Source organism: Sphingomonas sp. Leaf22 (genome assembly GCF_001421715.1).
GTDB lineage: Bacteria > Pseudomonadota > Alphaproteobacteria > Sphingomonadales > Sphingomonadaceae > Sphingomonas.
The window spans coordinates 1-57671 of sequence record NZ_LMKP01000014.1; the positions used below are offsets into that span (position 1 = coordinate 1).

Annotated in this window: 41 protein-coding genes and 1 pseudogene (1 of these 42 running past the window's edge); 19 read left to right on the forward strand and 23 right to left on the reverse strand. The window is 66.3% G+C overall.

Features of this window, described 5'->3' with window-relative positions; all coding sequences use genetic code 11:
- Nucleotides 1–49 precede the first annotated feature (49 nt).
- The 3 genes and pseudogenes from ASE70_RS21070 to ASE70_RS20985 all read right to left on the reverse strand — a co-directional run bounded on the left by ASE70_RS21070 (nt 50) and on the right by ASE70_RS20985 (nt 1900).
- Entirely contained in the window at nt 50–802 is a 753-nt protein-coding gene (locus ASE70_RS21070; RefSeq protein WP_443024865.1) for a DUF4214 domain-containing protein, read from the reverse strand.
- Between the two features lie 63 nt (nt 803–865).
- Nucleotides 866–1561: pseudogene (locus ASE70_RS20875) on the reverse strand (calcium-binding protein); the annotation flags it as partial.
- 186 nt (nt 1562–1747) lie between these two features.
- Nucleotides 1748–1900: a hypothetical protein gene (locus tag ASE70_RS20985; protein ID WP_156356103.1), complete on the reverse strand. Its 153-nt coding sequence runs from the start codon at nt 1898–1900 to the stop codon at nt 1748–1750.
- A 202-nt stretch (nt 1901–2102) separates the two neighbouring features.
- On the opposite strand from ASE70_RS20985, the gene ASE70_RS08945 reads away from it, so the two are divergent.
- On the forward strand, nt 2103–4610 hold the full coding sequence (locus ASE70_RS08945; protein ID WP_056503724.1) for a TonB-dependent receptor: 2508 nt from the start codon (nt 2103–2105) through the stop codon (nt 4608–4610).
- A gap of 452 nt (nt 4611–5062) precedes the next feature.
- Here the strand turns inward: ASE70_RS08945 and ASE70_RS08950 are convergent, their stop codons facing one another.
- The 3 genes from ASE70_RS08950 to ASE70_RS08960 form a co-directional block, all read right to left on the reverse strand.
- Nucleotides 5063–5431 (reverse strand): helix-turn-helix domain-containing protein, encoded by a 369-nt coding sequence (locus ASE70_RS08950; RefSeq protein ID WP_056503796.1) that lies wholly within the window; start codon nt 5429–5431, stop codon nt 5063–5065.
- A gap of 17 nt (nt 5432–5448) precedes the next feature.
- Nucleotides 5449–5751 (reverse strand): type II toxin-antitoxin system HigB family toxin, encoded by a 303-nt coding sequence (locus ASE70_RS08955; RefSeq protein WP_056503727.1) that lies wholly within the window; start codon nt 5749–5751, stop codon nt 5449–5451.
- Between the two features lie 107 nt (nt 5752–5858).
- Complete coding sequence (locus ASE70_RS08960; protein ID WP_056503730.1) at nt 5859–7061, reverse strand: GGDEF domain-containing protein; 1203 nt, start codon at nt 7059–7061, stop codon at nt 5859–5861.
- Between the two features lie 244 nt (nt 7062–7305).
- On the opposite strand from ASE70_RS08960, the gene ASE70_RS08965 reads away from it, so the two are divergent.
- From ASE70_RS08965 to ASE70_RS08985, 5 genes are all read left to right on the forward strand, one after another.
- The gene (locus ASE70_RS08965) at nt 7306–8643 is read left to right on the forward strand and encodes an ABC1 kinase family protein (protein ID WP_056503734.1); all 1338 of its coding nucleotides are present in this window, start codon (nt 7306–7308) and stop codon (nt 8641–8643) included.
- 55 nt (nt 8644–8698) lie between these two features.
- Nucleotides 8699–8977 (forward strand): type II toxin-antitoxin system ParD family antitoxin, encoded by a 279-nt coding sequence (locus ASE70_RS08970; protein ID WP_082450911.1) that lies wholly within the window; start codon nt 8699–8701, stop codon nt 8975–8977.
- A complete protein-coding gene (locus ASE70_RS08975) occupies nt 8974–9270 on the forward strand; it encodes a type II toxin-antitoxin system RelE/ParE family toxin (protein ID WP_056503737.1) in 297 nt (98 codons plus the stop codon). Before ASE70_RS08970 ends, ASE70_RS08975 begins: the two co-directional genes overlap by 4 nt.
- Nucleotides 9271–9462: 192 nt before the next feature.
- On the forward strand, nt 9463–10860 hold the full coding sequence (locus ASE70_RS08980; protein ID WP_056503740.1) for a tetratricopeptide repeat protein: 1398 nt from the start codon (nt 9463–9465) through the stop codon (nt 10858–10860).
- 141 nt (nt 10861–11001) lie between these two features.
- Nucleotides 11002–11646 carry a helix-turn-helix transcriptional regulator gene (locus ASE70_RS08985; protein ID WP_056503743.1) on the forward strand — a complete coding sequence of 215 codons (645 nt, stop codon included), beginning with the start codon at nt 11002–11004 and terminating at the stop codon, nt 11644–11646.
- A 54-nt stretch (nt 11647–11700) separates the two neighbouring features.
- Here ASE70_RS08985 and ASE70_RS08990 read toward each other — a convergent pair whose 3' ends face one another.
- A complete protein-coding gene (locus tag ASE70_RS08990) occupies nt 11701–12867 on the reverse strand; it encodes a nucleotide sugar dehydrogenase (protein ID WP_056503746.1) in 1167 nt (388 codons plus the stop codon).
- Nucleotides 12868–13088: 221 nt separating this feature from the next.
- Nucleotides 13089–28913, reverse strand: coding sequence for a calcium-binding protein (locus ASE70_RS20880; RefSeq protein WP_268795544.1), 15825 nt, complete (start codon nt 28911–28913; stop codon nt 13089–13091).
- Nucleotides 28914–29114: 201 nt separating this feature from the next.
- Between ASE70_RS20880 and ASE70_RS09000 the strand changes: the two genes are divergently transcribed.
- Nucleotides 29115–30317 (forward strand): glycosyltransferase family 4 protein, encoded by a 1203-nt coding sequence (locus ASE70_RS09000; RefSeq protein WP_235519709.1) that lies wholly within the window; start codon nt 29115–29117, stop codon nt 30315–30317.
- A gap of 396 nt (nt 30318–30713) precedes the next feature.
- On the opposite strand, the gene ASE70_RS09005 is transcribed toward ASE70_RS09000, so the two are convergent.
- From ASE70_RS09005 to ASE70_RS09020, 4 genes are all read right to left on the reverse strand, one after another.
- Nucleotides 30714–31124, reverse strand: a complete 411-nt coding sequence (locus ASE70_RS09005) for a hypothetical protein (RefSeq protein WP_056503754.1) — start codon at nt 31122–31124, stop codon at nt 30714–30716.
- Between the two features lie 41 nt (nt 31125–31165).
- Nucleotides 31166–31561, reverse strand: coding sequence for a type II toxin-antitoxin system tRNA(fMet)-specific endonuclease VapC (gene vapC / locus ASE70_RS09010; protein ID WP_321163782.1), 396 nt, complete (start codon nt 31559–31561; stop codon nt 31166–31168).
- An 11-nt stretch (nt 31562–31572) separates the two neighbouring features.
- The gene (vapB, locus tag ASE70_RS20885) at nt 31573–31989 is read right to left on the reverse strand and encodes a type II toxin-antitoxin system VapB family antitoxin (protein WP_082449753.1); all 417 of its coding nucleotides are present in this window, start codon (nt 31987–31989) and stop codon (nt 31573–31575) included.
- Between the two features lie 318 nt (nt 31990–32307).
- Nucleotides 32308–32928: a recombinase family protein gene (locus ASE70_RS09020; protein ID WP_082450905.1), complete on the reverse strand. Its 621-nt coding sequence runs from the start codon at nt 32926–32928 to the stop codon at nt 32308–32310.
- A 234-nt stretch (nt 32929–33162) separates the two neighbouring features.
- Between ASE70_RS09020 and ASE70_RS09025 the strand changes: the two genes are divergently transcribed.
- The 5 genes from ASE70_RS09025 to ASE70_RS09045 all read left to right on the forward strand — a co-directional run bounded on the left by ASE70_RS09025 (nt 33163) and on the right by ASE70_RS09045 (nt 42133).
- Entirely contained in the window at nt 33163–33405 is a 243-nt protein-coding gene (locus ASE70_RS09025) for an AbrB/MazE/SpoVT family DNA-binding domain-containing protein (RefSeq protein WP_056503808.1), read from the forward strand.
- Nucleotides 33402–33791 carry a type II toxin-antitoxin system VapC family toxin gene (locus ASE70_RS09030; RefSeq protein WP_056503756.1) on the forward strand — a complete coding sequence of 130 codons (390 nt, stop codon included), beginning with the start codon at nt 33402–33404 and terminating at the stop codon, nt 33789–33791. Before ASE70_RS09025 ends, ASE70_RS09030 begins: the two co-directional genes overlap by 4 nt.
- A gap of 109 nt (nt 33792–33900) precedes the next feature.
- Nucleotides 33901–34668 carry an NIPSNAP family protein gene (locus tag ASE70_RS09035; RefSeq protein ID WP_162235951.1) on the forward strand — a complete coding sequence of 256 codons (768 nt, stop codon included), beginning with the start codon at nt 33901–33903 and terminating at the stop codon, nt 34666–34668.
- Between the two features lie 533 nt (nt 34669–35201).
- Nucleotides 35202–35711, forward strand: coding sequence for a hypothetical protein (locus tag ASE70_RS09040; protein ID WP_156356106.1), 510 nt, complete (start codon nt 35202–35204; stop codon nt 35709–35711).
- 65 nt (nt 35712–35776) lie between these two features.
- A complete protein-coding gene (locus ASE70_RS09045; protein WP_056503766.1) occupies nt 35777–42133 on the forward strand; it encodes an autotransporter outer membrane beta-barrel domain-containing protein in 6357 nt (2118 codons plus the stop codon).
- Between the two features lie 48 nt (nt 42134–42181).
- Here ASE70_RS09045 and ASE70_RS09050 read toward each other — a convergent pair whose 3' ends face one another.
- The 4 genes from ASE70_RS09050 to ASE70_RS09065 all read right to left on the reverse strand — a co-directional run bounded on the left by ASE70_RS09050 (nt 42182) and on the right by ASE70_RS09065 (nt 47556).
- Entirely contained in the window at nt 42182–44614 is a 2433-nt protein-coding gene (locus tag ASE70_RS09050) for an ABC transporter permease (RefSeq protein ID WP_056503769.1), read from the reverse strand.
- A gap of 16 nt (nt 44615–44630) precedes the next feature.
- Nucleotides 44631–45383, reverse strand: coding sequence for a GIN domain-containing protein (locus ASE70_RS09055; protein ID WP_056503772.1), 753 nt, complete (start codon nt 45381–45383; stop codon nt 44631–44633).
- Nucleotides 45384–45550: 167 nt separating this feature from the next.
- Nucleotides 45551–46228 carry an ABC transporter ATP-binding protein gene (locus ASE70_RS09060; protein ID WP_056503775.1) on the reverse strand — a complete coding sequence of 226 codons (678 nt, stop codon included), beginning with the start codon at nt 46226–46228 and terminating at the stop codon, nt 45551–45553.
- A gap of 26 nt (nt 46229–46254) precedes the next feature.
- Nucleotides 46255–47556, reverse strand: coding sequence for an efflux RND transporter periplasmic adaptor subunit (locus tag ASE70_RS09065; RefSeq protein ID WP_235519711.1), 1302 nt, complete (start codon nt 47554–47556; stop codon nt 46255–46257).
- Nucleotides 47557–47592: 36 nt separating this feature from the next.
- Here ASE70_RS09065 and ASE70_RS09070 point away from each other — a divergent pair, with 36 nt between their 5' ends.
- The 4 genes from ASE70_RS09070 to ASE70_RS09085 all read left to right on the forward strand — a co-directional run bounded on the left by ASE70_RS09070 (nt 47593) and on the right by ASE70_RS09085 (nt 51841).
- Nucleotides 47593–48888, forward strand: a complete 1296-nt coding sequence (locus ASE70_RS09070) for a sigma-54-dependent transcriptional regulator (RefSeq protein WP_235519713.1) — start codon at nt 47593–47595, stop codon at nt 48886–48888.
- 540 nt (nt 48889–49428) lie between these two features.
- Nucleotides 49429–50574, forward strand: a complete 1146-nt coding sequence (locus ASE70_RS09075) for a sensor histidine kinase (protein WP_082450909.1) — start codon at nt 49429–49431, stop codon at nt 50572–50574.
- 64 nt (nt 50575–50638) lie between these two features.
- On the forward strand, nt 50639–51244 hold the full coding sequence (locus ASE70_RS09080) for a class I SAM-dependent methyltransferase (RefSeq protein WP_056000796.1): 606 nt from the start codon (nt 50639–50641) through the stop codon (nt 51242–51244).
- Between the two features lie 18 nt (nt 51245–51262).
- On the forward strand, nt 51263–51841 hold the full coding sequence (locus ASE70_RS09085; RefSeq protein WP_235519715.1) for a GFA family protein: 579 nt from the start codon (nt 51263–51265) through the stop codon (nt 51839–51841).
- A 73-nt stretch (nt 51842–51914) separates the two neighbouring features.
- Here ASE70_RS09085 and ASE70_RS09090 read toward each other — a convergent pair whose 3' ends face one another.
- Nucleotides 51915–52211, reverse strand: coding sequence for a hypothetical protein (locus ASE70_RS09090; RefSeq protein WP_056000793.1), 297 nt, complete (start codon nt 52209–52211; stop codon nt 51915–51917).
- Between the two features lie 205 nt (nt 52212–52416).
- Here ASE70_RS09090 and ASE70_RS09095 point away from each other — a divergent pair, with 205 nt between their 5' ends.
- Together ASE70_RS09095 and ASE70_RS09100 are read left to right on the forward strand one after the other, a co-directional pair.
- Nucleotides 52417–52692, forward strand: coding sequence for a BrnT family toxin (locus tag ASE70_RS09095; RefSeq protein WP_056503778.1), 276 nt, complete (start codon nt 52417–52419; stop codon nt 52690–52692).
- Nucleotides 52679–52909 (forward strand): BrnA antitoxin family protein, encoded by a 231-nt coding sequence (locus tag ASE70_RS09100; protein WP_056000787.1) that lies wholly within the window; start codon nt 52679–52681, stop codon nt 52907–52909. The genes ASE70_RS09095 and ASE70_RS09100 overlap by 14 nt, the downstream gene beginning before the upstream one ends.
- 382 nt (nt 52910–53291) lie before the next feature.
- On the opposite strand, the gene ASE70_RS20410 is transcribed toward ASE70_RS09100, so the two are convergent.
- The 3 genes from ASE70_RS20410 to parA form a co-directional block, all read right to left on the reverse strand.
- Entirely contained in the window at nt 53292–53483 is a 192-nt protein-coding gene (locus ASE70_RS20410) for a hypothetical protein (RefSeq protein WP_156356109.1), read from the reverse strand.
- An 80-nt stretch (nt 53484–53563) separates the two neighbouring features.
- Complete coding sequence (locus ASE70_RS09105; RefSeq protein WP_056503780.1) at nt 53564–53839, reverse strand: ribbon-helix-helix domain-containing protein; 276 nt, start codon at nt 53837–53839, stop codon at nt 53564–53566.
- A complete protein-coding gene (gene parA / locus ASE70_RS09110) occupies nt 53836–54489 on the reverse strand; it encodes a ParA family partition ATPase (protein WP_056503783.1) in 654 nt (217 codons plus the stop codon). The genes ASE70_RS09105 and parA overlap by 4 nt, the downstream gene beginning before the upstream one ends.
- A 231-nt stretch (nt 54490–54720) precedes the next feature.
- Here parA and ASE70_RS19785 point away from each other — a divergent pair, with 231 nt between their 5' ends.
- The gene (locus ASE70_RS19785; protein WP_156356111.1) at nt 54721–55050 is read left to right on the forward strand and encodes a DUF6980 family protein; all 330 of its coding nucleotides are present in this window, start codon (nt 54721–54723) and stop codon (nt 55048–55050) included.
- A 169-nt stretch (nt 55051–55219) separates the two neighbouring features.
- Here the strand turns inward: ASE70_RS19785 and poxB are convergent, their stop codons facing one another.
- From poxB to ASE70_RS09130, 3 genes are all read right to left on the reverse strand, one after another.
- Nucleotides 55220–56938, reverse strand: coding sequence for a ubiquinone-dependent pyruvate dehydrogenase (poxB, locus tag ASE70_RS09120; protein ID WP_056503788.1), 1719 nt, complete (start codon nt 56936–56938; stop codon nt 55220–55222).
- A 136-nt stretch (nt 56939–57074) separates the two neighbouring features.
- Nucleotides 57075–57284, reverse strand: a complete 210-nt coding sequence (locus tag ASE70_RS09125; protein ID WP_056503791.1) for a hypothetical protein — start codon at nt 57282–57284, stop codon at nt 57075–57077.
- A gap of 282 nt (nt 57285–57566) precedes the next feature.
- Nucleotides 57567–57671: the final stretch of a Rap1a/Tai family immunity protein gene (locus ASE70_RS09130; RefSeq protein ID WP_056503793.1), read on the reverse strand. The gene runs 204 nt beyond the window's last position; 105 of the gene's 309 nt are visible here — the last part of the coding sequence; its start codon lies off the right edge, out of view; the stop codon is at nt 57567–57569.

Below are 57671 nucleotides of genomic sequence, written 5' to 3' on the forward strand. Positions count from 1 at the left end.
GCGCGCGGGCATTGCCGCGCAGGCGGAGCAGGGCGGTGCATCTATGAACTTATATCAAATCGATACCGTTGATGATGGCACCGCTCATCAGGTTATAATGTTCCTGGCTCAGGCTGACCTCGGTGACGAATGCCGCCGGGGCAAAGCCCTTGTTCAGCAGGTCGGTATAATAAGCAGCACCACCCGCATCCGGTGCGCGGTCGAGCGTGTTGCGATAGACATAATCCACCAGTTCGGCATTACTCTTGCCCTGGATAGCTGCCTTGAACTCACTTGAACCGGCGAAATCGTCCGCTACCTGCGACAGCGACATGGTTCCCGACTTCACGCGATCGGCGTAATATTGCAGACCACCCACATCCGGACGACGGCCCAGGAAGCTATCATAGAACAGCGTTACCGCCTGATAGCTGTCGTCGACGCTGAAATAGCCATTTGCTACCATTTCCGCCGTAAGACCGCGATGCTCTGCCGATTCCGACAGATCGGCCACGAACACGCCGCGGCTCAGACCAGCATCCAGCAACTGGGTGTAAAATGCCTTGCCGCTTGCATCCGCAGTACGTCCCAACGCCTTCTGGTACACGTAATCGACGAACTGCCCGTTATTGAGGCCACCCGTTGCTGTCTGAAACTCGGCCGATCCCGCAATCTCATTCGCAACCGCTGCCAACGATACCCCGCGATCTTCGATACGATCGACGTAAAACTCCAGACCAACCGCATCCGGCGCACGATCCAGAATCGTGTCATACAAACGCATCACCTGCGCACCCGCACTATCCGCATCCGTTACGAACATACCGTCGGTAAACTGGAAATACTCGACGCCGGTCGCAATAAAAGGGGCTGGTGATCTTCGGCNCGGCGCACGATCCAGAATCGTGTCATACAAACGCATCACCTGCGCACCCGCACTATCCGCATCCGTTACGAACATACCGTCGGTAAACTGGAAATACTCTATTCCTTCGGCAACGTCGTTACCTTCCGAACCAACTATCTGGATCGAACCATCGTCGAAACCCACGACATTATTATTGAAATAACTGTCTAACATTGCGGTATCGACACCGTCACCACCGACTATTATATCATTACCGATACCGCCGTACAGAAAATCATTGCCACCTAGCCCTTCAATCTCGTCATCCCCGATCCCGCCCCAAATCATATCGTTTCCTTCGGAACCGTATAGGCGATCGTCTAGGCTGGATCCGAATATCCTCACGTTCTCGGAAAATATCCTCTCCAGGATTTCGTCGTACGAACCCGTCTCGACTAACTTCGCGAGATCGACAGCAGGAAAATTCAAACCGCCGATAGCGAAAATTTTGGTACCGTCGCGGTATTCGAAGATATCCGTGATCGTACCGGCAATGATTGTTCCGTCGGCTCCGATGGCCATTCCGGCTACCATCATTTCATCACGAAAACCGCCATCGAACCGCAATTCGATGCTGTTCGCCGTTTTCACAGCCAGAACAGGAGCCAGGTAACTGGAGAGTGCCGTCTCGTACATGTCCAATGCAACGATCGGGTCCGCGATGATACTGATCATGCTGTCGCTTTCGCCCTACGCACAGAAACTGCAAGTACGTTCCTTGGTTACTCTATTTGCAGTTTTTGTTATAAAAAATGGTTACGGGCGGATGACGTATGTGAATAAATTTTACAGTTTTCTGATTATACGAATAAGTATTAAACCAAGCTGAAGAAGATTGTCGGCGTCTGTCGCACCTGTCAGTCAATCCTCGACGCCGCCGATCCGAGCCGGGCTATCTCCACCGACCATGCCCTGCTGCTGGAGGCGAACTCCGACCTGACCCGCGATCTGGAAGATCAGATGTACGTCCGCGACGTGGTGTTCACGACCGGTATCGCCGATTGTGGCGACCATTATGTCGTTGCGTTGAGCGAGGCGGACCCTCGCGTGCCGGATCACGCATAATTCCAAAGGGTCGGTTCGTGTAGACTGCCTTTGATTGCCCCTGCGGTCTCCCCCCACCCCCCAAGCAAAACTACCCCCGCCCTAAATCCCCACTCTATTGATCGGCAATGCTATCCCGGCCATTCTCCCACGTAATACAGGGAGATTACGCATGGCATTGTCGTTGGCGCTGATTCTGGCGCAGGTCGCCACGCCGGTGGTGCCCGAACCGGTCGCGCCCGCAACCGCCACCCCCGCACAGGCCACACCGGCAGAGGCCACACCCGAAACCGAGACCACACAGGACCCGCCGCGCGCCGATACCGGCCGCCTTGCCCCCGCACAGGGCGGCGGGGACATCGTCGTCACTGCCCGCCGCCGGGTGGAAACGGTGCAGAGCGTGCCGATCGCGATCTCGGTCATCGGCGGCACGACGCTGGCCGATACCGGGGCGTACAACGTCAACCGCCTGACCCAGCTGCAACCGACGCTGCAATTCTATTCGACCAACCCGCGCAATTCGGCCGCCAATATCCGTGGCTTGGGCGCGCCGTTCGGTCTTACCAACGACGGTATCGAACAGGGCGTCGGCATCTATGTCGATGGCGTCTATTACAGCCGCATCGCCTCGGCGACGTTCGACTTCACCGACACCGAACGGATCGAGGTGCTGCGCGGGCCGCAGGGCACGCTCTATGGCAAGAACACCACGGCGGGCGCGATCAACATCACCACCCGCAAGCCGAGCTTCACCCCCGAAGCCCGCGTCGAACTCACCACCGGCAATTACGACTTCATCCAGGCCAAGGCATCCGCCTCCGGCCCGATCGTCGATGGCAAGCTCGCCGCGCGCATCTCCGCCTCGGTCACCTCGCGGCGCGGCACGATCCGCAACACCGTGCTGGGCGGCTATGCCAATGCGCAGGATAACCAGAGCGTGCGCGGCCAGTTGCTGTGGACGCCCGCGCCCAATCTCGATGTGACGCTGTACGGCGATTACGGCCACCAGAACCCCGATTGCTGCGCGCAGATCTATGTCCGAACCGGCACGACGCAGCGCCCGCTGAACCGGCAATATGCCGCGCTCGCCGCCGCGTTCGGCTATGCCCCGCCCTCGACCAACGCCTTCGACCGGCTGACCGACCTCGACACGCCGCTGCGTGCGCGACAGGAACTGGGCGGCGTCTCGCTGGTCGGCAATCTCGACCTGGGCGGGGCGACGCTGACCTCGGTCAGCGCGTGGCGTTTCTGGAACTGGGACCCGTCGAACGACCGCGATTTCACCGGCCTGCCGATCACCATCGTGTCGGCCAATCCGTCGCAGCAGCGCCAGTGGAGCCAGGAACTGCGCATCGCGTCGAACGGCAAGCGCCCGGTCGATTACGTCGCCGGCCTGTTCTATTTCCACCAGACGATCGATACGCAGGGGTTGCAGGTCCAGGGGCCGGCCGCCTCGCGCTTCCTGCTCAACCCCGGCAGCGTCACCCCGGGCAGCGCCGGCTGCGCGCCCGTGACGGCGGCGGCCTGCAACCCGGCGGTGCTGGGCGGCCTGACCGCGCGCAACACCATCGGTTTCTCGAACACCAGCGCGGCGGTATTCGGGAAAGCGACGTGGCACATCACCGACGCGCTCTCGATCGCGCCGGGCGTGCGCGTGAACTATGACAAGAAGACCGGCGATTACGTGTCGGTCGTCACCACCGGCAGCGGATCGACCATACTGACCAACGACCAGCGCGGCGTGCTCGCCCCGCAGTCGTATCAGCCTGATTTCGACGACTGGAACGTGTCGGGCGACGTCACCCTCGCCTATGACGTGGCGCGCGACGTCCATGCGTACGCGACCTATGCCCGCAGCTATAAATCGGGCGGCATCAACCTGTCGGGCCTGCCGCTCGACCGCGACAACAACCCGATCCTCGCGGCGGCACAGGTAAAGCCCGAACAGGTCAATCATTACGAACTGGGGCTGAAGACCCAGTGGCTCGACCGGCGGATCACCGCCAATCTCGCCGCCTTCTGGACCGACATCGCCGATTATCAGGCGACGGTGACCAACGGCCAGTTGGGCGTCCTGCGCGGCTATCTCGCCAATGCCGAGGCGGTCCGCACGCGTGGGCTGGAACTCGACACCGCCTTCCGCCCGACCGAGCGGCTGAACCTCTATGCCAACGCGGCATACACCGATGCGAAGTACGTCCGCTTCACCGACGCCCCCTGCCCGCCCGAATTGTCGGGCGGCAGCGCGCCGGCGGCGGGGCAGCAGACCAGCCCGGCGGGCACCCCCGGCGGCATCAGCCCGTCGGCCTGCGACGTATCGGGACAGCGCCTGCCCGGCATCTCGAAATGGGCGTTCAGCTATGGTGCCGAATATACCCTGCCGGCCAAGATCGGGGCCACCGACGGCAATGCCTATCTCGGCTTCGACGGCAGCTATCGCTCGCGCTTCTCGTCCAACCCGTCGCCCTCGGCCTATACCTATATCGACGGCTACAGCCTTGCGAACTTCCGCCTCGGCTACCGCGCCGATGCCGGGTGGAACGCGTTCCTGTGGCTGCGCAACGCCTTCGACCAGAATTACTATGAACTGCTCGCGACCCAGTCGGGCAATACCGGCCTGATCGTCGGGCAACCGGGCGATCCGCGGACGTACGGCGTGACGATCTCGGCGTCGTTCTGACCTCCCGTACCCCCGCGCAGGCGGGGGTCCAGGGCCACACGGGAAACGCCGCCTTGCTTGGCTCCGGGCCCGGCCTGCGCGGGGGTACGCCTGCGGGTAAGCTTCCGGTTATCCCTTTGGCGGCGGATTTCGACGGACAAGGGATAATGGTTCGCGCGAAGGCGCAAAGGACGCGAAGAGAAGAAAGATAGGGGGTTCGCGCAGAGGCGCAGAGGCGCGGAGGCGTTGCGATCCGGGTGGGCGCTCGCGATCGGGAGACACCTTCCCCGCTGACAGATAGCGGAAGGCCGCTTGCGCGGGGTGACATCCGCCGGAGACGCACCCCCTCTGCGCCTCTGCGCCTCTGCGCGAACCCCCTCCCCTTCTTCCTCCGCGTCTCCGCGCCTCCGTGTGCTCCCCCTCCTTCTCCCTTCCCCACGCCTCCGCGTGAACCAATCTGCAGGAGGGTGACCTCACCGCCCGGTCAGCGCATAATCCTGTACCAGCACCCCGGCAGGAACATGCCACGCCGCCGAAATCGCCCGGATCATCGGCAGCGTCAGTGCCCGGCGGCGGCTCAGTATCTCGGTCGCGCGCGACTGCCCGATCAGCATGGCCAGTTGCGCACGGGTATAGCCGTTCATTTCCATCGCTGCCTCGATGGCTCGTACCGGATCGAGCGGCTCGATCGGCCAGCGCTGCCGTTCATAGGTTTCGACCAGCGTCACCAGCACGTCGAGCCGGTCCCCTGCTTCGGTTCCTTCCTCGGCACCCCATAACGCTTCGATCTCACGAAGCGCATCCTCATGATCGGCATCGCTCCGGATCGGGCGAATATGCATGGCTGCGTTTCCTTCCATCAAAACAGGCTCACCGTCAGGGCATCGATCCGGTCATATTCGGCATTGGTACCGATGAACTTCACGAACGCGATCGATCGCCGCCAATCGAACGCCACGATCATCCGGTAATCGCCACCAGCTACCTCGAACCGTACCCGTTCCCCGTTCAGCGCCTTTGCCTTCGAAAAATCGGCCATGACATCCAACGGGTTCTGCCATGCGGCAGCGGCTGCCACTTCATGCCAATGCTTCAACGACGCTTCGGCAGCGGGATGCCGTTCCCAAAAGGCGATCAACCGGTTTCGGGCGATGATCCGCATGACGACCTTATAAAGCTTCCCAATATGGGAAACAAGTTGGTTTCCCATATTGGGAAGCAACCATGGTCCTTGCCGTGCCGTTCCGGGCAGTCCGCCCCCCGCCCGCGTCAGGCCGCTTCAGCAAGCGCGACATGATCGACCACCCGGTTGCGTCCAGCATCCTTGGCGGCATAAAGCGCGGCATCGGCCTGCGCGATCAGCTTTTCCCAACTCGTGCCGCCCCGGCCGGTCCGGCTGCACCCCAGGCTAATCGTACAGTGAATTTCCCGGTCGTCGGCGACGACGATCGGCGTTTGCTCGATCGCCGACCGGACGCGTTCGGCCAGGTCAACGGCGGTCAGGGACGATGCGGGCGCGAGCAGGATCATGAACTCCTCGCCGCCGACCCGGCCGACCAGATCGCCCGGACACACGGTCTCGCCGATCCGTCGCGCCACCGTCGCCAGCACCGCGTCGCCCGCCGGATGCCCCCAGCGGTCGTTGACCTGCTTGAAATGATCGATGTCGAGCAGGATCAGCCGCACCTCGCCCGCGTTGCGGTCAAGCGCGGCGATTCGCTGCGCGCCCGCCTCCCACATCACCCGCCGGTTCGACAGACCGGTCAGCGTGTCGCGGGTGGCATATTGGATCAACCGTTCGTCCAGCTGCCGCGCGATCATCCACAACAGGCAGATCGCGATCATCCACGACAGCAGCAGCCGGACGATCAACGCCACGATCGAACTCAGCTCGAACGCCGCAATCCCCTGGGTCTCGATCAGTACCGGCACCGTGCGCATCGCCATCGTCACCGCCCAGGCGAAATGGAACACCGCCGCCAGCCTTGCCGGCGGCCGATGCGATGTATCGGCATCGCGCCACAATACGACGCCGGTGGCGATCGTCAGCAGGCCGCGCAACATGACGCCGATCACCAGCATGACGCCGTAATCGGGCACGGGGCGCGACAGGGCATAGGCCACTTCGACGATGGCGATGCACCCGGCAACCGCGATCGGCCAGTTGTCGCGGGCGGGGCGATGCAGCAGGCGGTTGGTCGCGACCAGCGACAGCGCGGTTCCGGCATCGATCGTCAGGTTCGCGATCAACTGGCCACGGGGCAGCACCAATCCGACGGCAGTGGACGCCAGCAACAGAAACCCGATGGTGAGCAGGCCATAGGCCGCAGACCAGTACAGCAGGCTGTCCGACCGTTTCAGGTAATCGGTCACCCGCCAGAAACCAAGGAACAACAATGCGGTAGCAAACGACGTCAGTCCATTGACGAAAAACATCGTCGTCAGATCGATCGGTTGGGCATCGACATGCATGAACCGTCCGATAATCCGATACTATTAAGGAATCATACTATCGACCGGGCGACGAATCGGCACGATTACTTGCAGCGGTCAACGTCCGGTACAGGTGGCACGGACGGACGCGCGGCGCAGACCGGGGCCGCAAGCGGCATCCGGTGCCCGCGTGCCAACATGCCGGAGCAGGCCTTTTCCGGCGGACTTCGACCCCCGTCCCCCACGCACCGGAACCCAACGCCACCCCAGTCGCTCCGCCCCCATGACCGACGAACCCACCCGCCCCGGCCGCGCCGTTCCCTCTGGCCGTCTGTCGCGCCTGTCCGGCTTCGGGCGTCTGGCCGGCGGCATCGCCGGGGGCGTGCTCGCCGAAGGAGCACGGCGATTGGCGAGCGGTGAACGCCCGCGCATGGGCGACCTGATCCTCACCCCCGCCAATGCCAAGCGCATGGCCGACCGCCTGTCGCACCTGCGCGGGGCGGCCATGAAGCTCGGGCAGATGATCTCGATGGACGCGGGCGACCTGTTGCCCCCCGAACTGGCCACCATCCTCGCCCAGCTGCGCAATCAGGGTCAGCCGATGCCGCCCGCGCAGCTCGACCGGCTGCTGATCGCCGAATGGGGCACCGACTGGCGCAGCAAGCTCGCCAAGTTCGACGCGAACCCGATTGCCGCCGCCTCGATCGGGCAGGTCCATCGCGCCGAGCTGAAGGACGGCCGCCGCCTCGCCATCAAGGTCCAGTATCCCGGCGTGCGCGAAAGCATCGACGCCGATGTCGACAATGTCGCGACGCTGCTGCGCGTCTCCAACCTGTTGCCGCGCGAACTGGACCTGAAACCCCTGCTCGCCGAGGCCAAGCGCCAGCTCGCCGACGAAGCCGATTATCTGCGCGAGGCCGACGCCATGCGCCGCTATGGGCAGCGCCTTGCCGGCGACCCGCGCTATGTCGTGCCCGCGCCGGTCGACGCGCTGACCACGCCGCGCATCCTGACCATGGACTATATCGACGGTACCCCGATCGAGGGGCTGGCGACCGCGCCGCAAGCCACGCGCGACACGGCGATGACCGCGATGATCGACCTGGTCTTGCGCGAACTGTTCGACTTCGCCGAGATGCAGACCGATCCCAATTTTGCCAATTATCGCTGGCAGGCCGACAGTGGCCGGGTCGTCCTGCTCGATTTCGGCGCGACGCGCCCCGTGCCGCCCGACACCGCCGATGCGTACCGCCGCCTCATCGCCGCCGGCCTCGCCCACGACCGCGACACGATCCGCGACGTGGCGGTCGAAACCGGCTTTCTGGGTGCCGCCGCCGTGGCAGCGCATCGCGGCGCGGTCGACCGGATCATCGCCGCGATCGACGACGCGATGGCCCGTCCCGGCCCCTTCGACTTCGGCGACCGCGCCTTCGTGCCGGTGGTCCGCGAGGAAGCCCGCACCCTCGCCACCGACCGCGCGACGTGGCACGTGCCGCACGTCGAAACGCTGTTCGTACAGCGCAAGATCAGCGGCACGGCGCTGCTCGGCGCACGACTGAAGGCGCGGGTCGACGTGCGGGGGATGGCGGCGAAGGCGACGGGTCGACCTGTCGACATGTAGACGTTTGTTGACGACGATGGCATTTTTTGCCATTATTCTGCCGTTGGAGACGACCATGGCATCGATGAACATCTCGCTTCCCGACCCGTTGCGCGACCATGTGCAGGCGCGCGTCGATAGTGGGCATTATGCCAGCGCCAGCGATTATGTCCGCGACCTGATCCGCCGCGATCAACAGGGGATCGAGGACGAAGCGCGGTGGTTGCGCGAACTCGATACGTCGATCGCGGAAAGCATGGCTGAAATGCAGGCCGGCGGGGGCATCGACCTCGGTGTCGTGTGCGACGGGATCATGGCGCGCCTGGCGACGGCGGAAGATCGCTCCGCTACATGAGGGTAATCCTTTCGGCCCGGGCACAGGTCGATCTCGAACTGATCACCGCCTTCATCGCGCAAGACAATCCCGCCCGCGCGGCGACCTTCGTCGTCGAACTGCGCACGGTCGCGACCGGTCTCGCCGATATGCCCCGCGCCTTCCCCCTGATCCCGCGGTACGAACGGCAGGGTATTCGCCGACGGTCATGGAAAGGATATGGCATCATCTATTCCGCATTGTCCGACCGCGTGTTCGTCCATCGGATATTGGGGCCCGGTCAGGATCATGACCGGGCACTGCGGTTGCACTGACCCCTTTCCTACACGCCCTGTGCCCGTCATGCTCGGCCGGTCCGGCCGGCCGCGCACCGGCCACCCGCAAACCATGCGGTACGTGGCACCTTCGTCACCTTTGCCCGCCCAACCGCTTGCTGGACGGTCCGTGGCGTACCCGGTATCGAGTAGGGATATGCCGGCGGACGGACAAAACCGGGGGGTGGCAAGATGATGGGGCAGGTCGGGGAACCGGCGCGACGGATCGAGGGGTGGAAGTCGATCGCCGCCTATCTCGGTCGCGACCGCTCGACCGCGATCCGCTGGTCGCGCGAGCGCGGCCTGCCGGTCCATGCCCTGCCCGGCGGCCGCGCCCGCAGCGTCTATGCGCTGGCCCATGAACTCGACGCGTGGATTTCGGGGCAGGAGGCACTGCCGCCTGACCCGACGCCCGGTGCCGTCGCCGACCCTCCCTCCGAACCGCCCCGTACCCCGCCACCGATCCCCGCCATCGACCCGCTGGCGCTACCCCGCCCGGCCCCGCCGCGCCGCTGGCCGATCGTGCTGGGCGCGCTGGCGCTGCTGGGGGTGAGCGTCGCCGGGATCGAATGGATCGGCCCCTCGCCCGACCGGCTCGACGCGCCGACCCATGCGCGCTTCGTCGCCGCCCGCGACGACGCGGCGATGCGCAGCGCCGCGCGACTGCACGCCGCCACCGCCACGCTGACCCGCCTCGCCCACGACCATCCCGGCAATGTCGAGGTGCAGGAGGCGCTGGCCGAGGCATGGGTGCTGACCCGCGAGTTCGGATCGGCCTCCGACACGCTCTGTATCAGCCGGGCCCGCGCCGCGGCGGCGGCGGCCCGCGCGATCGATCCGCACTCGGCGGTCGCCGACCGGGTCGACGGGGTCATCGCCTATTGGTGGGACGGCAAGCCGCAACGGGCCGGCGAACTGTTCCGCCGCGCGATCGCCCATGCCCCGGGCGACCCGCTGGCGCATCTATGGTACGCCAATATCCTTGCCGACAATGGCGAGGACGCCGCCGCGCAGCGCGAATTCGACGCCGCGCGGACGCTGGCGCCCGGCGCGCCATGGCTGCTTGCCGATTATGGCTGGGGCCTGTGGTCGGCAGGGCGGACGCAGCAGGCGCAGGCGCTGCTCACCACCGTCGCCACCCAATATCCGACGCTGGCCAGCGTCCACGACGCGCTGAGCGTCACCGCGCTGGCCGAGGGTGATCTCGCCGGCTACGCCCACCACCTCGCCATCCGTGCCCAGGTGCGCGGCGAACCCGAACTCATCGCCTATAGCGCCGCGCTCCGGCGCACGATCGACAGCGACCGGCGCGCGGGCATCGGACGGGCCACGACCTATGCGGTGATCCTCAGCCGTGCGGTGTCGATCACCCAGAATGACGACCTGCCGGACCATAGCTGGCCGGCGTTCGTCGCCGCGGTCGCGGGCGACCGGGCGGCGCTGCTCGCGATCCTCGACGATGCGCGGGCGCGGGGCGAACGATGGGGATCGGCCGGATTCGTCCGCCGCATCCGGGCGCATTTTGCCGGCGACGCGCGGATCGATGCCGCGCTGCGGGCGCTGGCACAGCCACGGATCGACACCGCCTGACCGGTCGATCCACCTGATTCCGCACCGATTTCGCGGTATCACCACCCGATGCGACGCTTTGCGACACCTTGCCACCGGACGATTCCGGTGCGGCGGGCCTAGCATCGAACCGTTCGGTAACGACCGGTTCAGGGGAGCGATATGGCGGGGGTACGCACGGTCGTTTCGACCGAATGGGGGAAGGTCGCGGACCATGGATCGGGGGATCGTGGCCGCGACCTGTATTGGCAGGGCCGCGTCGATCAGGCGGACGAGGCCGGCGCACTGATCGACGCCAGCGGTCGCATCCTGCGCACGACGCCGGCTTGCGACGCGCTGCTGGTCAGCGGTGGCGACGGCGTGGCGCGCTGGACGCTGCTGCCCTGCGAACAGGCGCGGGTCGACACCGTGCTCGCGCGTGCCACCGCGCGGATCGCGCCGGAGGCGGCGGCATTACGCTATCACGCCGCCCCCGATCGCGCGCCACTGATCCTGATCGCGCGGCCGGTGCCTTGGGCGATGCGGCTGCAGCACGCCACGCCCGGCGCGGCGGTGGTGACGCTGATCGACCCGGCCGAGCGTCCTGCGCCGGCATCACAGCTGTGGCGCGAGGCGTTCGACCTGACCCCCAGCGAGGTCGCGCTCGCCGCGCTGCTGATGGCGGGCCATTCGCTGGAATCGGCGGCGGCGGCGCGCGACTGTCGCCAGACGACGCTGCGCGTCCATCTGCGCCACATCTTCGCCAAGACCGGCGTGTCGCGGCAGGCCGATCTGATCAGCCTGCTGGCGCGGATCGGACGGGGATAACCCCAAAAGGCTTCTGCCGCCGCGTGAACCCCTTACGCGGCGGCAGGGGACCGGTCAGTCCGAACCGAAGATGTCGCGCGTGAACAGCTTGGTCCCGATATCGGCAAGTTCGGGCGCGGCGCGGTTGGCGATCACTACGTCGCACTCGGCCTTGAACGCGTCGATATCCTTCACGACCTTCGATCCGAAGAAATTGTCCTCGTCGAGGCTCGGTTCGTACACGACGACCTCGATCCCCTTCGCCTTCACCCGCTTCATGATCCCCTGGATCGACGACTGGCGGAAATTGTCCGATCCGGCCTTCATCGTCAGGCGGTACACGCCGACCTTCTTCGGGCGGCGCGCGATGATCTGGTCCGCCAGGAAATCCTTGCGGGTGCGGTTCGCATCGACGATCGCGCGGATCAGGTTCTGCGGCACTTCCGAATAGTTGGCGAGCAGCTGCTTGGTATCCTTGGGCAGGCAATAGCCGCCATAGCCGAAGCTCGGATTGTTGTAGTGCATGCCGACCCGCGGATCGAGACCGACGCCCTCGATGATCTGCTTGGTGTCCATGCCGCCGGCGATCGCATAGCTGTCGAGTTCGTTGAAGAAGGCGACGCGCATCGCGAGATAGGTGTTGGCGAACAGCTTGATCGCCTCCGCCTCGCGGCTGTCGGTGAACAGCACGGCCACATCCTTCTTCTCCGCACCCTGCAGCAGCAGGTCGGCGAAGATCTTCGCGCGTTCCGAGCGTTCGCCGACGATGATCCGCGACGGGTGGAGATTGTCGTACAGCGCGCGGCCTTCGCGCAGGAATTCGGGGCTGAACACCACGTTCGGCGCGTTCAGCCGCTGGCGGACCTCATCGACGAAGCCGACCGGGATAGTCGACTTGACGATGATCGTCGCCTGCGGCGCGGCGGCCGCCGCCTTGCTGATGACCGCCTCGACCGAGCTGGTGTTGAACTTGTCGGTTTCGACGTCGTAATTGGTCGGGGTGGCGACGATGACATAGTCGGCACCGTCCAGCGCCTGCGCGGCATCGGTGGTCGCGGTCAGGTCAAGCGTGCGTTCGGCAAGAAAGCGTTCCAGCTCGGCATCACCGATCGGCGACTTGCGGTCGTTGACCAGCGCGACGCGGTCGTCCGAAATGTCGACGGCGACGACATTGTTGTGCTGCGCCAGCAACACTGCGTTCGACATGCCGACATAGCCAAGTCCGAAAACCGCGATCTTCATGTTCGTAGCACCCCTTGCCCGCCCGGCGCATCGCCGCATGATGAAACCGCCTAGCCCCGGAACGGGCACGCAACAACCCCCCTGAACATGGCGTCACGGACGGCGAAGCGCTTCGATCCGGGGCAGATTCCGGTTTTCCGGACCGAAAATGCTGCATTGCAAAAAAGCGATGGCGGCCCGGGCGGCCGGTGCCGTGACAGGCACCGACCGCCAGCAAGCCGCTACAGCACGAAATCGCCCGCGCCGAGCGACGTCGCATACACCAGGAACGCGAAGTCGGCGACGCCGTCCCGGTTGCTGTCACCCTGCACCAGTAGATAGCCGTCCGCCGCCGTCTGATAGCGTAGCTCGAACGTCGTGTGGGTCGTCGTCGTGAACGCGGCGGTGCCGATGAAGGTGAACGCCTGGTTCCCGCTGGCGCTCGACGGGTCGATCGTCGCGAGGTCGATGCGATCGCCGTCCGCCGCGACGAAGTCGGTGATCCGGTCGAGCAGATCGGCCGTTCCGAAATCGCTCACCCTGGTGAAGACGAAGCGATCCGCCCCCGTACCGCCGGTCATCACGTCGCCGCCGGTGCTGCCGGTCAGCACGTCGCTGCCCGTACCGCCCTCCAGCGTATCGTTGCCGCTGCCCGACGACAGCGTGTCGTTGCCGTCGAGACCGCGCAGCACATCGGCACCACTGCCGGACGTGATCGTGTTGCCGAGGGTGTTGCCGGTGCCGGAAAACGCCTTGCTGCTCGAATAAACGAGCTTCTCGACATTCGCGCCCAGCGTGTAGCTGACCAGCGAGGTGGTGACCGTGTCGGTCCCCTCGCCGACCGCCTCGACGATCACGTCGCCGATATTGTCGACCACGTACCCGTCGTCGCCGGTGCCGCCGGTCAGCGTGTCGGCCCCGGCCCCGCCACTGAGCGTATCGTTGCCGGCACCGCCGGTCAGCGAGTCCGCATATTTCCCGCCGGTCAGGGCATTGGCGACGTCGTTGCCGATGCCGGTGAAGCCGGTGGTGCCGTTGTAGCTCAGGCTTTCGAGATCGGCGGCGAGCGTGAAGCTGGCGAGCGAGGTGACGATCGTGTCGGTGCCGCCGCCGGCCGCCTCGACGATCACATCGGCGATGTTGTCGACATAATAGGTGTCGTTGCCGCTGCCGCCGTCCATCGTGTCCGCCCCGGCCCCGCCGGTCAGCGTGTCGTTGCCGACCAGGCCATAGAGCAGGTCGTTGCCGCTGCCGCCGGTCAGGGCATTGGCCAGTTCGTTGCCGGTGCCGGTGAACGCCCCGGTGCCGGTGAACACGACACTCTCGAAATTGGCGGCCAGCGTGTAGGCGTTGCGAGCGGTACGCACCGTATCGCGGCCGCCATTCGCCGCCTCGACGATCAGGTCGTTGCCGTCGAGCACATAGACGTCGTTGCCCGACCCGCCGTCGAGCGTATCGTCACCCGCACCACCGTCGAGCGTATCGTCGTCGCCCTCCCCTACCAGCGAGTCATTGCCCGCACCGCCGACGAGATTGTCGTCGCCGGCACCGCCGCGCAACGTATCGTTGCCGCTGCCGGCGGTCAGGGTGTTGGCCGAGGCGTTGCCGGTGCCGGTGAACGCCGCGGTACCGGTATAGGTGACCGCTTCGAAATACAGCGCCAGCGTCCAGCTCGACAGGCCGGTGACGATGGTATCGGTGCCGCCGCCCGACAGTTCGACCAGCGTGTCGGTGGTGGTGTCGACGAGATAGGTGTCGTTGCCCGATCCCCCCTCCAGACGGTCGACGCCCGCACCGCCGTCGAGCGTGTCGTTGCCCGACCCGCCCGAGAGCGTGTCGTTGCCCGCCCCCCCGGTCATGCGGTTGCTGGATGCGTTGCCGGTGCCGACGAAGCCGGCGGTACCGGTATAGACGAGGTTCTCGACGTTCGCGAACGAGGCGATGGTCAGGCTGCCGAGCGCGGTGCGGACCGTATCGTTACCCCCGCCCGACGATTCGACGACGATATCGGTCGATAGATCGACCAGATAGGTGTCGTCGCCGGTGCCGCCGATCATCGAATCCGCACCCGTGCCGCCGATCAGCGTGTCGTTGCCCGCGCCGCCGCTCAGGGTGTCGGCCAGCGCGCCGCCGGTGATGACGTTGGCCAGCGCATTGCCGGTGCCGACGAAGCGCAGGCCGCCGGTATAGGTCAGGTTTTCGACATTGGTCAGCGACGCGATCGAATAGGTGCTGATCGTCGCCACCGATCCGCCGGGCAGATCGGCCTCGACCGTGTCGATGCCGCCGCTCGCCGCCTCGACGATCATATCGGCGGTATCCTCGACCCGGTACAGGTCGTTGCCGGTGCCGCCGGTCATCGTGTCGATGCCGTCGCCGCCGTCGAGGATGTCGTTGCCGGTGCCGCCGATCAGGATGTCGTTGCCATTGCCGCCGTCGAGGCTGTCATTGCCCGCCGGCCCGCCGTCCAGCGTGTCGTTGCCGCCGAAGCCGCGCAACGTATCGTCGCCCTCGCCACCCGTACGATTGTCGGGGGCGTCGTTGCCGTCATAGACGATGCCGGTATTGCCGTCGCTGGGCACCAAATCCTGATCGGTGAAGCGCAGCAGTTCGACGCCGGTGATCGTGTCGTCGCCATCGGGACCAAGCCCGCCGCGATTGTCGACGACGCGGAACACGCCCGGCGATTCCTGAGTGATCGTATAGTCGGCGCGGACCGAGGAATAGATGGCGATATCATTGCCATTGCCGCCGTCGATCCGGTCGTTGCCGCCGCCGCCGACCAACCGGTCGTCGCCGGCACCGCCCAGCAACACGTCGTTGCCGGCCCCGGCGTCCAGCGTATCGGCACCGCTGTCGTCGCCGCCGGTCAGCGTGTCCGCCCCCGACGATCCGGTGATGCGGTCGTTGCCGTCGCCGCCATAGAGGTTCGCGCCGCTGCCGCCGATCGTGTCGTCGCCGGCCCCGCCGTCGAGCCACGCATCGGCGGTTCCGCCCAGCTGATCGTTGCCGAGACCGCCGAGCAGCGTGCCCGACCCGGACAGCGTGTCGTTGCCGGCACCGCCGTCCATCCGGTTGGCGCCGTCGCCATCGTTCAGCACGTCGTTGTCGGCCCCGCCGTCGAGCGTGTCGTCGCCCGATCCGCCGGTCAGCGTATCGCTGCCCGCGCCGCCCAACAGGCTGTCGTGGTTGGCATCGCCGGCCAGCACGTCGTTGCCGGTGCCGCCGTCGATGGTGTCGTTGCCGAAGCCGCCGGTGACGGTATCGTTGCCGGTCCCGCCCAACAGGCTGTCGGCCCCGTCGAAGCCGTCGATCAGGTCGTCATTGTCGCCGCCGTCGACCGTATCGTTGCCGGCCCCGGCGAACAGCGCGTCGTTGCCGCTGCCGCCCGCGATCGAGTCATCGTCGTTATAGCCGAAGATGCGGTCGTTGCCGGCCGCGCCGATCAGCGTGTCGTTGCCCGATTCCCCGAGCAGATAGTCGTCGAGCGCGGTGCCGGTCAGCGCATTGGCACCGTCGTCACCGTGCAGCACGCTGCCGCCGACCGCGCCTTGCGTCACATCGGCGAACTGGATCGTTTCCATGCCGGTCAGGAAATCGGTGCCGCCGCCGCCGCGATTGTCGATGACGTACACGCCGCCATCGCCCGCCGCGACGGTGAAGTTGGCACGCTGGCCGCCGATGATCGCCCGGTCGGTACCCGCCCCGCCGATCAGCGTGTCGCTGCCCTCGCCGGCGGTCAGCGTATCGTCGCCGTCGCCACCGTCGAGCAGGTCGTCGCCGCTGCCTGCGGTCAGGATATCGGCCCCCTCGCCGCCCGACAGCGTGCCGCCGCCGGTCAGCGTATCGTTGCCGGCATCGCCCGACAGCATGCCGAAGCCGGTCAGCGCGTCGTTGCCCGCACCGCCCGACAGCGTATCGACGCCCGAACCGCCGGTCAGGATGTCGTTGCCGTCCTCACCATACAGCGCGTCGTCGCCGGTGCCGCCGTCAATCGTGTCGGCATCCATGCCGCCATAGATCAGGTCGTTGCCGGCATCGCCGGACAGGCTGTCGAGGCCCGATCCGCCATAGATGCTGTCGTCGTCGTCCCCGCCGCGCAGCGTGTCGTTGCCGCCGCCGATCGTCTCGACGCCCAGCACCGGCCCCCCTACGGCCAAACCGGTCACCGGATCGACCGGTTGGGTGATGGTCAGGTCGCCGCCGGCCAGAATATCCTCGCCCGTGCCGCCGACGATCGAGTCATTGCCGGTGCCGCCGACGATCAGATCGTCGTCGTCGCCGCCGTCGAGCAGGTCGTCGCCCGCCTCGCCATAGATGCGGTCGGCTTCGGTCCCGCCATCGACGCTATCGTTGCCCGCACCGGCGAGGATGCTGTCCTCGCCCGCCAGACCGCGGATCGAGTCATTGCCGCCTTGGCCCTCGAGCGTGTCGTCGCCCGATCCGGCGAAGCGCGGCCCCGACGGATTGGTGACGTTGACCACGCCCGACGACGAACCGGTGGTGATGTCGCCGATCGTGTCGTTGCCCGATCCGCCGCGCAGATAGACGCCGGGATTGGCCTTTGCGATGTAGTCGGCATCGTCGAAGCGCAGCACGCGGACATTGGTCAGCGTGTCGGTGCCCTCGGGCGATCCGGGGCGGTTGTCGGTCACGGTGACGACGCCACCCGTCTCGGTCACGGTGAAGTCGTTGCGATTGCCGTAATAGCGGACGATGTCGGGGGTCAGCGCGCCCGACCCGCCGCCATCGATCGTGTCGTTGCCGCCATTGCCGGCGAGGAAATCGCCGCCGCTGCCGCCGTCGATAACGTCATTGCCGGCACCGCCCGAGATCCAGTCGGCACCGCCGCCGCCGAGCAGCGAATCCTCACCATAATTGCCGGAAATGACGTCGTCGCCCTCGCCACCGTCGAGCGTCTGCGCGCCGTCATACCCGCTGAGTTCGGTGCCGTAGAGCGTGTCGTTGCCAGCGTCGCCAAAGCCGATCGCGCCGGTCCGGACGCCAAGCGCGTCATTGCCCGCCTCGCCCCGCAAAATGCCGTAGCCGTAGATGGCATCGTTACCGTCACCGCCCAGCGCGTTGCCCGATCCGATGGTGATCGTGTCGTTGCCGGCCTCGCCCAGCAACTGGCCGCTGCCCGACAGGACGTCGTCGCCTTCGCCGCCGCTCAAGGTGCCGTCGCCATAGAGCGCGTCGCGACCGGCACCGCCGACCAGTTCGTCGGTACCGCCGCCGCCGGTGAGGACGTCGTCGCCATCGCCGCCGAGCGCCCGGTCGTTGCCGGTGCCGCCATCGATGGTGTCGTTGCCGATGCCGCCGTCGAGGCTGTCATTGCCCGCGCCGCCGAACAGCTGGTCGTCGTCGCTGCCGCCCAGCAGCGTGTCGTTGTCCGCCCCGCCGTCGAGCACGTCATAGCCGACGCCGCCGTCGAGCAGGTCGGCTCCGCGCCCGCCGAAGATGCGGTCGTTGCCGCCCAGACCGAACAGGCGGTCGTCGCCCCGGTCCTGATCGGGATCGTCGATGCCGTTGGCCGGAGCGGTGACCCCGGCCGGCAGCCCCGCGCCGCTGATCGAATCGTCCAGTTCGGTGCCGGTCAGCGTGTCGTTGCCCGCCGTTCCGTTGAACACCATGCCCGCCGTCGCCGCCGACAGGGCGAAGGTGGCGTTGGTGAAGGTCGCCCGTTCGATGCCCGACAGGCGATCGGTGCCGAGGTCGTTGCCGTCGCGGCGATTGTCGACGACGAAATAGCCGCCATTGCCGTCGCGGATGACCGAGGCGCTCTCGCGCGCCATTTCGAACGAGGCGGTATCCTCGCCATCGCCGCCGACCAGCGTGTCGCTGGCATCGCCGCCGGACAGCCAGTCGTTGCCGGTGCCGCCGATCAGGCTGTCGGCCCCCCAATTGCCATAGACGACGTCGTTGTCGGCCCCGCCGTCCAGCGTCTGCGCACCGTCATAGCCGGTGGGCGACCAGCCCGACAGCGTGTCGTTGCCCGCGCCGCCGGTGCCGGTACCGCCGGTCCCGACCTGCAACAGGTCCGCACCGATCCCGCCGTCAAGCGTGCCATAGCCGGTGAGGCTGTCGTTGCCGGCATCGCCCGACAGGAGCCCGGTCGCATAGAGGTTGCCGGTGATCCGATCGTCGCCATCGCCGCCATAGAGCGATCCGTTGCCGTTCAGCGTGTCGTTGCCGGTGCCGCCGAGGATGCGGTTCAGCCCGCCCAGATCCTCGACATAATCGGCGTCCGCCCCGGCATCGATCGTGTCGTCGCCAAGGCCGCCATAGACGGTGTCGTTGCCGTCGCCCGCGCTGATGGAGTCCGTGCCGGTGCCGCCGTCGATATAGTCGTTGCCGGTCCCGCCGGTCAGCGTGTCCGACCCGGAATCGCCGGTCACCACGTCGTTGCCCGCCCCGGCATCGATGATGTCGTTGCCGTCGTCGCCGCCCAGACGGTCGTTGCCGGCGAGGCCGGTGATGGTGTCGTTGCCGCTGTCGCCGATCAGGATGTCGTCGAACGCGGTGCCGGTCAGCACCAGCCCGACATTGCTGCCCGGCAGCGTCTGTTCGTCACCGCTGTCGAACTGGAGCAGCTCGACGCCGTACACCCGGTCGGTGCCGTTGGGGCTGCCGCCGCGCAGGTCCTGCACGGTGATGCTGCCGTCGCTGTTGTTGACGATGCTGTAATCCGACCGGCGGCCGGTATAGACCAGCTTGTCGAAGCCCGACCCGCCATAGACGGTATCGGTCCCGCCGCCGCCCCACAGGGTGTCGTCGCCCGCACCGCCCAGCAGCGTGTCGCTGCCGCTGCCGCCCGAGATCGAGTCCGCGCCCGATCCGCCATCGAGCAGCAGGTCGCTGGCATAATAGCCCGACAGCGTGTCGTTGCCGTCATTGCCCTGTCCACTGCCGCTCGACACATAGACGACGTCGTTGCCGTCGCCGCCGCGCACCAGCCCCGATCCGCTCAGCGTGTCGTTGCCGGCCTCGCCATCGAGCAGCCCGCTGCCGCTGATGCTGTCGTTGCCGAGGCCGCCGGTCAGCGTGCCGTTGCCGCCGATCGTGTCGTTGCCGTCGCCGCCCGACAGGATGTTGCCGTTGTCGTCATAGTCGGTGATGCGATCGTCGCCCGCGCCGCCGTCGATCGTGTCGGCCCCCGCGCTCTGGACGATGGTGTCGTTGCCGTCGCCGCCGGCGATGCTGTCGCCATCGGCACCGCCATCAATCCAGTCAGCCCCGATGCCGCCGTCGATCGTGTCGACCCCGGCCTCGCCATAGAGCACGTCGTTGCCGGCGCTGCCCGCGACGCTGTCCGCGCCGGTGCCGGCGACGATCCGGTCGTTGCCGGCCAGGCCGTCGATCGTGTCGTTGCCGTCGCCGCCGGTGATGCTGTCGTCGAACGCGGTGCCGGTCAGGCGGTCGGCGGCGGTCGTGCCGGCGACGACGATGCCGGTGTTGGCGGCGGTCACGTCGAAATCGAGGTCGGTGAAGCGCAGCGTGGTGATGCCGCGCATTTGGTCGGTGCCGTCGACGCCGCGCCCGTCGCGGTTGTCGGCGACGATATAGCCGCCATTGCCGTCGCGGATCACCGATGCGAAGGCGCGCGTCCCGCTATACAGCGCCACGTCGTAATCGCCGCCACCGACGATCGTGTCGTCGCCATCGCCGCCGTCGAGCGTGTCGTTGCCCGCCCCGCCGTCGAGGCTGTCGTTATCGCCCGACACGCCCGGATAGCGCCCGCCCGACAGCGTGTCGGACCCATCGCCACCCAGCAGCGTCTCACGCGTGCCATAGAAGCCGATCAGGCGATCGTCGCCCGCACCGCCGTCCATGCTGACCGGGCCGGTCCACGGCCAAGCGGTGGCGATGGTGTCGTTGCCCGCCTCGCCATAGGCCGCGCCCGACACGATGTTGATCGCGTCGTTGCCGATCCCGCCGAGCAGCGTTCCCGACCCCGACAGCGTGTCGATGCCGTCGCCCCCGACCAGCGTGCCCTCACCCGACAGCGCATCGTTGCCGACCCCGCCATCGAGCAGCCCGCTGCCCGAAAGCGCGTCGTTGCCGATGCCGCCTTCCAGCGTGCCCGTTCCGATCAGCGTGTCGTTGCCGGTATCCCCGTACAGGCGGTTGCTGCCGAGGCTGTCCTCCAACCGGTCGTTGCCGGTGCTGCCGCGCAACGTGTCCGACCCGGCATCGCCATACAGCCAGTCGGCATCGTCGCCGCCGTCGAGCACGTCCTGACCCGTCCCGCCCCACAGCGTGTCGTCGCCCTCGCCACCCTCCAGCGTGTCGCGGCCCGACTGGCCGTACAGCACGTCGTTGCCGACGCCGCCACGCACCGAGTCATTGCCGAAGCCGGCATCGATGATGTCGAAGCCCGAATTGCCATAGAGCGTGTCGTCGCCGGCCAGCGTGGCCGAGGTCAGCGTCGCATTGGGAATGCGATCGTCGATGCCGGCGCTGTCCTGCCAGAAGATGCCGGGCGTGCTGACCAGCGCATATTCGTCGTCGTCGAACTGGAGCAGCTCGACCCCCGACAGCGTATCGGTGCCGAATGGGCTGCCGCTGCGCAGGTCGGTCAGGATCGTCGTGCCATTGGCCCCGGCGGTGATCGAGAAATCGGCCATCCGCCCGGCCACGCGAACCACGTCCGATCCGCTGCCGCCGTCGACGCTGTCGGCACCGGCACCGGCGAACAGCAGGTCGTCGCCGGTACCGCCGAGCAGCGTATCGGCCCCCGCGCCGCCATCGATCGTGTCGGCGTCCGCGCCGCCGTCCAGTCGGTCGGCCGACGCCGATCCGCGCAGGCTGTCATTGCCGGCATCACCGGTCATCTGCACGCCCGCACCCGCCGACGACGCGTCGAGCGTGTCGTTGCCGGCACCGCCCGTCGCGGTGCCGCTGTACAGCGACATCGCGTCGTCGCCGTCGCCGCCGTCGAGCGATCCCGACCCGAAGAGCTGGTCGTTGTCCGCCCCGCCCAGCAGGGTGCCGGTGCCGCTCAGATAGTCATTGCCCGCGCCACCCTCGATCCGGTTGGTGCCGGTCAGGTCGGTGATGGTGTCGTTGCCGGCATCGCCCAGCAGCGTGTCGTTGCCGGTATCGCCCTCGATCCGGTCGTCGCCGGCCCCGCCCGAGATCGAATCGTCGCCGCCATTGCCGTCGATGGTGTCGTTGCCCCCCAGCCCCTCGATCGTGTCGTTCGAGTTCGATCCCGGCAGCGAATCCGCCGCCTCGCTACCCTGGATCAACAGGCCGATGCCGCTGGGCGAGATCGACGGCGTGAAGTTGTAGAGCGTCAGTTCCTCGGACACCGACGTGTCCATATTGCGCAGGACCGCGACCGTCTTCCAGCCCGTGGCGGTGCCGGCGGCATCAAAATCGACCTGCAGGAACAGTTCGCCCGCCGCGCCCAACAGGCGCATATGCCCGGTCAGGAACGGGTTCTGCCCGGCGGTGAAGTTGCTGAAATAGGCCACGACGTTCGACACGTCGAGCACGTCGCCGCCCGCCCCTGCGGTGAAATTCTGGATGACGTCGGCGGTGCCGTCGCCATAGCGCAGATAATAGCCGTTCAGGCGGAACACGTCCTGCCCGGCACCGCCATCGAGCGTGTCGACGACAGTGTCATAGCCGACATTGTCGAAAACATCGTCGCCGGCATCACCCGACACGACGCCGCGGACATAGCTGAACGTATCGTCGCCATCGCCACCCGATACGGTGTTCTGGCCATATTGGTCGTTGAACCAGTCGTTGCCGTCGCCGCCCGACAGGCTGTCATCGCCCTGTCCGCCATCGATCCGGTCGCGGCCGGCACCGCCGAGGATCGTGTCGCGGCCCATGCCACCGTCGATCGTGTCGTCGCCGCCCAGCCCCTCGATCCGGTCGGGGCTGTTGGTACCATCGATATCGTCGCCAAGCTGGGTACCGGTGCGGGTAACGCCGACCGGACCGACGCCATTCGCGAAATTGTCGTAGTTCAGCGCCGTCGCGACGACATTCTGCAACCGCGCGACCGTCTGCCAGCCAAGCGTGGCGGCGGTGCCGTCATGATCGACCTGCAACAGCGTGTCGGCACCGTCCTGCAACAACCGCATATGGCCGGTTTCGAACGGATTGCCGCCATCGACGCCGGACATGTAGCTGGTGCCGAGGTTGATGACGTCGCCACCGGTACCGGCGGTGAAGTCGGTAATCGTCGTTATGCCCGAACCCGCAACCGGATAGCGGATCGAGTATTCGTAGAAGTCGTACGTATCGCGCCCGAGACCACCCGTCAGCGTGTTCGTGACGGCTTGCCCCTGCCACGAGCCGATATTGTAGAACAGGTCATCGCCATCGCCGCCATCGATGACGTTCGTACCACCATAGTCGGACAGCCGGTCGTTACCCGCCCCGCCGCTGATCGTATCGTTCCCCCCGCTACCCTCGATCGTGTCGTCGCCAAGCCCGCCGCTGAGGCTGTCATTGCCATCGCCGCCATCGATCGTGTCGTTTCCGGCATCGCCGACGATGGTGTCGTTCCCGCCATCCCCGGTCAGATTGTCGTTGCCGGCCCCGCCGACGATGCTGTCATTGCCGTTGCCGCCGTTCAGCGTATCGTCGCCGAGGCCACCAATCAGCGTATCGCGGTCGTTCGACCCGGTGACCCGGTCGTCGCCGTCGCTGCCCTGCTGCAACTGGCCCGCACCATCGATGCTCCAGCCACCGGTAAAGTTCGCGGTCTGGAAGGCGGCGGGCAGGACGTTCTGGAACCGGATCAGCGTCGTCCACGCATTGCCGCCGCCGTCGCGGTCCCATTGCAGCAGCGTATCGGTGCCACCATCGGCGGTCAGGCGGAAATGCCCGTCGGTCCATGGATTGACCGTGCCGGTGTAATTCTGAAGCTGGCCGAGCAATTGCGCCACATCGACGACGTCACCGTCGACCCCGGTCGCGAAGTCGGTGATGGTCGTCTGGACCTGTTGCCCATAAGGATAGAAGACATAGCTGTCGCGGCCGGCACCGCCGGTGATGGTGTCCGCGCCGGTATTGTAGCCGAGATATTCGAACCGGTCGTCGCCGGCCCCGCCATCGATGCTGTCGGCACCGGTATAATCGCGGAACAGGTCGTTGCCGTCGCCGCCCAGCAGCGTGTCGTTGCCGTCGTCGCCGGTGATCGTGTCGTTGCCGGTGCCGCCATCGACCTGATCGTTGCCGCTGCCGCCGGACAGCGCATCGTTGCCGGCACCGCCGGCGAGGGTGTCGTTATCCTCCTGCCCGCTGAGGTTGTCGTTCCCCTCGCCACCGGTCAGGCTGTCGTTGCCGATCCCGCCTTGCACATTGTCGTTGCCGGCATCGCCCGACAGCGTGTCGTTGCCCTGTTCGCCGTAGAGCAGGTCGTCGCCATCGCCGCCCGCGACGGAATCATGCCCGCCATTGCCGTCGATCGTGTCGTCGCCCAACCCGCCGGTCACACTGTCGGCATCGGCCGTTCCGGCGATGCGATCGTCCTGCGCCGATCCGGTAACGGTCTGACCGACCCCGGCCGGATCGATACGTACATCGCCGATGACGAAATTGTCGCGGGTAAAGGTCGCGCCCGCCTTGCCGGCGAAGGTGATGAGGTCGACCCAGGTCGCCCCGCCGGTCGCGCCGTTCCAGTCGACCTGCAACACCCGGTCGCTGCCGCTGACCACCAGTCGCAGATAGCCCGTCGCGAACGGATTGCTGCCGGCGACATAGCCGGTCCAATAGCTGCCGATCGACGCCAGCGAGACGACATCGCCATCGGCCCCGACCGCGAAATCGGTGATCCGATCGGCGGTCACGCTGCCGGGCGAAACCGACGTCAGTTCATAGGTATCGCGCCCGTCACCACCGGTCAGCGTGTCGGTGGCACCGCTATAGCCGACATAGCGGAAATAATCGTCGCCAGCCCCGCCGGTGATGCTGTTGGCGCCCTGATAGTCTTGGAACCGGTCGTTGCCGTCGCCACCCGACAGCGTGTCGTTGCCGGCACCGCCATCCAGCGTATCGTTGCCGCTGCCGCCATCGAGACTGTCGGCCTCGCTATTGCCCGACAGATTATCGTCGCCACTGCCGCCGATCAGCGTATCGAGACCGGCACCACCGTCCAGATAATCGTCGCCTGCCCCGCCCGACAGCAGGTCGTTGTCACCCTCGCCATAGAGCGCGTCGTTATCGTCGCCGCCGTCGAGCGTGTCGTTGCCAGCGCCACCGAACAACTGGTCGCTGCGTTCACCGCCGCTGATCGAATCCGCGCCGTCATTGCCGTACAGCGTGTCAGCACCCTGCGCGCCGTTGATGGTATCGTTGCCGGCGAGGCCCGAATAATTGTCGTAGCCGGCACCGGTAAAGCTGTCCGCGCCGGCCGTGCCGCTCTGCGTCGCGGCGACGCCGGTCGAGCGCAGGTCGGGGGTGAAATTGTCGGGGGTCAGCGCGGTCGCGGTGACGTTCTTGAGCAACAGATATTGCTGGAAATTGTCGCCGCCGCCATTCTGGTCGAAATCGACCGCGGTATCGCTGCCGACCTGGCGCAGCCGCATCCAGCCACCCGAGATCAGCTTGGTCGCATCCATCTGCTCGCCGCCGAGCGACAGCCCGGCCTGATCGAGGACGATCAGGTCACCGCCGCTGCCGGTGGCGAAGTCGGTGATCGTGCTGACGATCGGCGTCTGGTTGAACAGGTAATAGAGGTTGTAGCGATCGCGCCCGGTGCCGCCGCTATAGCTGTCATTGCCCTGATAATAGCCGACATAGTCGAAGCGGTCGTCGCCCGCGCCGCCGATGGACGTATCTGCGCCGGTATAGTCGCCGAAACTGTCGTCGCCATCGCCGCCGATGAAGCTGTCATCGCCGTACGAAAGACCGAAATTGTCGTCCCCGGCCCCGCCGTCGAAGGTGTCGTTACCATATTCATAGCTGCTGAAGGCGTCGTCGCCGTCGCCGCCGGACAGGCTGTCGTTGCCGCCCTGTCCGATCAGCGTGTCGTTGCCGGCCCCGCCGACCAGCGTGTCGTTACCCTCGCCACCGTCGAGATAGTCGTTGCCGGTGCCGCCATCGATGCTGTCGTTGCCGGTGCCGCCATAGAGCGAGTCATCACCGCCCAGCCCGGAGAGGGTGTCGCCCATCGGCGTGCCCTCGATCCGCTGGTTGTTGGCATCGCCGGTCAGGGTCGCACCGGCAAAGCCCGGGCGGTACCATGTCGTGAAATTATCGGCGGTGAAGGCGGCCGGGTTCGTCACTCCTGCGAACCGGGCGATCGTCCGCCACGCATAGCCGGTGGCAGCGGCGTCGTTGTCGATCTGTAGCACGACCACGCCGCTCTCGGTGGTGAAGCGCAGATAGCCGGCGGTGAACGGGTTGGTCGACGGGTCCCAATTGTAGAAATAATCGGTTTCGATCTGGAGCCGGTCGCCACCCGCGCCGGTCGCGAAATCGGTGATGACGGTCAGGTTGGCGGTCGTCGTCGGATAGGCCGACAGGATATAGGTATCGCGCCCGGTCCCGCCGGTCACGGTATCGACCGACCCGCCATAGCCGACTTCGCTGCTGAACGTGTCGTCGCCGTCGCCCAGATCGACCGTCGCGTTGCCGGCATAGCTGTAATAGCCGCCCCGCACGCTGTCGTTGCCTGCACCCGCGACCACCGTGTCGTTGCCGTACACCGCCTCGATCGTGTCGTCGCCATCGCCGCCGATCAGGCTGTCGTTGCCGTCGCCGCCATCGATATAGTCGTTGCCCGCATCGCCGGCCAGCGTATCGTTGCCGCCTTCGCCATACAGCCGATCGTCGCCCGAACCGCCCTCGACGTCGTCGTCGCCTTCATTGCCGTTCAGATAGTCGTTGCCGTCGCCGCCCAGCAGCGCGTCGTTCTGCCCGCCGCCATACAGGCTGTCGTCGCCGGTGCCGCCGTCGATGCTGTCCGCGCCGTAATTGCCGCTCAGCGTATCGTTACCGCCCAGCCCGGTGATGGTATCGCCGTCGTTGGTGCCGTTGATCTCCTGCGCCAGCGCGCTGCCGGTCAGCACCAGCCCCTGCGCATTCGGCGCATAGCCCAGCGTGAAATTGTCGCGGGTAAAGGCCGCGGGCGCGATCCCTTCGAAGGTCAGCCACGTCGCCCAGTTGTTGGCACCGCCATCCTGGTCGATCTGGAGCAGGGTGTTGCCGCCGCTGGCGATCAGCCGCAGATGCCCGGTCGTGAACGGGTTCGCGCCGGTGGCGAGGTTCGAGAAGTTCCAGTAGCCGTCGACGACGTCGCCGTTCGCGCCGCCTTCGAACCCGGCGATCGTGTCCGCGCCCTGCCCGGCATAGTAATAATAGGTCTGGAACGTATCGCGCCCCGCCCCGCCGACGAAACGGTCGGTGCCGCCACCATAGCCGACATAGTCGAACCGGTCGTCACCATCGCCGCCCAGCAGCGTATTGTTGCCCTCATAATCCTGAAAAAAGTCGTTGCCCGCGCCGCCGGTCAGACTGTCGTTGCCGGCATTGCCGTAGAGCGTGTCGTTGCCGTCGCCGCCCGCGACCGTATCGTTGCCGATATCGCCAGAGAGCGTGTCGTTGCCGGCCCCGCCATCGAGGCTGTCATTGCCCGCATTGCCGTCCAGCACGTCGTCGCCGACGCCGCCCGACAGGGTATCGGCGACCAGCGACCCGTTCAGCACGTCGCGCCCTTCGCCGCCGGTCAGGACATAGCCCTTGTCGGCGGGCGCATAGCCGATGAAATTGGCGGCGGTCATCGCGGTCGCGGTCACGCCGTTCAGTTGCAGTACCGATACCCAGCCATAGCCGGTACCAGCGCCGTCGCGGTCAACCTGCAACAGCGTGTTGCTGCCCGACTGCAGCAGCCGCAGAAATCCGGTCGCGAACGGATTGCTGCTCGAATCCCAGCCCGACAGATAGGAGGTGACGTCGTTCAGGTCGATGACGTCACGGTTCTCGGTGCTGCCGGCCACGAAGTCGGTGACGATGTCGGTGTGCTGGTTCGACGGATACGCATAGAGGCCATAGCCGTCGATCGTCAGCGTATCATTGCCCGCGCCCAGTGTGATCGTGTCCGCGCCACCCGCCTCGTTGCGGCCGCTGCCGACGAAGCGGATCTCGTCGTCGCCCGCCCCGGCATTGATGAGGTTCGCGCCGGCATTGTCCTCGAAGATGTCGTCGCCTGCACCGCCGATCAGCGTGTCGTTGCCGGCCCCGCCAAGGATCGAATCACGCCCGTCGCCGCCATCGATCGAGTCATTGCCATATCCGCCGATCAGCGTGTCGCCCATCGATCCGCCCCGGATCGTGTCGTTGCCGCCGCCGCCGTCGATCCGGTCGGCAAAGGCCCCGCCATCGATCAGGTCGTTGGAATCGGTACCGGTCAGCGTATCGGCCAGCGGGGTGCCGGTGATCGTCTCGCCCACGCCGGTCGGGCTCCAGCTCGGCACGAAATTGCTCGCGACCAGCGCGGTGGCGGTGACGTTTTTCAGCACCAGCAGCGTCTTGATGCTGTGCGCGGTGGCGCTGGCGTCGATATCGATGCGGATCAGCGTGTCGCTGCCCGACTGCACCGCCGACAGGAAGCCGGTGAGGAACGGGTTGGTGCCCGCGCTATAGCCGATCAGGTCGTTGACGACCTCGGACAGGTCGATGACGTCGCCCGACGCGCCGGTGGTGAAGTCGGTGACGGTGTCGGCGAGGAAGCTCAGCGGGAAATTGCGGACGCCATAGCCATCGACGCGCAGCGTGTCGCGACCCGCGCCGGTGGTGATCGTGTCGGCACCGCCGGTGCTGCCACCGTCCATATAGCCGATGCCGTTGAACGTGTCGTTGCCGGTGCCGCCGTCGAGGACGTTGCTGCCACGATAATCCTCGATGACATCGTCGCCCGCCCCGCCGCGCACGGTGTCGTTGCCGTCATTGCCGTACAGCACGTCGTTGCCGTCGCCGCCATCGATGCTGTCGTTGCCGGCATTGCCGTACAGCGTATCGTTGCCGCCATTGCCGGCGATGCTGTCGTCCGTGGCGGTGCCCGAGTAATTGTCGCCACCGGTGGTGCCGCTATAATTCGCCATCTGCCATCCCCCACGTCCGACGGCGCGCCCCCCGCCATCGTCATCAACCATCCGACCCATTGTCGGAAATGCGCGACACAATGGTTACTTGAACGTAAATACTCAATAGTTTTACCAGTCTATTGACAGGACACATTCTGAATATTCGCACCTACCCCGAATGGAGTATTGCGGTTGGACATATTATTTATCCACCAGAACATGCCGGCGCAGTTCAAGAACCTTGCGCCCGCGCTGGCGGCATCGGGAAAACATCGCGTCGTCTTCGTAACCCGTGGCAAAGGCGTCGATATTCCCGGCGTCCGCTGTGTCGGTTACGAAGCGCCGCGTCCGGCCAATCCGACCACCCATCATTATGTCCGCCTGTACGAAGCCAGCGTCCGTTACGGGCAGCAGGTCGCGCGCACGCTGCTCCAGCTGAAACGCGAAGGCTTCGTGCCGACGATCGTCATCGGCCATCCGGGCTGGGGCGAGATGATGTTCGTGCGCGACGTGTTTCCGCGCGCCGTCATCCTCAGCTATGCCGAATTCTATTATCACGGGGCCGGGGCCGATGTCGGTTTCGATCCGGCGCAGCCCGCCGATCTCGACACCGTGTGTCGCACGCGGGCGCGCAACGCGCATCTGCTGCTCAGCCTCGACATGGCCGATGCCGGCATCGCACCGACCGAATGGCAGCGCAGCCGCCACCCCGACATCTACCAGCCCCGCATCCGCACCATCTTCGACGGGGTGGAGACCGATGTGGTGAAGCCCGATCCGGCGGCGCGCTTTCGCCTGCCCGACGGGCGCACGCTGTCGCGGCAGGACGAGGTCATCACCTATGTCGCGCGCAACCTCGAACCCTATCGCGGGTATCCGTCGTTCATCCGCGCGCTACCGGCCATCCTGACCGCCCGGCCCGAGGCGCAGGTCGTCATTACCGGCGGCGATCAGGTCAGCTATGGCGCGCCCGCCCCCGAAGGGCGGTCGTGGCGCGAGCAGATGGAGCTGGAGGTGCCGCTGACCACCGGTCCGTTCGCCGATCGCGTCCATTTCACCGGCAAGCTGTCCTATGCGAACTATCTGTCGCTGCTGCGCGTCTCCAGCGTCCACACCTATCTGACCGTACCGTTCGTGCTGTCATGGTCGTTCGTCGAGGCGATGGCGACCGGCTGCGTCATGGTCGCATCGGATACCGCGCCGGTGCTCGAATTTCTCGAACCCGGCATCAACGGCCATCTGGTCCCCTTCCACGACCCCGCCGCCATCGCCGACCGGATCATCGCCACCCTCGCCGACCGCAGCGATCACCTGCGCCTGCGCAAGGCAGCCCGGGCGACCGCCGTCGGCCGCTGCGGGCTGTCGGTCTGCCTGCCGCGCCAGATGCAGCTGGTCGAGCAACTGACCGGGGTGTCGGTGTAGCGTCTGTCTGGAAACATGCGAAGGAGCGTTTCGCCATCGCTTCGAACCATCCCTTGGGTCTGGATGGTTACCCCATCGATCACCGTCCGTTCGCACGCCTGTAGCGCGCCGGGAACAACACCGTCAGACGGACTCCTGCCGCGGCAAGGTTGGAGGTCGCTGTTCCAGCAAGTCGTTGGCGGTGCAGCGCCGTCACGCGCTTGACCTGCGCAATGCTGCGTCCTGCCAGTTCCGCGGTTCGAGCAACACACATTCCGGCATCGCGCAACGCGACAATATGACGGTGGTGGGCAAGGTCCCGATGAGTGTCGTGTGGGCCTGCTCGATCCGATACGGAATGGGGCAGTCCGGCTGCGGCAAGCGCCTTCCGGGTGAAGATATCGACCTGCTTTTCGGTCAGGCGTGGCGGTCGCGGGCTTCCTTCAGGAACTGGGCGCGGTTGTAGCCGCCAAGCTCCTTGCGCAGCACGTCGCGCTCGACCAGCGCCGCCCCGCGTTCGTGGCGTTCGGCGAGAATGTCGCGCCCGCGCCGCTTCGAGTAATCGACGAACCAGATGGCGAGCGGAACGGTGGCGAAGGTGGCCATCAGCAGCGAACCGACGAGGCCGCGGGTCGCCTTGTTCCACGCGCGGATGACCTCACCGACATGGGGGACCATGCCCATGACGGTGCGTTGGCATGAACCATCGGGCATCAGCAGGTCGACCGCCTTTGTCTGATCGAACCCAACCCAGTCCCAGAACCACGCGAGGATGCGCATGCAGATGAGCTGGACCTTGTTCTCGTCGAGCGTCAGCGACAGGACCACGGTGTACCTCCACCCCTCCCCCTCTTCTCCCCTGCAACAGCTCAGTGGGCAGGAAGCCAGTCCTCGCAGCGTAGTCCTTCTACCCGTTCGAATTCGCCGAGGTTGCCGGTGACAACGACCAGCCCCCGACTGCGGGCATGTCCCGCGATCAGCAGGTCGTAGCTACCGATCATCCGCCCCTGTCTCGCCAGAACGGCGCGAATGTCACCGGCATGGGCTGCCGCATCGTCGTCGAAGGGCAGCACGTCCAAACGGCTCGCGAAACGTTCGACCTCGCTGCGGTTCTCGATCGGGCGCGCGGATTTGGCAGCCCCGTAGAGGAGCTCGAACAGCACGATACTGGATATGCACAGGCCATCGGCCTCGGCATTGAACCGCTCCCGGATCGTCTGTGGCCGATCGCGCAGCACCCGGATGCACAGGTTCGTGTCGAGCATGTAGCGAAGCATCAGAACGACTCTCGTACCTGCGCTTCCGGCTGCTTGTTCTCGTCGATATCGATCCCAGACGCAGCGAAGAAGTCGTCCCACTGGCGGTCCGCCGGCACGATTACACGCCTGTCTCCGTCACGCAGGATGGCGACCTCGCGGACACCCTCGGGAAACGCCACATCCTTGGGCAGACGGACGGCCTGCGAACGATTGGATTGGAACAGGTTGGTCCGGGTCAACTGACGCACTCCTTCTAGACCGTCGCTATTTGGATATGTCGCTGGGATATACAACTTTGCACGGGGGCGATACGTCGAATCGACATGCAGCGCATCAGCCAGCGCGCTGTCGGGGTGGCACTGGATGAGGCGCTCGAGTGCTTTAAGCGGCAGCAACGCCGGATCGAGGCGCGGCCCGTTGGGCCTGGCCACCATGCGCCCATCGCCAGCAGATGACGGCAGTTGCGTACCTCGACCAGCAATTAACCCCGCTCGGCACGGCTGAAGACGCGATCGAGTCCGTACAGCCATCGGCTGAACTCGGCGGGGTACCATGCCGCCGAGGCTGCTGTGCGGACGCCTGCCCTGCCCATTCCGCCAATACCGGCGTTCGGCGTTCCACCATCGTCCATCGCCCATATGGAAGACGCGCTTCAGATGTCTCCGACCGCAATGCTCGCAGCACCCTTTGGCACGGGCAAACCGAACGAAGTTGGAGATATGCTGCCAATCGATCGGGTATAAAAAACATGCTCAGGACGGATCGGCATTGGTAACAGTGCTATGCAGTAGAGCGGATTCCGGTGGCAAGGCACCGTTTGGTCCGAGAGCAGCCACAGGCAGGAACCGATAGACCGTGCCGCGCGAAATCCCCAGTTCGCGGGCGATATGCGCCGGGCGCATTCCCTGTGCCGCACGGCTGCGCACCGCTTCCGGATCGATGCGGGGCTTGCCGCCCTTGTAGACGCCGCGCGCCTTGGCCGCGGCGATCCCCTCCGCCTGGCGTTCACGGCGCAGGTTCGTTTCGAATTCGGCAAAGACGCCGAGCATGTCGAGAAACGCCTTGCCCGCCGCCGTGCCGGTATCGATCGGCTGCTCGGTCGCCTTCAGCGTGATTCCCCGTCCCTTCAGCTCATGGACGATATCCTGCAGATCCTTCATCGACCGCGCGAGCCGGTCGATCCGCGTCACGACCAGTGTGTCGCCGTCGCGCAGGAAGTCGAGCAGGATCTGCAACTCGCTGCGCGCAGCGCGCGACGACCCCGACTTCTTTTCCGAGCGGACCGTCTGACACCCCGCCGCGCGCAGCGCCGCTTGCTGGATGCCAAGGTCCTGATCGTCGGTCGACACGCGGGCATAGCCGAACAGGGCCATATTCCCCCCTTTCTGTTCGATCGCGGTCTAGACCCTTGGCGGCAAATGTTCAACTTGCCTGCAATCGACCCTGATCGGACGGGTGGAGCGTTACAGGAGTGGCGTGGTATCAGGGTATACCCTTATTATACATACGCCGAACACGCATCTTGCCATTTCAAGACCCGTATGTCATTCTTTCTCCATTATGGTTCATATGCTATCTTGTGGCACATTTTCGATCTGGATAACGTTATGACGCTGCAAGTCGCAATAACTGCCACTGGACGTATGAGCCTGCCTGCCGACATCCGCAAGCGCTTGGGGCTAACAAACGGAGGAGCGGTTTATGTCGACGAAACGCCGGACGGCGTCATCCTGCGCACCGCGGAACAGATTGTGGCACATGCCAGATCACTGGCGAAGCAATATGACAAGGTAGACGGCAGCAGCGTCAATGACTTTCTTGCCAACCGCATGACCGAGAGCGGCGCGTGAGTGCGATGATCCTCGATGCGTCGGCGCTGCTGGCGCTGCTCCGGGGCGAAGCGGGTGGCAAGAAGGTCGAGGATGTACTCGGCGATGCGTGCATGTCCGTCGTCAACATGGCCGAGGTCGCATCGCATTATTCGAAACTCGGCATGCCGGATGACGTCGTGACGTCGATGCTCCGACCGCTGCCGATCAGGCTGATCGATGCCGATGCCGGACTATGCTGGGACGCGGGCCGGTTGCGCGGCGTGACGGTCGAGGCGGGCCTGTCGCTTGGCGATCGCTTCTGCCTCGCACTGGCTCGGCGCAAGAAACTGCCCGCCTGGACCGCCGACCGCACATGGCGCGACATCGCCGATGCCGTCGGCGTGAAGGTCGTCGCTATCCGTTGAGGGGGGCACGACGCTAACCCTTTTGATTGACGGGGAGTTTTACATCGGCTCCGTTGGCGACCTTCCATTGGATGAGGTCTTCATGCCGCACGCGATCGATCGACGTTCCATGCTCGCCGCCGCCGCGGTCGGTGGCGTAGCATTGGCCGGCACCGGTGCCGGCGCGCAATCGCGGACGGCCGGAGGCGGCCCCGAACTCTACGAGCTTCGCACCTACCGGTTGGTTGGATCGATGAAGGAGCGACTGGACGGGTATCTGGAACGTGCCTTCCTTCCCGCCGCGCGCCGTGCCGGATGCGGGCCCATCGGCGCCTTCACCACGGCGATCGGCATGGGCAGCGCCAACGTCCAGCTGCTGATCCCCCACCCCTCGATCGCCGCCTTTCTGGAACTCCCCGGCAAACTGGCCGCCGATCCGGCCTATGCCCAGGCCGCCACGGCCTATTCCGACGCGCCCCTCGCCAGCCCGCCCTATGTTGCGCTCGAGGTGAAACTGATGCGGGCGTTCGGGGGATTTCCCCGCATCGAAGCGCCCGGCCCCGGCAAGGGACGCATCTTCGAGCTGCGAACCTATCACAGCCATAGCGAGAAGGCGGGTGCGACCAAGATCGGCATGTTCGATACCGGTGGCGAGGTCGACATCTTCCGCCGCACCGGCCTCACCCCGGTCTTCTTCGCGCAGGACCTGACCGGCACCCATCTGCCCAGCCTGACCTATATGCTGACCTTCCCCGATCTTGCGGCGCGCGAGCGGAGCTGGAAGGCGTTCGGCGCGGACCCGGCATGGCAGCGACTGATCGCCATGCCCGGCCTTGCCGAGACGGTAACGGACATCGACAACCAGATCCTCAATCCGACGCGCTATTCGCAGATTTGATGGATCGCGGCACTGTGCCGTCCCTGCCGACAGCGACACACGTCAAGACCGGCGATCAGCCCCGCTTCACCGGGTCGTGCCATACGAAGTCGATAGCACGCTGCCCTTCGGGACGGAAAATGGTGCCGCTGGACACGGCTCCGATAGAGTTCTCGATCACATGGTTCGTCATCAACCATCATTCCCAGTAATATCCGTATCGTGAACATGACAATACGCCACTCGACCGCAGCAACAGCAACCGGTTCGCTCGACTGTACACAGTTTGGTTACTTCTGCCGCTAACCATAGCTGACTAGCCCTCAATCAATATCTCACTATTGAAATGTTGTCGCAGTGCAGGTGCGGAATAAGGCTGAAAGGATATTGTCGGCTAAGGACGGTTAGCGGGACCTGACTGGACGTTTCACCTGCCATCACATAAGCAGGCTTTCCGGCACGGGGGCCGCATTAGGGGGGATTTCTGGATGGTACGCCATGGTTCGGTGCGTTTGCGCCGGTGGTCGTTCGCGATCGGTACGAGCATCGTTGCGATGGCGGCATCGTCTGCGGCGAACGCGCAATGTTCGCCCAAGCCGGTAAGCTCGTCGACGACAACCAACTGCACGGGCACCGAAAATGGCGGGCTGATCGCCGATGACTATGGCGTCCGCGTCGTCGTGCAGGAGAATGCGATCGTACGCGGCGGGTTCGACGCCGCCATCGATACCCGGTCGCAGAGCGCGACCTTCACGATCAACGGCCGGGTCGATGGCGAAAACCGGACCGGCTTCCTGGTTACCAACGGAGAGCCGTATCTGGCGCCGTGCGATCCCTATGCCGGTGCCTCGCCGATCGTCTGCCCCCCGGGACTGCAGACCTATTATCCGTGGGCGAACGCCACCATATCGATTGGTGCACGAGGGACGATCACGGGCGGGCAAGCACTGGTAAGCCGCCAGTTATTCAACAACCCCTTCGGCAGCATCAGTGTCAGCATCACCAATGAAGGCCTGATCGAAGGGACAGCGGCACCGCCATCCGTGATGCCAGCACGCTTCTGAGCATCGGCAACCGGGTCGGCGCGACGATCCGCGGCGTCGGCAATGCGATCGACACCGATGGGGCATTGTCCCTGACCAATGCCGGGACGATCGACGGATCGATCATCTCGCGCCGGACCGCGAACGATGGCAATGCGAGCCGCATCGTCAACGAGGCTGGCGCGACGATCCGTGGCGTCGGCACAGCGATCGACGTCAGCGGTTCGCTGTACCTGACCAATGCCGGGACGATCACCGGATCGGTCGTGTCGCGTGCCGCCGCGGGTAGCGTCAGCAGCATCGATACCCTCGCCGGGACGATCATCGGCGACCTGACCCTCGGCGCCGGCAACGACACGCTGGCGGCGCGCTATGTCGCCGGACAGATCGTTACCGGCATTACCGGAACGATCGACGGCGGTGCGGGTGTAGATACCTTGGCGCTGCGTCTTTCCGAAAACGCCGACTTAACCACTTTCCCGCTGCTGACCGGATTCGAGCAGCTTGGCCTGCGCCTCGAAAATACGCCAACGGTAACCCTCGGCGCGGCGGGTAGCGTCATTCGCAACCAGCTAAGCGTGAGCGGCGGCGGCACCGTCACGCTCAACGGTATCTTGCGCGGAACCGGAGAGGTTCTCAGCACCGGCTATTCCGACGGCGCACCCACCATCGTGAACGCGGGCACCATCGAAGGCACCGCTGCCGACAATGGTTACCTGGTTCGCATCTATTCTGCCAACCGCTTCCAGAATGATGGTACGATCAATGCGGCCGGCAACGGCGCATCGATCATTGCGCAAGGCATGTTCGTCAACACCGGGACGCTGCAGGCGAGCGGAACGGCGCTGGAACTGTCGGGTACCGGCTTCACCAATAGCGGCACGATCCGCTCGACCGCCGGCATCGGCGCCACCATGCGTGGTTCGTCGGGGATGAACTGGACCAACAGCGGTACCATCGAAGGCGCGATCGCCGGGGTCCAGCTCTCCAGCAACCTTACCAACACGGGCCTGATCACGTCGCCAGCGCTGGCGGTCGACCTCGGCTATTACGGTATCCTGTTCAATGGTGCCGGAGGTCGGGTCGTCGGCGATGTCCGTCCGTCGACGTCCGGTATCGGCCTGTTCAACGCGACGGTCGCCAATGCCGGGACGATCGACGGCAACGTCTCGTTCGGTGGTGTCGGCAACGAATACAGCTATGGCAGCAACCGGTATTTCGCCTTGCCGGGTGGCGTGCTGAACGGAAACCTGACGCTGGGCCGTAACGAGACGCTCGTCACCTCCTTGGGCAATGCGGGCAGCAGCGGCTTTGCCGGCATCAACGGGACGGTCACCGCGACGAACGCGCTGCTGCGCTATCGCGTCACTGCCGACACGACCACCTCGGCAACGGCGCGTCCGGGTTTCGCCGAGATCGGCTATGACCTGTACGATGGCGCCAAGCTGACGCTGACCAGCGTCGGTACGCCTTTGATCGTGGCGGGCAAGGGCAGCGTCGACGTCACCGGCGACATCGTCGCCACCACCCGCTCGGCCATTTCGGTGTCGGAGGTCCTGACGGCACCCGGCGAGACCCGGAGCGATCAGACCGGTCTCGCCATCATCAGCCGCGGAACCATCACCCTCGACAGATCGAGTGGCAGCGACGGTCTTGCCTTCGCCGCGGTGCAGACCGGACGCGAGCATAGCTTCACGAACGCCGGCACGATCCTCGTGCGCGGTGGAGACAGGCAGCAGGCTGCGATCGGTATCTACGCCTCCAGCCAGGGAACCGTCGTCAACGACGGGACAATTTCGCTCGATGGCGCGACCGGCATCTCGGAAGCCTTGAAGATCACCAACAACGGCACGATCAGCCAGATCGCTGGCGGTCGCGTATCGGACGGCATCTTTTCCTGGAGTGGCCTCGACCTCACCAATTTCGGCTCGATCGAGGTTGCCGGAAACGCGGTTGGCAGTTCGTCATCGATGACGATCGACAATGCCGGCCGCATCACCAGCACGAACGACGTCGCGATCGGGGGTGGCCAATATAATCCGCAGGCCATGATCACCAATCGCGTCGGCGCCACGATAACCGGCGACGGTACCGCGATCCGGGTCAGCGGCGGGACGCTGGTCAATGCCGGTACCATCATCGGCACCGTCGATCTCGGCTACAGCAGCTATAACTACAACAACCGATCCTATGGCAACGCGATATATGACGGGTTGGGTGGCACGATCGCCGGCGACCTGCGGTTCGGCGACGGCGACGACACGCTGATCGTCTATGACGACGTGACCGGCGTCAGCGGCACGATCGATGCCGGCGGCGGTACCAACACCTATATCCATGCCCGTTCCACCAACGGCACGGTGACGCTGGGCCGGGACCTGCCGACCGGTTTCGCTGTCGAAGGCGTGCGTGCCACCGGACCGGATACGCAGGTGACCATCGCCGCTGCGGCAACCGTCGCGAACACCCTGAAACTGTCGGGCACCGGCAATATCATCAACACCGCGACGATCGACGGCATGGTGACCACCGACACCGATCGGTGGGAGAACGGGATGATGGTGGTTCCGCCGCTGCTCGCCTCGTTCACCAACCAGGGTCGGATGAACGGCGGCTTCGATGGTCGCGTCGGACGCTTCGTCAATGCCGCCACCGGCATCGTGACGACCCAGGATTCGCAAGGGTCGGCGGTACGGATCCAACAGCCCGGCGCGGTCGACTTTGCGAACGCCGGCACGATCGACATCGGCGCAGGCAATCTCGCCGTCTCGCTGGGGTCGGACAGTGCGGTGACCGCAGCGAACGACGGATCGATCACCGGCAAGCTCGGCATATCGGTGCAGAACTTCACCAACGTGATCGCTTCCGCGCCGCTGACGGCATCGCTGGCCAACCGTGGCACGATCACCAGCGGTCGCAACGCGATCGAGATGACGATGGTCGATACGGCCGACGGCGTATCGTCGATGACGCTCGACAATCGCGGCACGATCGAGACGACGGGCAAGGGCGCGACCGCAGCTTATCTGGAGGCGCGCGGGTTCTACTGGTCCGGCGAGCCAAGCGCCGGCATGCGGCAGATCACCGTGACCAACAGCGGTACGATCCGTGCGAATGCCGGTGGTGAGGATGTTACCTACACCTATTGGAGCTATGACCCGTCGACCGGACAGGTCGAACAGCGGACCGAAACCTATACCAGCATTGCCACGGCGCTGACGATGCTGACGGCACCGACCGGCGCAGCGCATTCCATCACGCTGAACAACAGCGCGACCGGCAGGATCGAAGCGACAGGAATATTGTCGACCGCCATAGGCGCGCTGGGTACGCTGGACCTGACCAACGCCGGTACGATCCATGGTGGTGCCAGCTTCACCGCGAACGGTGAAACGTTGGCCGGCGCGATCCAGTCCTTTGGCACCAATGACCGGATCATCAACACCGGCACGATCATCGGATCGATCGACACGGGCGCAGGCGACGACCGTATCGAGAATTACGGCACGCTCGACGGCGATGTCTTTCTGGGCGCCGGCGACGACACCTTCCTGCATCGTGTCTCGGCCATCCTGTCCGGTACCGTCGATGGCGGCGCGGGCACCGACAGCCTGATCATCGACGCTGCCGGCGGTGGCACGGTACGCGGCGACCAGTTCGTCAACTTCGAGCGGTTCAGCCAGACCGGCAGCGGCGCGGTCAATTATATCGGCGCGTTCCAGGCCACGACGCTCGACGTCAGCGGCGGCACGCTGAACGTCGGCGCAGGCGAAACGCTGAGCAGCATCGGCCCGGTCACGATCACCGGCAGCGATGCGGCCGAAACCGTCGACAATGCGGGAACGATCACCGGTTCGGTGGCGCTGGGCGCGGGCGACGACATTTTCGTCGATCGCGCGGGCAGCAGCGTCGCCGGTAGGGTCGATGGCGGCGCGGGGGTCGACCTGTACCGCGTCGTCCTGTCGGGCAACCGCAACGGGATCGGCACGCGCAGCGGCTTCGAACAGCTCGCCGTTACCGGCAACGGCACGCTGGCGCTGACCCTCGACCAGAGCTTCGACAGCGTCGCCCTCGCCGGCACCGGCCTTGTGCTCGCGCTGAACGGCAACAGCGTCGGCACCGTCACCGGCAGCGACGCGGCCGAAATGCTGAGCGTCGACGGCGATATCGGCCGCGCCGCACTGGGCGGCGGCAACGACATGCTAGTGCTGGGGACAGCGGTCGCCAACGGCACCTATACCGGCGGGGCGGGTAGCGACACGCTGCGCTTCTCCACCAACGCACCGGTAACGCTGACGGGCAGCGCCAGCGGGTTCGAGACGATTGCGCTCACCGGTACCGCACTCACGATCGACGGGACGCTCGGCGCGGCCGGCGACCTGATGACGCTGGGCGATGGCGCGCAGACGGTGGCGCTGGCCAATGGCGGCACGATCAACGGCACGCTCGATCTGGGCGCTGGCAATGACAGCTTCAGCCTGGCCCCCGGTGCCACGCTGAACGGCATCGTCGCGGGCGGCGCGGGGGATGACCTCGCCACGGTGGCGCTGGCCGGACCGCGTACGCTCGACGCCGCCACGCTGACCGGCTTCGAAACGCTGGCGAGCACCGGCACCGGCACGCTGACCCTGACCGGCGCACAAAGCTATGGACAGGTGGTCGCGGCCACCGACCTGACCGTCGCCGGCGGCGCATCGCTGACCGCCGGTACCGTGCGCTTCGCCGGCGGCAACGAACGGCTGACGATCGCGGGCGGCTTTGCCGGCGCGGTCGATGGCGGTGCGGGCAGCGATACGATCGCCGTGTCGGGCGGCAGCGCAAACGCTCCGGTCGCCTTCACGGCCATCAGCAATGTCGAGACGTTCGGGATGACCGGCGGCTACGCCACCGTTTCGGGCAATGCGGCGCTCGGCAATGCGGCGCTGACCGGCGGGCGTCTGGTCGGGCTTGCCAACTCGACGATCGCCGCAAGCCGCATCGACGTCGGCACGGGTGCGACCTTCGGTTCGGCGGGTACCGTCAACGGCAACGTCAATGTCGCCGGTACGCTCAGCCCGGGTGCATCGCCGGGGGTGATGACCGTCAACGGCAATGTCGCGCTGGCCAGCGGTTCGCTGTCGGTGTTCGAACTGACCCCGACCGTGTCCGACAAGCTGGTCGTCAACGGCGCACTCTCGATCGCCAGCGGCGCGACGTTGCAGATCGTACCGGTCGGCACGCTGCGCGCCGGCACCAGCTACGACCTGATCACCGCCAGCGGCGGGATCACCGGCGGGTTCACGACCATCAACAAGCCGTCGAGCCTGTTCGGCGTGATCGTCCAGCGCGCCGACCGCATCCAGCTGCTCGGCCAGTTCCTGACCGACCCGCGCTTCTCGCCGCAGGTCGCGCGCAGCATCGCCTATGCGAACGCCACGCTGGCGGTGCAGCCGGCGACCAGCGCGCTGTTCGACAGCCTGCCGGCACTGGTCGATACGTCCGGAGCATCGAATGCGCGCGGCTTCGCGCAGTTGACGCCGGAAGCCTATGCCTCGGCGACACAGCTCGGGGTCGACCATGCCCTGTCGCTGACCCAGGTCGCCCGTGGAAACGCGTTCGCGACCGACCGGCAGGATGCAGGCGCGTTCACCTTCGCGCAGACGATCGGCCAGTGGCACACACTGCAGGGCGATGCCGCAGAGGGCAGCAACACCGCGCGTGCGCAAAGCTATGGCTTCCTCGGTGGGGTCGGATATGGCGACCGCAGCTGGATGATCGGCGCGTTCGCCGGGTATCTGAACGGCCGGCAGCAGATCGGCGCACTGGGCGCGCGCACGCGTGCCGACGGCGTGGTGGCGGGCGTTCATGGCCGCTACGGCGCGGACAGCGGGTGGGGCTTCAGCGCTTCGCTGCTGTACGATGGCGGCACGACGGATACGGTGCGCGCCTTGCCGACGGGACGTGACGGGATCGGCAACTATGCCCTGCACAGCTGGGCCAGCGATGTCGCCGCATCCTATGGCATCGACGTAGGGGATGGCTGGTCGCTACGCCCGCGGGTCGGCGTAACGTACATCCGCACCTCGCGCGAAGCGGTGCGCGAAACCGGGTCCAGCCCGTTCGCCCTGACCGTCGCTGGCAACCGGCATGTATCGGGCTTTGCCGATACCGGGGTGACGCTGGCGCGCAGCGATGCCTCGGACGCGCCGTTCCGGCCGTTCGTGTCGCTGGGCGCCCGCTACCAACTCGAAGGACAGCGCGCGACGGCACTGGCGGGCTATGCCGGCAACGGTCCGGGGCTGGTCGCGGTCGGCGCGGGCCGTACCGAACTGGTCGGCACCGCAGCGGGCGGTGTCGCCTATCGCCTGCCGAGTGGGCTCGACATCTTTGCCTCCGCATCGGCACAGACCGGTCGTGACGATCATCAGGAAACGATCAGCACCGGCGTACGGCTGCGCTTCTGATCGCGGTTTGACCGGCTCCGACCTTGCGCAAGGTCGGAGCCGCCCCCCTCAATCGTGCCGCAAGGCCCAGGCCGGGGCCGCGCGGCTTGCGCGGAGTGACTGGCCGAGCACGGTCAGCACCGCGACCAGCAGCGCCACCGCCGTCGCACCCGCAAAGAATAGCGGTGACAGCGGGATCGCGTCCTCGAACCCGGCCAGCCACGTCCGCATCGCGAAGAACGCCAGCGGCCACGCGACGAGGTTCGCGATCAGCACGGGCCGCAGGAACTGCCCGACCAGCAGCTTGACGATATCGATCGACGACGCGCCCAGCGTCTTGCGGATGCCGATCTCCTTCACCCGGCGCTGGGTATTGAACGAGGCGAGACCCCATAGCCCGACGCAACCGATCAGCACGGCAAGGCCCGCCCCGATCCCGAACAGCCGCGTCGCACGGTCGTCGGCTTCGTAGAAGTCGGTCAGGCGGTCGTCGGCGGTCTTCGCATCGAACGGCACCTGCGGCACCATCCGCTGCCAAAGTTGCTCGAGGCTTTTCAGCGCGGTGCGTGGGTTGCCGTTCACCCGGATCGTCGTGACCGAGGTCTGGATGTCCTCGGGCCGGCGGTTGTAGATATAATAGGATGGCGGGATAGCGATGCGCGGCGTATCGAAGCGCAGGTCGTCGACCACGCCGATGATCGTACGCGGACGATCGCCACCCAGCGTCTTGCCGATCGCTTCGTCGGGCGTCTTGAACCGCAACGAGGTCAGCGCGCGGCGGGTGATGACGATGTTCGCACCGTCCTCGCCCTTGCGACCGGTAATGTCATCGCCGCCATGCGCGTCGTTAAACCAGCGGCCGGCCAGCAGCCTTGCGCCATGGGTTTCGAAGAAGCGTGGCGATACCCGGATCCAGGTCAGCGACGGTCCCGACCCGGCGACACCCGGCAAGGGTACGTTGGTGTTGTTGCTCTCGCCGCTGCCGCCGACCGCCGCATTGGCAATGGTCGCATCCTTGACCTGTGGCAGCGCCCGGATCGCGGTCAGAATCGAGGGCAGGCGATCCTTCGGCACCGCCGGATCGGAGGTCGATCTGAGCACCAGCAACCCATCGCGCTGAAACCCCAGATCGGTCGTGCGAACATGCCGGGTCTGTGCGACCAGCACGGCGGTGCCGATCATGAACGCGATGGCGAGACCGAACTGCCCGATCACCAGCAGTTCGCGGATACGCGTACCCGTACGCCCGCCGCCGGGCGAGCGCGCCGAGGCCAGCACGGCGGCGGCCGGAAAGCGCGACAGCAGGATCGCCGGATACACCCCCGCTAGCACGCCGACGATCACCGTCAGCAGCGCCAGCGCCGGCACGACCACGCCATACGGCATGGTCAGCGACAGCCCGCCGGCGGCATTGACCAGCGGCAGGCCCAGTTCGGCGAGGATCAGCCCGCCCAGCGCGGCGATGGCGACGGTCAGCACCGCTTCGCCGAGGAACTGGCGGATCAGCGTGCCGCGATCGGCACCCAGCACCTTGCGCATCGCCACTTCGCGGGCGCGCAGGCCGGCACGGGCGGTGGCGAGGTTGATATAGTTGATGACCGCGATCAGCAGCGTCAGCACACCGACCAGTCCCAGGGTGACGACGGTCATCTTGGCGCTGCTGCTGTCGGTGCCCTGCGGTTCGAGATGCAGATCGGCGAGCGGCAGCAGCGTCAGATGCTGCATGTCCGATGCCTTGCCGCCCGGATCGGCCAATCCTTTGCCGCGCCGGTCGACGAACCCGGTCAGTTTGTCCTCATAGGCGCGCGCCGCCGCCGGCGTGTCGAACCGCAAATAGCTGGCAAGCGACGAACTGCCCCAGTGATACCAATATTCGTTGGCCATATCGCGGGTGAGCGGCGTCAGCACCGACAGCTTGAAATCGCTGTTCTTGGGCAGGTCGCGGAACACCGCGCTGACCCGGTAGGTCCGCACTTTGTCCATCGACAGGACTAGCGTCTGCCCGATCGGATCGCGGCCGCCGAAATAGGCGCGCGCGGTCGTCTGATCGATCGCGACATTACCCGGCTGTGCCAGCGCGGTCGCGTGATCGCCAGCGACCAGCGGCAGCGGGAATACCCGGAAGAAGGTGGAATCGACCTGCGCGGCATTCACCTTGGTCGCGCGGCCGTCGGTCAGGATCGTGCCGGCGCCTTCCCCCCCACCATTGATGCGGGTGCCGACCGTGCCCGGAAAGTCCTCGCGCAACTGATCCAGCAACCCGCCCATGGTATAGGCATAGGCGCCGCTGGTCGGATTGTCGGGCATGGTCCACACCGTCTGCACGACATAGGCCTTGTCGTAATCGGGCAGCCATTTCTCATAGCTGGTCTCGAACCGGACATAGAGGCCGAGGATCAGGAACACTGCGATCCCGACCGCGAGGCCGCCGATATTCAACGCGGCATATAGCTTGTGGCGCACAAGCGAGCGATAGAGCGACAGCAGCCCGAAACGGTTCATCGATGTTCCCCCAGGATCAGCCGCAGGTGACGCGGGCCATGCCGCTCCGCGACACCGCGCATTGCGGCCGGCCGGTGACGGTCACGCGGGCGATGCCGCTGGCGTCGATGGTGGCGGGGCCATTCACCTGCGCGCGGACCGATCCGGTGCCGCTGGCATCGACCGACAATGCTCCGGTGGTGAGTGTCGAGGTGTCGACATGTCCAGTCCCGCTGGCATCGATCGCCAGCGCGTCCGCCCGGCCATCGGCGACGATGCGCCCGGTGCCGCTGAGGTCGAGCGACAGCCGCGCGGCACGCACCCCGCGCAGCGTCGCGGTGCCGGTGCCCGATACGTCGATCGTCGCGCGGGTGGTGCGCAGGCCGTCGATGGCGAGGGCACCGGTACCGCGCATCCGTGCCTCGAACGTCGGGGTGTCAAGCGCGGCGATGCGGACCGATCCGGTGCCACTCGTCTGGATGACGGCAAGGCGCGGCAGGGTGACGTTGATCGTCGCGGCGGGCTTGTTCCGGCGGCTGTCGCAGCTGCCCGGTGCCCGCAGGAGCGTCAGGACCCGGCCACGCACCGCGACGCCGATCGCCGCCAGCGACCCCGCCTGCCCCTGTGCCCGCACCGCGAAGCGCGCGCCGAAGGTGACGACGACATGATCGCAGCCGCGCAGGTCGATGCGATCGAAATCGGCAACGGCGAAGCTGCGCGTCGCCCCCTGTGCCAGTGCCGGGGTCGGCACGGCGGAGGCGAGCAGCGCGAGGGTGAGGAGCGGTTTCATGGGCGTGGTCTCCGATCGGGAGGGAATGGAGGATACGCTGCCACCGGCCCGGGGCCGTATCCCCGCGCAGGCGGGGATCCAGAGCGGCAAACGTGAAGGGTAGTTAGTGTGGCCCTGGCCCCCCGCCTGCGCGGGGGTACGCAGGAATTGAGGTTGGGCCGTGCGCATCACATCGCCCGCATCGCGCTGGCGACGATGCGGCCATCCAGCATGTCGATGCGCCGCCGCGCCATGTCGGCATGGGCGGGCGAGTGGGTGACCATGACGATCGTCGCGCCGTCGGCGTTCAGCCCCATCAGGATGTTCATCACCTGCTCGCCATTGGCGGTGTCGAGATTGCCGGTCGGCTCGTCCGCCAGGATCAGTTTCGGATCGCCGACGATCGCGCGGGCTATCGCCGCGCGCTGCTGCTGCCCGCCCGACAGCTGGTGCGGGAAATGGCGGGCGCGATGGGCAATGCCGACCTTGTCCATCGCCGCGGCCACCCGCCCCTTCCGATCGCCGGCATCACTGCGATAGGCGAGGCCGAGCGCCACATTCTCCTCGATCGTCAGCTCGTCGATCAGGTTGAAGCTCTGAAACACGAAGCCGAGCGTCGATCCCCGGAATTTGGCGAGGTCCTTTTCATCGAGCGCCGCCAGATCGCGCTCGCCGAACCAATATTTGCCGCCGGTCGGGCGATCGACCGTGCCGAGCGTGTTGAGCAGCGTCGATTTGCCGCAGCCCGACGGCCCCATGATCGCGACGAACTCGCCCGCTTCGACGTGCAGGTTGATATCGGCCAGCGCGGTCGTCTCGACCTCGTCGGAGACATAGCGGCGCTGGATATTCTCTAGACGGATCATAGACCTGCCCCCTTGGTTGATGTTGCCTAGTTGATGTTCAGCGTGTCGCCCTTCACGGTCGACAGATTGCTGGTGACGATGCGGTCGCCGGGGTTCAGCCCCGACAGGATTTCGACCACTTCCGGATTGCGGCGGCCGATCTTGACGGGGCGGCGCGTGGCGTGGGTGCCATCGGCGTCGAGCACGAAGGCGAACGCGCCATTCTCCGCCGCCAGCCACCCGCCGACCGGGGCGACGACCGCCTTGGACGCAGCGCCCAGCGTGATGCGGATATCGATGGTCTGGCCGCGATTGAGGTTGGGTGGTGTCCGGTCGAAGGTCAGTTCGACGCGGAACCGCCCGTCCTTCACTGCCGGCAGCACCTTGCTGACGGTCAGCGTCGCGCCGTCCGCCCGCGCGCGCTGCCCGACCGCGACGCGGCCGAGATAATATTCGTCGACATCGGCCTCCAGCTTCCACGACCCCTCGCTGTCGACCTGTCCCGCCGGGTCGCCGGCCTTCAGCGTTTGCCCCGGTTGCAACGTGAAGTTGGTCAGCCGCCCGGCGGCGGGCGCGCGGATGGTCAGCGCCGACAGCCCGCCGCGCACCGCCGCGAGATTGCCGGCGAGCCGCGCCTGCGTATCCGCCAGACGCGCGCCCTGCGTCGCGGTGATCCGCGCCTCGGTACCGGCACCGCTGCGCAGCTGGGCGAGGCGGCGCGCCTGATACTCGGCCTCGGCGCGATAGCCGGCGACGCCCGCTTCGGACACGATGCCCTTGTCGAACAGCTGCTGGCGGATGGCGAGGTCGCGGCGCGCCTTGATCAGATCATATTCGGCCTGCGCGACCTGTGCCGAGCGGTCGAGCCGGCTGCGCTCGATCCCCAGCCCCTCACCCGCGACCGCGCCGAGCTGGCCGGCGATCGCCGCCTCGCGCGTCAGCACTTCGAGCCGCAGTTCGGGATTGGCGAGCGTCGCCAGCTTCTGTCCGGCGGCGACCATCGCCCCGTCCTGCACCAGCAATGTCTCGACCTGCCCACCCGACAATACCCCGACCAGCGTGGTCAGGCGCGGGGCGACGGTGCCGCGCACCGGCAGGTAATCGTCGAATGCGGCGCGGGTCACCTCGCCGGTTTCGATCCGGTCGGCATCGATATCGGTCGATCCGGCGGCGGGCAGGAAGCGCCACAACGCGACCGCCGCCAACACCACCGCCACCGCGATCCACAGCGGACGCCGCCGCCACCAGCGCGCGCGGGGCTTCTCAACACGGCGGTCCATGGCGGCACCGGGCGCGCTCCCCTGCCCTGTCGTCGTGCTGCTTGCGCCGTCGGTCGGTTCGGTCATCATGGACACAGTGTCACCGATCCGGGCGGAAAATCCTAAGTGCCTGCAAACGAACGAACTTCATCCGAACTGCCGGCAAGTGACCGTCCATGTCCGGACGCACTGTCCGAAAATGGACAGGGGGCGGGCGCGTCAAGCGGCCTGACCGTGCTGCTGATCGACGACAATGCCAGCGTCGCCGAATCGATCGCGCTGGCGGTGCGCCTCAGCGGGCACCGGATCGATGCCGCCGCGACGCCCGAAGAGGCGCTGTCGCGGCTCGCCGCCGGACGCTACGACGTGGTGCTGCTCGACATGAACTATGCCGCCGGACGCACCGATGGCGCGGAGGGGCTGGCATTGCTGGCACGCATCCTGTCCGACGATCCGGGGACGGCGGTGGTGGTCATCACCGCGCATAGCGGCGTGCGGATCGCGGTGGAGGCGATGCGCGCCGGTGCACGCGATTTCATCATGAAGCCGTGGCGCAACGCCGACCTGCTCGCCCGCATCGCCACCGCCGCGCGAGCGCGAACCCCGGTCGCGGCGGTGGCGCAGCCGATGGCGACCGAACCGGCGCGGCTGCTGGGCGACAGTGCGGCGATGGCGGCCCTGCGCGACCTGATCCGCCGCATCGGCCCGACCCGGGCCGGGGTGGTGGTGACCGGTCCGGCCGGATCGGGGCGCGGGCTGACCGCCGCCGCGCTCCACGCCGCGTCGGCCGATGCCGGGACGACGATGCCGGTAATCGACCTGCGCGACGATGCGGCATGGGGTCGACTTGTCGACACGTCGACCATCCTGCTGCGCCATCCCGATCGTCTGGGCGAGGTGGCGCAGGCGCGGTTGCTGGCACACTTGCCCGCGACCACGCGCTGCATCGCCATCGCCGACCGCGCGAACGGCATCCTGCCCGCGCTCGCTCGCCGCATCGCCACGGTCGAGATCGCGGTGCCGCCATTGGCCGCGCGCGGCGACGACGCGCTGCTGCTCGCGCGCCATTTCCTGCGGATGGCGGCGGCGCGGCATGGGCGGCCGGTCCCGACCCTCACCCCCGCCGCGCAAGCCCGCATCCTGCGCGGACCATGGCCCGACGAGGTGCGCGGGCTGGCGGCGGCGATCGAGCGCGCGGTGCTGCTGGGCGATGGCGGCGCGATCGACACCGCGCTACTGGCGCCGGAGACGGTGGCGATGGTCGCCGCCGACGCGCCCGCGCGCTTCGACCTCGACGAAAACGAACGCGCGGTGATCGAGGCGGCGCTGCGCGAACATCGCCACAATGTCAGCCATGCGGCGGCGGCACTCGGGTTGAGCCGGGGGGCACTGTACCGGCGGATGGCGCGGCATGGGTTGTAGGGTGTGCCCCCCCGTCCACCGGCGTACCCCTGCGCCGGCGAGACCTTTGCGAACGTCCCGATTGCCGATCGTCGGGCGTACCCCCGCGCAGGCGGGGGTCCAGGACCCCTCGCACAAAGCGTTGTTCTGCTTGGCTCTGGGCTCCCGCCTGCGCGGGGGTACGGGCAGGGATCGGTACCTCCTCCCCCGTACCCCGGCGAAGGCCGGGGTCCAGGGCCCCACGCACAAACCGTTGCTCTGCTTGTCTCTGGACCCCCGCCTGCGCGGGGGTACGGGCAGGGATCGGCACCTCCTACCTCATACCCCGGCGAAGGCCGGGGTCCAGTTGGGAAGGTTTCTCCGTAGGGTACCAACGTCCCCCAACTGGGCCCCGGCCTTCGCCGGGGTACGGTCAAGGTACTTTCGCAAAGGTCTCGCCTGCGCCGGGGTACGGGTTGGTGGCTTGCACAGGGGTTTCGCCCCCGCCGGGGTACGAGCGCGTGGCGTTCGCAGCGCACTCGCCTCCACCGGCGTACGGCATCGCTTTGGAACGCACGCCCCATGCTGACCGCCGAACGCCGCCGCACCCTCGCCGCGCTCGGATCGGGCGTCACCCTCACCCTTGGCGGTGCAGCCCTCGTGCTGGCGTGGCAGGCGGGCATCTGGGGATCGCTGCTCGGCACGCTCGGCATCGTCGTCTGGGCGCTGGCGCTGGGGTGCTGGATCGCGCTGCGCCGGGCATCGGCCACCCCCGCCCCGCGCACCTCGCCGCACGACACGCTGCCGATCGCGGCGCTGCTCGATCAGGTGCCCGTCCCGCTGCTGCGCATCGATGCGGCGCAGGTCCGCGCGATCAACCGCGCCGCGCGCGCGCTGTTCGTCGCCGACGACCGGCTGATCGCCCCGCCCGCCGCCCTGACCGATCCCGACGCGCGGCACCTGCGCCATGCCGGGCGGCGCTGGCGGATCGATGCGGTGACGCTCGGCCCCGACACCCGCCTCGCCGCGCTGATCGACATTGCTGCCGAGGAACATGCCGCGCAGGAACGCGCCAGCGACGAGATGATCGACATTCTCGGCCACGAGCTTCTGAACGGCCTGTCGCCGGTCGTCTCGCTGGCCGACAGTGCCATGACGGCGCATCGCCGGGGCGACGCGATGCTCGGCGACATCCTCGCCACCCTCGCCCGCCGGGTCGAGGGGCTGGAGGGCTTTACCCGCGCCTATCGCCAGCTCGCCCGCCTGCCCGATCCGGTGCCCGCCCCCGTCGCGCTGGACGAACTGGCCGTCGATCTCGCGCGGTTGTTCCGCGGGCGGTTCGGCGACCGGGTGGCGCTCACCGCCGATGGCCGCGGCACCGCACAGATCGACCATGACCAGATGGTGCAGGCGCTGTGGGCGCTGCTCCAGAACGCTGCCGAAGCCGCCCTGGCCGCCGACGCGCCGGCGCGGGTCGCGCTGACCCTGACCGCCGAAGACGGCTTTTTGGCCGAGATCCGCGACAGCGGCAGCGGCATCGCCGCCACCGATCGCGCCCGCATCTTCCGCCCGTTCCACACCGACAAGGCGGGGGGTTCGGGGATCGGCCTGACCCTCGCCCGCCGCATCGCCCGCGCGCATGGCGGCGAGCTGATGCTGCTCGACACGCGCGTGACGTGCTTTCGCCTGACCCTGTCCGACATGTCGACAGGTCGAGCTGTCGAATGATCGGCCGTCACTTCCAGCAAACACCGGCACCGTTTCCCGACATGTCGACACGTCGGGATGTCGAATGACCGACAGGTCGAACGGCTATGAGGCAATCGCCGACCGATACGTCGCCGCCCGCTCCGCCATCGGCAGCGACGTCGTCCGCGACTGGGCCGCCACCCTGCCCGCCGGTGCGGCAATCGTCGACATTGGCTGCGGCAGCGGATGGCCGGTCGCGACGACCCTGACCGCCGCCGGCCATCGGGTCGCCGGCATCGACCCTTCACCCACGCTGCTCGCCGCCTTTCGCCGTGCGCTGCCCCATGCCGATGCCGCGTGCGAGGCGGTCGAGGACAGCCGCTTCTTCGACCGCCGGTTCGATGCCGCGGTCGCGATCGGATTGCTGTTCCTGCTCCCCGAAACCGCGCAGGCGACGCTGATCGCGCGGGTCGGACAGGTGCTGAAACCGGGTGGTCGCTTCCTGTTCGGGGCACCGCGCATCGCGTGTACGTGGCGCGACACGCTGACCGGTCGGACGTCGCGATCGCTGGGCGAAACCGCCTATCGCGGGCTGCTGGCTGATGCAGGACTGCATCTCTCTGCAAATTATCGTGATAATGGCGGTAACGACTATGGGATGGCAGTTGCCGGGCAGGGGGGCGACGCCTACGATAGGACGGTATCGTAACGAGGATCGTACCCGCCCGTGGAGCACCGCCGGCTAGAAGCGCACAGGCCGGACAGCGGCACGACGCACGAGCGGGTGACCCCGTCCGGCCGTCCGCCGCAGGCCAGCGCCCTGCCGCCCGGCGATCTGGGCCAGATGCGGCGAACGCTGGTGCGCCGCGAATTGATCGGTCGGCCGATCGATCCGCCGTCCGATCACACCATCCGGCGGCTCGCCACCTGCCGCTGCGGCACGGTCCGCGCCATCTGTACCGGCGACCCCTTGCGCGTGTCGGTATGCCATTGCCACGATTGCCAGCGGCGCAGCGGCAGCGCCTTTGCGGTCGACGCCCGTTTTGCCGAGGATCGCGTATCGTTCGACGGCCCGACCCAGCGCTGGTCGGCACGCGGCGGCAGCGGGATGCGATCGACCTATCATTTCTGCGCGACCTGCGGATCGACGGTCGCCTACACCACCGACACCCGCCCGGGGCAGATCGCGATCCCGGTCGGCGCCTTCGCCGACCCCGCCTTTCCCCCGCCGACGGTATCGGGGTGGGAACAGATGCAGCAGCCGTGGGTGGCGATCACCGGCGACGATATCGAGCATCGCGACTAGGCTAACCGCCTCGCGCCCCGTCAGCGTGTCGTTGGGTGTCCCGATTGAGATCGAGAAATGGGAAAAGAGGCTGTTAGCGGCTCCAGAGGCGGCCGACGGGATAAGTGATAGCGGCAAGGCCAAGTGGAACAAGCAGCACTGCCGCTGCAAATAACGCGATCAGTCCGTAACCCATATCGCCGCTGTGATTGCGATTGGGTTCAGCAATTTCCGTCTGCATAGTCGCGCAGGTTATAACGAATCCCAAAAGCATAACTGCGCCAAGTAGCAGAAGCAGTCGTACCTTGCCCGTCCATGCAAGCCATATGAACAATGCGAGCCAAGCCGCGTAGCTTGCCCAAAACAGGACGAAGAACACTATCTCGCTCATCTTTCCCAAAACGGAATCGCTGAAGACGAGTACAGTGTGCCAGCTAGTTGGCCTCCAAACAACGTGACATGCTGTGGAGCGTGTTGCGCGCTGTCGCTTTCCCGGAAACGAACAGCCCGTGAGACGGCCAAGACAGTCCCATTGGATGATTTTTCGGGTGCACGACAATCGTTGCTACCGCCATTAAACAGGTGTACAAAAATATATGGAGATCGAGTTCGACCCTGCCAAGGATCGCCTCAACGCCAGCAAGCACGGCGTGTCGCTGAGCGCGGCGGAAGGATTCGATTGGGATACGACCTTGGAGCGCGAAGATAATCGCTTCGATTACGGAGAGGTTAGGTTCGTCGCCCTCGGTCTGATCGGTGATCGCCTGCACGTGCTGGTGTTCACTGAAGGCTCTCACGAGGACGCGGTGCGCGCCATCAGCCTACGCCCCGCCGAGAAGCATGAGGTAAGGTTCTATTATGACCAAGTTTAATCCCGATCTTCACGACGACAACCCGCCGCTGGATGCTAACTTCATGGCTGGCATGACGCCTTCCCGGCGCGGTCGGCCGAAGCTGGAAACGCCGAAGGTTGAAGTCAAAATTCGCCTGGACGCTGCGACGGTCGAGCATCTGCGTGGCAGCGGCCCCGGATGGCAGACCCGCGTGAACGCATTGCTCGGCCGACTGGTGGAGACGGGGCAAATTTAGCGGTTGGGTCGTCCCGTTTTGGAAGGTCGATCGAGAACAATGGCACCCCTGTGAAGTCGGATCACGGCCACCGAGGCGGGCTTTCCCAAATCATTTTCCCGATCGCCTTTTCCCGAAATGGTGCCGGATCGACGGGAAATTGGGACGCTCGAACCTGTCTGAATACACTTGTTCGCCGTCGTTCAGCGGCACCACCAGGCAACCGGCCGTTTTCCTTGCGCAGCATAGGCGGCAATCCCTGTCGGATAGCCGGCAGGTGCGACGATGCGCCTGCACGGGTTTTCCGACGGGCTAAGCGTAGTTTCTTGCCCGTTCCATGCATGTCACCCAGGTCAGGGGCAAACCAACCTGTCGAACCATCGACGTGTCGACAGGTCGACGATCAATGGCCGTAGCGTTTGATCCCGCGCTGGCGCAGGCGGCGGCGCTGGCGGCGGCGATAGGCGACGATCGCCCAGGGAATCACGATCAGCGCGACGACACCGATGATCGCATAAGCGATGAGTTCGCGGGACATGTCCATCACGGTTTCTTGCAATCTCAAACAGGCCCTGTCCATCGCAGCGATCGGCACAGGGCGGAAATTTCGGTTCGTACGCCGCACCGACCATAGCAGGATTGATCGACGTGTCGACAGGTCGAGCCGTCGACAGGCTATTCGCCGATCGGGCTCTCGCCATATTTGCGCAGCACGTCGTTGAACGCCTCGGCCATCAGCGCCTGCAGGCTGCGGTCCTGCCGCCGCGCCAGCATGTGCATCGCCAGCGACATGTCGGGGGTGAAGAAACCGGCGATCTGCTTGCGGCCCTGCCGGCTCGCCGGACCCTTGGCATCGGACGTGACGGCCGTAGCGGGCGCGGGTGCCGCCGGGGCAGGGGGCGGCGGGGTCGTGCGATCGCGCAGATTGGCGAAGGACGGTTTGCGGCTCATGGGCTGACTTTCCGGAAACGGGGGGCCGACATGTCGAGCTGTCGACATGTCCACTTGTAGAGTTCGCGAACCTCCTCGGCCGCCTTGCCGGCAGGTTCGCTCTCCATGACCGTGCGCCCCTCGGCACTGGCATGGCGATAGGCGGCACGATCGGGCAGCAGCACCGGACAGGGCGGGGTGCCGAAGCTGTCGACCAGTTCGCCCGCCTCCTGATACACGCGCGGCGCATTGGGCGGGCCGGCGGTGAACACGACGAAGGCCGGGCGGCGCAGCAGCTGCACCAGCTTGGCGGTGGTCTGGATCGCCGACAGGTCGAAGGCGCTGGGCCGGCACGGGATCAGCACGAGGTCCGCCGCTTCTACTGCGGCGCGCGCCGCGCTGTCGGCATGCGGCGGGGTGTCGATCACGATCACCTCGGCCCCCTGCGCGCTGGCGGCGGCGATCTTGGCGGCGAGGCGGGGCGGGGGGCTGTCGATCACCTCGGGCGGTGCCTCGCCACGCCACGACGCCCATTGGCTGGCGGTCGCCTGCGGATCGGTATCGACGACCAGCGCGACGCGCCCGCTCGCCTGTGCGGCAGCGGCGAGGTGCAGGGCGAGCGTCGTCTTTCCCGCGCCGCCCTTCTGGCTGATGATGGCTATTGTCGGCATGTCGGGATATCTACGTGTCGACATGCCGACAGGTCAAGCTGTCTAGGTGTCGAAACAGAGCATCTTCGAAGTGCCGGGCACGATATCTTCGACAGGCTGCTGCCCAAGGGAAACGTGGCGTGTATGCGAGGCTCCGAGGACGTCGAGGTTTGGTGGGAAACCGTCATTCCCAATCAGCGCCTGTTCGATTAGGCTGCTCGAGTGAGCGATCAACGGCCAAGCCGAGGGCACATGGATGTCCATCCCCAAAATGACTGGGAAACGGTGCATTATGACGCGCGCTATGATGTCTATTGGGTCGAAGCGGGCGCAGCCAGACAGACGCTGTTCTTCTGCCCATGGTGCGGTGAACGCCTCCCGCCATCTCTGCGAGATCGCTGGTTTGACGAACTTGAAGCGTTAGGTATCGATCCCGACATCGGCCCCATTCCCGAAGACTTCCAGTCTAGCGCATGGCGGGGTGTCCCAGCAGCATTAGCACCAGCTCGGCAGGGGGGCGCCATAAAAGGGCGTTACATCGATTTCGTCGATATGCCCTTGGACGACAGCGTGGACGAGTAGGTCCGCGATCGGGCGAAACGGGACATTTCGACCGACCATCAATCCGACATGTCGACACCTCGACAGCTTGTTTTTCTACCCATGCTGCAAAAACCCCACCACCTCTGCCCATTGGTGAACGCGTACGGATCGCGACGAGCGCGACCGGCACCGCCGCCAACCGCCACCCTCACCGCAACAAATTCGCCTTGGCCAGTTCCACCACTTCATCCCCGCGCCCGCTCATGATCGCGCGCAGCGTATAGAGGCTGAACCCCTTGACCTGCTCCGCCTGGATCTTGGGCGGCATGGCGAGTTCGAGCGTCTCGGTCACCACGTCGACCAGTGCCGGGCCGTCATGCGCGAAGGCGGCACGCAGGGTCGCTTCCAACTCGTCCGACCGCGTCACCCGCGCGCCGAAAAAGCCCATCTGCGCAGCGACCGCGCCGAAGTCCGGGTTCTTGAGGGCGACATTGGTGTCGATATAGCCCGCCGCCTTCTGCTCCAGCTCGACGAAGCCCAGCGTCGAATTGTTGAAGACCACGATCTTGATCGGCAGCCGCATCTGCACCGCGGTCAGCATGTCGCCCATCAGCATCGTCAGCCCGCCATCGCCCGACAGCGACACGACCTGCCGCCCCGGATACGCCGCCTGCACGCCCAGCGCCTGCGGCATCGCGTTCGCCATCGACCCATGGTTGAACGATCCGATCAGCCGCCGCCGCCCGTTCATCGTCAGGTAGCGCGCCGCCCACACCGCCGGCGTGCCGACGTCGGCAGTGAACACCGCATCGTCGGTGGCGAGGCGGTCGACCACTTTCGCCACGAACTGCGGATGCAGCGGCTTGTCGCCGTCGCGCGGTGTAGCGAGGTCGTCCAGCCCTTCGCGCGCCTTGGCATAATGCGCCCGCGCCCTGGTCAGGAAGCGGTCCGACCGGTCGGGCGCGATCTGCGGGGTCAGCAGCGCCGCCGCCTCGCGCACGTCGCCGACGATGCCGATATCGATCTGCGCCCGCCGCCCCAGCGCGGAAGGGTCACGGTCGATCTGTGCGATCCTCGCCTTTTCGGGATAGAAGTTGCGATAGGGGAAATCGGTGCCGAGCATCAGCAGCGTGTCGCACTCCATCATCGCGTGATAGCCCGACGAAAAGCCGATCAGCCCGGTCATGCCGACGTCATAGGGATTGTCCCATTCGATCCATTCCTTACCGCGATAGGCATGGACGATCGGGGCCTGCAGCGCCGCCGCCAGCGCCACGACCTCGTCATGCGCGTGCGCGACACCGGCCCCGCACAACAGCGTCACCGCCTTCGACCCGTTGAGCAGGTCGGCAAGCCGCGCGATCTCGCCGGTCTGCGGCACGATGCGCGGGGGCAGGGGGGTGGCGAAACCGGCGCGGGCATGGTCGGGCGCGGCCTTCAGCGCGACGTCGCCGGGGATCACCAGCACCGCCACGCCCTGTTGCCCGATCGCGGTGCGCAGCGCGCGGTGGAGCAGTTCGGGCAGCTGTTCGGGGGTCTGCACCATCTCGCAAAAATGGCTGCATTCGCGGAACAGCTCGGTCGGGTGCGTTTCCTGGAAATAGTTCAGGCCGATCTCGCTCGACGGGATATGCGCGGCGATGGCGAGCACGGGCACGCGGTTGCGCTGGCAATCGAACAGCCCGTTGATCAGGTGGAGATTGCCCGGCCCGCAGCTGCCCGCACATACCGCCAGCTTGCCCGTCGCCGCCGCCTCGGCCCCGGCGGAAAAGGCCGCGACCTCCTCATGCCGGACATGCATCCATTCGATCCTGCCCGACCGGCGCAGGCTGTCGTTGATCGCGTTCAGGCTGTCGCCCGTCACGCCCCAGATCCGCTCGATGCCCGCGGCGATCAGCGTGTCGGTGATGAGATCGGCGATCTTCATGGCAATTCCCTCGAATGTTCGAGGGCGGAACGAGGGACGGGCGGTTTGGCTTCGTCGGCGTGGTTGCGATGATGGCAAGCCGGGTTTCAGGGAGCGGTGGACGGCGCGCGGCGGCCTGCGCCGCGCCGTCGCCACCCTATTGCACGGTCGTCCCGACGATCGCGGCCTCGGCCACCCGCCCGCGCCGACGCTCCAGCATCTGTCGTTCGGACACGGGATTGCCGAGCGCCGCCCGATCCCCCGATCGCGGGCCGATCCTGTCCTCGACATAGCCGATGGCGACCATACTGCCGAGCACGACCGCGGCAAACGCGCCCGCCGCCACATATCCGGTACGCTTTTTCATGAGGCCGATCCCGATACAGAGGGAAAATACCCCCCGAAAACCGGCACTGGCCGGTTTGGCTCCCCGCTATTTCCCGGGGTCTGCCGCGATCGTACCGATCGCCGACCCCTTACCATATTCCCGCACAGGCGGGGGTCGGCCAAAGGATGTTTATAAACAGATGCTTGGGGTCCGTTCCGACGATGGTCGGAATAATAGTCTGACGTCGAAAATCTTCTCGATCGGAATGGTTTTTCAGGAGTGGCCGGTTCTGGTGGAGAGCCGACGTCTAAGCCTGGAGCCTCAAGCGCAATTGGGCCAGTTCGCCGCGATCACACGGTTCACCACGGTCGCAGCCGGCAGCTCCCACTGGTCTGAGTGCTGGTTGAGATGCTCGAGCATCAGCGT

What these genes read in the sequence shown, in the direction of transcription:
- ASE70_RS21070 (WP_443024865.1), bottom strand. Translation starts at nt 802, where the DNA reads ATGTTCGTAACGGATGCGGATAGTGCGGGTGCGCAGGTGATGCGTTTG.
- ASE70_RS20985 (WP_156356103.1), bottom strand. Translation starts at nt 1,900, where the DNA reads ATGGTCGCCACAATCGGCGATACCGGTCGTGAACACCACGTCGCGGAC.
- ASE70_RS08945 (WP_056503724.1), top strand. Translation starts at nt 2,103, where the DNA reads ATGGCATTGTCGTTGGCGCTGATTCTGGCGCAGGTCGCCACGCCGGTG.
- ASE70_RS08950 (WP_056503796.1), bottom strand. Translation starts at nt 5,431, where the DNA reads ATGCATATTCGCCCGATCCGGAGCGATGCCGATCATGAGGATGCGCTT.
- ASE70_RS08955 (WP_056503727.1), bottom strand. Translation starts at nt 5,751, where the DNA reads ATGCGGATCATCGCCCGAAACCGGTTGATCGCCTTTTGGGAACGGCAT.
- ASE70_RS08960 (WP_056503730.1), bottom strand. Translation starts at nt 7,061, where the DNA reads ATGCATGTCGATGCCCAACCGATCGATCTGACGACGATGTTTTTCGTC.
- ASE70_RS08965 (WP_056503734.1), top strand. Translation starts at nt 7,306, where the DNA reads ATGACCGACGAACCCACCCGCCCCGGCCGCGCCGTTCCCTCTGGCCGT.
- ASE70_RS08970 (WP_082450911.1), top strand. Translation starts at nt 8,699, where the DNA reads ATGGCATCGATGAACATCTCGCTTCCCGACCCGTTGCGCGACCATGTG.
- ASE70_RS08975 (WP_056503737.1), top strand. Translation starts at nt 8,974, where the DNA reads ATGAGGGTAATCCTTTCGGCCCGGGCACAGGTCGATCTCGAACTGATC.
- ASE70_RS08980 (WP_056503740.1), top strand. Translation starts at nt 9,463, where the DNA reads ATGATGGGGCAGGTCGGGGAACCGGCGCGACGGATCGAGGGGTGGAAG.
- ASE70_RS08985 (WP_056503743.1), top strand. Translation starts at nt 11,002, where the DNA reads ATGGCGGGGGTACGCACGGTCGTTTCGACCGAATGGGGGAAGGTCGCG.
- ASE70_RS08990 (WP_056503746.1), bottom strand. Translation starts at nt 12,867, where the DNA reads ATGAAGATCGCGGTTTTCGGACTTGGCTATGTCGGCATGTCGAACGCA.
- ASE70_RS20880 (WP_268795544.1), bottom strand. Translation starts at nt 28,913, where the DNA reads ATGGCGAATTATAGCGGCACCACCGGTGGCGACAATTACTCGGGCACC.
- ASE70_RS09000 (WP_235519709.1), top strand. Translation starts at nt 29,115, where the DNA reads ATGCCGGCGCAGTTCAAGAACCTTGCGCCCGCGCTGGCGGCATCGGGA.
- vapC (WP_321163782.1), bottom strand. Translation starts at nt 31,561, where the DNA reads ATGCTCGACACGAACCTGTGCATCCGGGTGCTGCGCGATCGGCCACAG.
- vapB (WP_082449753.1), bottom strand. Translation starts at nt 31,989, where the DNA reads ATGGTGGCCAGGCCCAACGGGCCGCGCCTCGATCCGGCGTTGCTGCCG.
- ASE70_RS09020 (WP_082450905.1), bottom strand. Translation starts at nt 32,928, where the DNA reads ATGGCCCTGTTCGGCTATGCCCGCGTGTCGACCGACGATCAGGACCTT.
- ASE70_RS09025 (WP_056503808.1), top strand. Translation starts at nt 33,163, where the DNA reads ATGACGCTGCAAGTCGCAATAACTGCCACTGGACGTATGAGCCTGCCT.
- ASE70_RS09035 (WP_162235951.1), top strand. Translation starts at nt 33,901, where the DNA reads ATGCTCGCCGCCGCCGCGGTCGGTGGCGTAGCATTGGCCGGCACCGGT.
- ASE70_RS09040 (WP_156356106.1), top strand. Translation starts at nt 35,202, where the DNA reads ATGGCGGCATCGTCTGCGGCGAACGCGCAATGTTCGCCCAAGCCGGTA.
- ASE70_RS09050 (WP_056503769.1), bottom strand. Translation starts at nt 44,614, where the DNA reads ATGAACCGTTTCGGGCTGCTGTCGCTCTATCGCTCGCTTGTGCGCCAC.
- ASE70_RS09055 (WP_056503772.1), bottom strand. Translation starts at nt 45,383, where the DNA reads ATGAAACCGCTCCTCACCCTCGCGCTGCTCGCCTCCGCCGTGCCGACC.
- ASE70_RS09060 (WP_056503775.1), bottom strand. Translation starts at nt 46,228, where the DNA reads ATGATCCGTCTAGAGAATATCCAGCGCCGCTATGTCTCCGACGAGGTC.
- ASE70_RS09065 (WP_235519711.1), bottom strand. Translation starts at nt 47,556, where the DNA reads ATGATGACCGAACCGACCGACGGCGCAAGCAGCACGACGACAGGGCAG.
- ASE70_RS09075 (WP_082450909.1), top strand. Translation starts at nt 49,429, where the DNA reads ATGCTGACCGCCGAACGCCGCCGCACCCTCGCCGCGCTCGGATCGGGC.
- ASE70_RS09080 (WP_056000796.1), top strand. Translation starts at nt 50,639, where the DNA reads ATGACCGACAGGTCGAACGGCTATGAGGCAATCGCCGACCGATACGTC.
- ASE70_RS09090 (WP_056000793.1), bottom strand. Translation starts at nt 52,211, where the DNA reads ATGAGCGAGATAGTGTTCTTCGTCCTGTTTTGGGCAAGCTACGCGGCT.
- ASE70_RS09095 (WP_056503778.1), top strand. Translation starts at nt 52,417, where the DNA reads ATGGAGATCGAGTTCGACCCTGCCAAGGATCGCCTCAACGCCAGCAAG.
- ASE70_RS09100 (WP_056000787.1), top strand. Translation starts at nt 52,679, where the DNA reads ATGACCAAGTTTAATCCCGATCTTCACGACGACAACCCGCCGCTGGAT.
- ASE70_RS09105 (WP_056503780.1), bottom strand. Translation starts at nt 53,839, where the DNA reads ATGAGCCGCAAACCGTCCTTCGCCAATCTGCGCGATCGCACGACCCCG.
- parA (WP_056503783.1), bottom strand. Translation starts at nt 54,489, where the DNA reads ATGCCGACAATAGCCATCATCAGCCAGAAGGGCGGCGCGGGAAAGACG.
- ASE70_RS19785 (WP_156356111.1), top strand. Translation starts at nt 54,721, where the DNA reads ATGGATGTCCATCCCCAAAATGACTGGGAAACGGTGCATTATGACGCG.
- poxB (WP_056503788.1), bottom strand. Translation starts at nt 56,938, where the DNA reads ATGAAGATCGCCGATCTCATCACCGACACGCTGATCGCCGCGGGCATC.
- ASE70_RS09125 (WP_056503791.1), bottom strand. Translation starts at nt 57,284, where the DNA reads ATGAAAAAGCGTACCGGATATGTGGCGGCGGGCGCGTTTGCCGCGGTC.